This is a genomic window from Pseudomonas sp. EA_15y_Pfl1_P101, assembly GCF_963970835.1.
Lineage (GTDB): Bacteria > Pseudomonadota > Gammaproteobacteria > Pseudomonadales > Pseudomonadaceae > Aquipseudomonas > Aquipseudomonas tritici.
Map to the genome: position 1 here is coordinate 1 of NZ_CAXAPA010000025.1, position 46859 is coordinate 46859.

Annotated in this window: 41 protein-coding genes and 4 pseudogenes; 17 read left to right on the plus strand and 28 right to left on the minus strand. The window is 60.5% G+C overall.

The window, feature by feature from the left end:
- Nucleotides 1–2833 (plus strand): RHS repeat-associated core domain-containing protein (locus AACY36_RS26795; RefSeq protein WP_339420452.1); only part of this gene is annotated, 2833 nt, incomplete at its 5' end.
- A gap of 82 nt (nt 2834–2915) precedes the next feature.
- Nucleotides 2916–3299, plus strand: coding sequence for a hypothetical protein (locus tag AACY36_RS26800; protein ID WP_339420451.1), 384 nt, complete (start codon nt 2916–2918; stop codon nt 3297–3299).
- Between the two features lie 6 nt (nt 3300–3305).
- On the opposite strand, the gene AACY36_RS26805 is transcribed toward AACY36_RS26800, so the two are convergent.
- Nucleotides 3306–3743, minus strand: coding sequence for a DUF3995 domain-containing protein (locus tag AACY36_RS26805; RefSeq protein ID WP_339420450.1), 438 nt, complete (start codon nt 3741–3743; stop codon nt 3306–3308).
- 150 nt (nt 3744–3893) lie between these two features.
- Here AACY36_RS26805 and AACY36_RS26810 point away from each other — a divergent pair.
- A pseudogene (locus tag AACY36_RS26810) lies at nt 3894–4178 on the plus strand (DUF2946 domain-containing protein); the annotation flags it as partial.
- 1 nt (nt 4179) lies between these two features.
- Nucleotides 4180–4807: pseudogene (locus tag AACY36_RS26815) on the plus strand (TonB-dependent receptor domain-containing protein); the annotation flags it as partial.
- Nucleotides 4808–4990: 183 nt separating this feature from the next.
- Here the strand turns inward: AACY36_RS26815 and AACY36_RS26820 are convergent.
- Together AACY36_RS26820 and AACY36_RS26825 are read right to left on the minus strand one after the other, a co-directional pair.
- Nucleotides 4991–6007: an ABC transporter substrate-binding protein gene (locus AACY36_RS26820; RefSeq protein ID WP_339420449.1), complete on the minus strand. Its 1017-nt coding sequence runs from the start codon at nt 6005–6007 to the stop codon at nt 4991–4993.
- A 134-nt stretch (nt 6008–6141) separates the two neighbouring features.
- Nucleotides 6142–6591: a hypothetical protein gene (locus AACY36_RS26825; protein ID WP_050554011.1), complete on the minus strand. Its 450-nt coding sequence runs from the start codon at nt 6589–6591 to the stop codon at nt 6142–6144.
- A gap of 417 nt (nt 6592–7008) precedes the next feature.
- Between AACY36_RS26825 and AACY36_RS26830 the strand changes: the two genes are divergently transcribed.
- The 3 genes from AACY36_RS26830 to AACY36_RS26840 all read left to right on the plus strand — a co-directional run bounded on the left by AACY36_RS26830 (nt 7009) and on the right by AACY36_RS26840 (nt 7932).
- Entirely contained in the window at nt 7009–7248 is a 240-nt protein-coding gene (locus AACY36_RS26830; RefSeq protein WP_339420448.1) for a hypothetical protein, read from the plus strand.
- 148 nt (nt 7249–7396) lie between these two features.
- Complete coding sequence (locus tag AACY36_RS26835) at nt 7397–7627, plus strand: hypothetical protein (protein ID WP_159961506.1); 231 nt, start codon at nt 7397–7399, stop codon at nt 7625–7627.
- A gap of 68 nt (nt 7628–7695) precedes the next feature.
- Complete coding sequence (locus tag AACY36_RS26840) at nt 7696–7932, plus strand: DUF2789 domain-containing protein (protein WP_339420447.1); 237 nt, start codon at nt 7696–7698, stop codon at nt 7930–7932.
- A 117-nt stretch (nt 7933–8049) separates the two neighbouring features.
- On the opposite strand, the gene AACY36_RS26845 is transcribed toward AACY36_RS26840, so the two are convergent.
- The 14 genes from AACY36_RS26845 to AACY36_RS26910 all read right to left on the minus strand — a co-directional run bounded on the left by AACY36_RS26845 (nt 8050) and on the right by AACY36_RS26910 (nt 23697).
- Nucleotides 8050–9726, minus strand: a complete 1677-nt coding sequence (locus tag AACY36_RS26845) for a methyl-accepting chemotaxis protein (RefSeq protein WP_445261123.1) — start codon at nt 9724–9726, stop codon at nt 8050–8052.
- A 96-nt stretch (nt 9727–9822) separates the two neighbouring features.
- Nucleotides 9823–10227: a TraR/DksA family transcriptional regulator gene (locus AACY36_RS26850; RefSeq protein WP_003191666.1), complete on the minus strand. Its 405-nt coding sequence runs from the start codon at nt 10225–10227 to the stop codon at nt 9823–9825.
- A 332-nt stretch (nt 10228–10559) separates the two neighbouring features.
- A complete protein-coding gene (locus AACY36_RS26855; protein ID WP_339420444.1) occupies nt 10560–11582 on the minus strand; it encodes an ABC transporter permease in 1023 nt (340 codons plus the stop codon).
- A 26-nt stretch (nt 11583–11608) separates the two neighbouring features.
- A complete protein-coding gene (locus AACY36_RS26860) occupies nt 11609–13162 on the minus strand; it encodes a sugar ABC transporter ATP-binding protein (protein WP_339420443.1) in 1554 nt (517 codons plus the stop codon).
- A gap of 65 nt (nt 13163–13227) precedes the next feature.
- The gene (locus tag AACY36_RS26865; protein WP_339420442.1) at nt 13228–14163 is read right to left on the minus strand and encodes a sugar ABC transporter substrate-binding protein; all 936 of its coding nucleotides are present in this window, start codon (nt 14161–14163) and stop codon (nt 13228–13230) included.
- A gap of 49 nt (nt 14164–14212) precedes the next feature.
- Nucleotides 14213–14398 carry a hypothetical protein gene (locus tag AACY36_RS26870; protein WP_339420441.1) on the minus strand — a complete coding sequence of 62 codons (186 nt, stop codon included), beginning with the start codon at nt 14396–14398 and terminating at the stop codon, nt 14213–14215.
- Between the two features lie 127 nt (nt 14399–14525).
- A complete protein-coding gene (locus AACY36_RS26875) occupies nt 14526–15554 on the minus strand; it encodes a Gfo/Idh/MocA family protein (protein ID WP_339420440.1) in 1029 nt (342 codons plus the stop codon).
- A 91-nt stretch (nt 15555–15645) separates the two neighbouring features.
- A complete protein-coding gene (locus AACY36_RS26880; RefSeq protein WP_339436551.1) occupies nt 15646–16656 on the minus strand; it encodes a Gfo/Idh/MocA family protein in 1011 nt (336 codons plus the stop codon).
- 18 nt (nt 16657–16674) lie between these two features.
- A complete protein-coding gene (gene iolD / locus AACY36_RS26885) occupies nt 16675–18606 on the minus strand; it encodes a 3D-(3,5/4)-trihydroxycyclohexane-1,2-dione acylhydrolase (decyclizing) (RefSeq protein WP_339420438.1) in 1932 nt (643 codons plus the stop codon).
- Nucleotides 18607–18763: 157 nt separating this feature from the next.
- The gene (locus AACY36_RS26890; protein WP_339420437.1) at nt 18764–19591 is read right to left on the minus strand and encodes a TIM barrel protein; all 828 of its coding nucleotides are present in this window, start codon (nt 19589–19591) and stop codon (nt 18764–18766) included.
- A gap of 26 nt (nt 19592–19617) precedes the next feature.
- The gene (iolB, locus tag AACY36_RS26895; protein WP_339420436.1) at nt 19618–20406 is read right to left on the minus strand and encodes a 5-deoxy-glucuronate isomerase; all 789 of its coding nucleotides are present in this window, start codon (nt 20404–20406) and stop codon (nt 19618–19620) included.
- Nucleotides 20403–21311, minus strand: a complete 909-nt coding sequence (iolE, locus tag AACY36_RS26900; protein WP_339420435.1) for a myo-inosose-2 dehydratase — start codon at nt 21309–21311, stop codon at nt 20403–20405. Before iolE ends, iolB begins: the two co-directional genes overlap by 4 nt.
- Before the next feature lie 163 nt (nt 21312–21474).
- Nucleotides 21475–23412, minus strand: a complete 1938-nt coding sequence (locus AACY36_RS26905; protein ID WP_339428475.1) for a bifunctional 5-dehydro-2-deoxygluconokinase/5-dehydro-2-deoxyphosphogluconate aldolase — start codon at nt 23410–23412, stop codon at nt 21475–21477.
- Nucleotides 23413–23514: 102 nt separating this feature from the next.
- Complete coding sequence (locus tag AACY36_RS26910) at nt 23515–23697, minus strand: hypothetical protein (protein WP_339420433.1); 183 nt, start codon at nt 23695–23697, stop codon at nt 23515–23517.
- On the opposite strand from AACY36_RS26910, the gene AACY36_RS26915 reads away from it, so the two are divergent.
- Nucleotides 23696–24604: a MurR/RpiR family transcriptional regulator gene (locus tag AACY36_RS26915; RefSeq protein ID WP_339420432.1), complete on the plus strand. Its 909-nt coding sequence runs from the start codon at nt 23696–23698 to the stop codon at nt 24602–24604. The two genes, AACY36_RS26910 and AACY36_RS26915, sit on opposite strands and share 2 nt — an antisense overlap.
- Before the next feature lie 216 nt (nt 24605–24820).
- Here the strand turns inward: AACY36_RS26915 and AACY36_RS26920 are convergent, their stop codons facing one another.
- Nucleotides 24821–25726, minus strand: coding sequence for a hypothetical protein (locus AACY36_RS26920; RefSeq protein ID WP_339420431.1), 906 nt, complete (start codon nt 25724–25726; stop codon nt 24821–24823).
- 300 nt (nt 25727–26026) lie between these two features.
- Between AACY36_RS26920 and AACY36_RS26925 the strand changes: the two genes are divergently transcribed.
- A complete protein-coding gene (locus tag AACY36_RS26925) occupies nt 26027–26710 on the plus strand; it encodes a response regulator transcription factor (RefSeq protein ID WP_065876088.1) in 684 nt (227 codons plus the stop codon).
- Complete coding sequence (locus tag AACY36_RS26930) at nt 26688–28082, plus strand: sensor histidine kinase (protein WP_339420430.1); 1395 nt, start codon at nt 26688–26690, stop codon at nt 28080–28082. Before AACY36_RS26925 ends, AACY36_RS26930 begins: the two co-directional genes overlap by 23 nt.
- Before the next feature lie 70 nt (nt 28083–28152).
- Here AACY36_RS26930 and AACY36_RS26935 read toward each other — a convergent pair whose 3' ends face one another.
- Both AACY36_RS26935 and AACY36_RS26940 read right to left on the minus strand, forming a co-directional pair.
- Nucleotides 28153–28569, minus strand: a complete 417-nt coding sequence (locus AACY36_RS26935) for an SRPBCC family protein (protein WP_339420429.1) — start codon at nt 28567–28569, stop codon at nt 28153–28155.
- A gap of 27 nt (nt 28570–28596) precedes the next feature.
- A pseudogene (locus AACY36_RS26940) lies at nt 28597–28971 on the minus strand (SDR family oxidoreductase); the annotation flags it as partial.
- Here AACY36_RS26940 and AACY36_RS26945 point away from each other — a divergent pair.
- Nucleotides 28960–29208 (plus strand): annotated as a pseudogene (locus AACY36_RS26945) (LysR substrate-binding domain-containing protein); the annotation flags it as partial. The pseudogenes AACY36_RS26940 and AACY36_RS26945 sit on opposite strands and share 12 nt — an antisense overlap.
- 45 nt (nt 29209–29253) lie before the next feature.
- Here AACY36_RS26945 and AACY36_RS26950 read toward each other — a convergent pair.
- The 3 genes from AACY36_RS26950 to AACY36_RS26960 are packed head-to-tail and all read right to left on the minus strand — an operon-like array spanning nt 29254 to nt 32381.
- Nucleotides 29254–30360, minus strand: a complete 1107-nt coding sequence (locus tag AACY36_RS26950; RefSeq protein ID WP_339420428.1) for an acetoin dehydrogenase dihydrolipoyllysine-residue acetyltransferase subunit — start codon at nt 30358–30360, stop codon at nt 29254–29256.
- Nucleotides 30357–31376, minus strand: coding sequence for an alpha-ketoacid dehydrogenase subunit beta (locus tag AACY36_RS26955; protein WP_049708736.1), 1020 nt, complete (start codon nt 31374–31376; stop codon nt 30357–30359). The genes AACY36_RS26950 and AACY36_RS26955 overlap by 4 nt, the downstream gene beginning before the upstream one ends.
- Nucleotides 31377–31403: 27 nt before the next feature.
- The gene (locus tag AACY36_RS26960; protein ID WP_339420427.1) at nt 31404–32381 is read right to left on the minus strand and encodes a thiamine pyrophosphate-dependent dehydrogenase E1 component subunit alpha; all 978 of its coding nucleotides are present in this window, start codon (nt 32379–32381) and stop codon (nt 31404–31406) included.
- A gap of 310 nt (nt 32382–32691) precedes the next feature.
- Between AACY36_RS26960 and AACY36_RS26965 the strand changes: the two genes are divergently transcribed.
- A complete protein-coding gene (locus AACY36_RS26965; RefSeq protein WP_339428477.1) occupies nt 32692–34557 on the plus strand; it encodes a sigma-54-dependent Fis family transcriptional regulator in 1866 nt (621 codons plus the stop codon).
- Nucleotides 34558–34664: 107 nt separating this feature from the next.
- On the opposite strand, the gene AACY36_RS26970 is transcribed toward AACY36_RS26965, so the two are convergent.
- Nucleotides 34665–35444, minus strand: a complete 780-nt coding sequence (locus tag AACY36_RS26970; RefSeq protein ID WP_339497738.1) for an acetoin reductase — start codon at nt 35442–35444, stop codon at nt 34665–34667.
- A gap of 195 nt (nt 35445–35639) precedes the next feature.
- Between AACY36_RS26970 and AACY36_RS26975 the strand changes: the two genes are divergently transcribed.
- Nucleotides 35640–37784, plus strand: coding sequence for a TonB-dependent siderophore receptor (locus AACY36_RS26975; protein WP_339420424.1), 2145 nt, complete (start codon nt 35640–35642; stop codon nt 37782–37784).
- A gap of 4 nt (nt 37785–37788) precedes the next feature.
- Here the strand turns inward: AACY36_RS26975 and AACY36_RS26980 are convergent, their stop codons facing one another.
- Nucleotides 37789–38226 carry a carboxymuconolactone decarboxylase family protein gene (locus AACY36_RS26980; protein ID WP_339420423.1) on the minus strand — a complete coding sequence of 146 codons (438 nt, stop codon included), beginning with the start codon at nt 38224–38226 and terminating at the stop codon, nt 37789–37791.
- Between the two features lie 416 nt (nt 38227–38642).
- Nucleotides 38643–39551, minus strand: coding sequence for a LysR family transcriptional regulator (locus AACY36_RS26985; RefSeq protein WP_339420422.1), 909 nt, complete (start codon nt 39549–39551; stop codon nt 38643–38645).
- A 204-nt stretch (nt 39552–39755) separates the two neighbouring features.
- Here AACY36_RS26985 and AACY36_RS26990 point away from each other — a divergent pair, with 204 nt between their 5' ends.
- Together AACY36_RS26990 and AACY36_RS26995 are read left to right on the plus strand one after the other, a co-directional pair.
- Entirely contained in the window at nt 39756–40154 is a 399-nt protein-coding gene (locus AACY36_RS26990; protein ID WP_339420421.1) for an AraC family transcriptional regulator, read from the plus strand.
- Between the two features lie 57 nt (nt 40155–40211).
- Complete coding sequence (locus tag AACY36_RS26995) at nt 40212–42974, plus strand: ATP-binding protein (protein ID WP_339428479.1); 2763 nt, start codon at nt 40212–40214, stop codon at nt 42972–42974.
- Here AACY36_RS26995 and AACY36_RS27000 read toward each other — a convergent pair.
- Both AACY36_RS27000 and AACY36_RS27005 read right to left on the minus strand, forming a co-directional pair.
- Nucleotides 42921–44444, minus strand: a complete 1524-nt coding sequence (locus tag AACY36_RS27000; protein WP_339428480.1) for a winged helix-turn-helix domain-containing protein — start codon at nt 44442–44444, stop codon at nt 42921–42923. The two genes, AACY36_RS26995 and AACY36_RS27000, sit on opposite strands and share 54 nt — an antisense overlap.
- A gap of 95 nt (nt 44445–44539) precedes the next feature.
- Entirely contained in the window at nt 44540–45490 is a 951-nt protein-coding gene (locus AACY36_RS27005; RefSeq protein WP_339420418.1) for a GlxA family transcriptional regulator, read from the minus strand.
- A 179-nt stretch (nt 45491–45669) separates the two neighbouring features.
- On the opposite strand from AACY36_RS27005, the gene AACY36_RS27010 reads away from it, so the two are divergent.
- Both AACY36_RS27010 and AACY36_RS27015 read left to right on the plus strand, forming a co-directional pair.
- Nucleotides 45670–46392 (plus strand): pirin family protein, encoded by a 723-nt coding sequence (locus tag AACY36_RS27010; protein ID WP_339420417.1) that lies wholly within the window; start codon nt 45670–45672, stop codon nt 46390–46392.
- A 146-nt stretch (nt 46393–46538) separates the two neighbouring features.
- Nucleotides 46539–46859: hypothetical protein (locus AACY36_RS27015; RefSeq protein WP_339497740.1), on the plus strand; the 321-nt coding region annotated here is incomplete at its 3' end.

Consider the following 46859-nt stretch of genomic DNA (forward strand, 5'->3'; position numbering starts at 1 on the left):
GGATGACGGTCCGTTTGTCTGGGTGACGGAGCAGAAGGTTGTTTCCTATGCCTATGACGATGCCGGTCGGTTGGTTTCAGCGACCAATGCTGTAGGCGAAAGTGAGGTTTATCGGTACGACGATCAGCACGTCATTCTTGAGCGCGGACTGGCCGGTGGGGCGAGCTTCTTTTGGGAATGGGAACGGTCTGGTAAGGCGGCGCGGTGTGTCCGGCATTGGGCGAGCTTTTCGCAGATAGACACGCGGTATGTGTGGGATGACAACGGCCAGGTCACGGTTCATAACGCCGATGGCAGCCAGGAAGTCTACGTGCATGACCAGCGGGCGCGGCTGGTACAGCGCGTGGACCCGGATGGTGCCGAGCACTTCAAGTCCTACGATGACAAAGGCCGGCTGACGGTTGAGCAGGATCCTCTCGGCGCGATAACAGCCTACCAATACGACGAAGCTGGGCGGTTGGTGGCGCTGTTTCCGGGGGATGATGAGCCGACTGCCTACGAGCATGACAATGGCTTCGTACGGGTTGTAAGGCGGGGTCTGGCGGTTTGGAAATACGAGCGCAATGATCAGGGCGACGTTACGCGTAGGACCGATCCAGACGGACACTCCACGGACTACAGCTATAACAAACACGGGCAGTTGATTGGGGTTTGGTACCCGGATCACAGTTGTCAGCGGCTGGTGTGGAATGAGCGTGGCCAGTTGCTTGAAGAGCAATTACCGAATGGCGGAATCAAGCGCTATCGCTATGACGACCTTGGGCGAAAAATCACCCAGAAAGACGAGCACGGCACGCTTACACAGTTCGAGTGGAACAACGTTGGGCGATTAGTCCAAATCGTCTTGCCGAGCGGTGACACGCGTAAATATACCTACAACGCTTACGGAAAAATCACCTCCGAACGCGATGAACTGGGGCACGTCACCCGTTACGAATATGCGGACGGCCTGCACCTGATCAGCCGTCGCATCAACGTCGATGGCACCCAGGTCAACTACCGTTACGACAACGTGCGGTTGTTGCTGACCGAAATCGAAAACGAAGTCGGCGAAACCTACCGACTCCAGTACCACAGCAACGGCCTGATCCAGCAGGAAACCGGGTTTGACGGCCAGCGCACCGCCTACGCCTACGACCTCAACGGCAACCTGCAAGAAAAGACCGAACATGGCGACGATGGCAGTCAGCTAGTCACTCGCTACGAACGCGACCACGCCGGTCGACTCGTAAGAAAAACCCTGCCCGACGGCAACATCGTCGATTACGCCTACGACCGCCAAGGCAACCTCCTCAGCGTCGACGACGGCCACTGGGCGCTGGCCTACGAATACGACCCACAAAACCGCCTGACCGCCGAACACCAAGGCTGGGGCACTTTGCGTTACGGCTACGACGCCTGCGGCCAACTTCAAAAACTGCGCCTGCCCGACAACAACCGCCTCACCTTCAATCACGACAAAGGCGGACACCTTTCCACAGTTGAACTGAATGGTGCGGTACTGACCTCACACCTATTCAGCGCCGGCCGCGAGCAGCAACGTGCCCAAGGAAAACTGCTCAGCAGTTACCAACACGACGACCAAGGGCGCCTGTTCAACCAAGGCATCGCCGATGCCGAAGGCACTGTTTACCGCCGCCACTACGACTACGACAAATCCGGCCACCTCACCCGCCTCATCGATACCCGCAAAGGCGAACACCACTACCACTACGACCCACTAAACCGCCTCACCCGCGCCGACCACTCCCAAGGCGAGCAGGAACGTTTCGGCCACGACCCGGCCGGCAACCTGCTCATGCAAGACCGCCCCGGCCCAGACATCGTCACCGGCAACCGCCTGATGATCCAAGGTGACCGCCATTACGACTACGACGCCTTCGGCAATCTGATCCGTGAACGCCGAGGCAAAGGCCAGCAACTCGTCACCGAATACCGCTACGACTGCCAGCACCGCCTGATCAGTATTAAAAAAACTAACGGCCAAACCGCCAGCTACCGCTACGACCCCTTCGGCCGCCGCATCAGCAAAACCATCGACGGCCTAACCACCGAGTTCTTCTGGCAAGGCGACAAACTCATCGCCGAACACCACGCGGACCGCCACCGCAGCTACCTCTACGAACCGGACAGCTTTCGCCCGTTGGCGCTGCTGGAAGGCTTCGGCCCAAAAGACACCAAGCCCTACCACTACCAACTCGACCACCTCGGCACCCCACAGGAACTCACCGCCCCGGATGGCGAAATCGTCTGGTCCGCGCATTACCGCGCCTACGGTGAAATCAGCCGCCTGGACATAGGAAAAGTCGACAACCCGCTGCGTTTCCAAGGCCAATACTTCGATCAAGAAAGCGGGCTGCACTACAACCGCCATCGCTACTACAATCCGGATCTAGGTCGTTACCTGACACCCGATCCGGTGAAATTGGCGGGTGGGAGTAACGCCTACCTATACGTGCCTAACCCGACCGGATGGGCAGATCCACTAGGCTTGAATTCTTGTCCAGGTGGCGAAAAGTGCAAACCGAAGATTGAAGCTGAAGAACCAGAAACTAAGGCAAAAGCCAATTATGGGGAGTCACTCCCGACCACCACCTCAAATATCCCGCCTGAAATGGGATATCACAAAGAAACCTATGCCAACAAACCAGTTAAACCGGAAGAAACCACCCGAAAGTGGGATGAATTTCTAGGGCCACATCCCCACACGAACACCAACCCACGAACTGGAAAACCTGATCGCGACAGGATAGTTTCTAGTGACGCAAAAAGAAGTATTCGCTATGGCTCGCACGAAATGAACAGCAAACCAAGCAAACATCACTACCATTAGGAGACATGGACTCTTGAGCTTAAAACCAACACCATGAATGTGGACAACACTGTTATTAGAGTCCCACTACCGAAGAAGTGAAATGAAGATACGAATTATCGAAGTACTTTCTACTAAGGACACTTTACTCGTCAGGTTTCAATCATCTGTCGGTAGTGGCACCGCTCTATGGGCTGGGATCCCCCCCGACATCGGCGAGGAACACGACGTAGAGTTCGATCTGGATGAAATTTTTTCTTGGGGGCGAAACATTACTCCGTCCTCCGATACGACCCCGCAGGTCACCGATATAAACGGTATCACTCAAATAACCGCTGAGTTGATTCAAGTCGCGGACGAAGAATGTGCTGCATTACAATTTGGCGACTCTATAGTTCTTGTTGAACTCGACCGACCAATCACTCAAAAATCTGGTTACGTTGACGTGCGGGCGACCAGAATCACCCTATACCCAACAAATATTTAACCCCCCTCACCCCCACGCCACCACCAACAACCCCACCCCCAACACCAAACACAACGGCGAATAAAAATACGTATCCAACCTCGCAAACCTCGACCCGCCGACTTTCTTGAAAAACCCCACCAATTCCGAATCCCCAATCGCCCTGGCAAACATTACCAAGGCAATCGCACTGATCCCCCACTGCAACGCCCCATGGGATACCGCCGAAAAGTACAACCCCGCACGCAGGCACACCATCAGCGCAATCGCCACCAATCCCATGGCGACCAGAAACGTGGCGAGCGCCGAGGGCTTGAACGCAGGCTTGGGTCCGCTGGCGAATTCTCCGGGCAGTTGGGGGATGGCGGCTAAGAAGCCAAGTTTGCCGCCGGCAGCCCAGTACAGATGCACCATGCTGATGAATGTAAAAACGCCGACAATCCATCGTGCGACTACGAAGCTCATGACTGGCTCTCTCTGACAAGGTCCGAATCAGGATAGCCCCCCTGAGATTTTCTGCAGGCATTTCGTCGGCGGCTGACGGTAAAGTGCCGCCCCATGAAACTTGCCCGTGCCGACCGCTCGCTCATTGCTTGAACGTTCTATTGCTGCGTCCTGTTCAATGTGTTCGCCTGCAGTATCGGTCATGGGCAGATGGTCGCGATGCAGCTCAATGGCATCGGCGGCCAGTTCTGTACAGTGGACCCGCGCACCCAGGCGCCCAAGCCGTCCAACTCCACTGAGGAGAACCTGCCCACGCTGTCCAAGGCGTTCGGCTGTCCGCTGCGCTCCACTGGCGGTATGGGCCCGGCGGTGAGTTCCAGCCTGAATGTGGCGGTGTTGCCACAGCCCCATGCGCCACCGCCAGCTATCGTCCTGGCTGCTGACACCCTGCCCGCTGTTCAACGGGATCAACGTCGTCGACGGCCGCTACGAGCAGCGCACGATCTGAGCGCGCTCGATCATCGACTACCGCATCAACGACAGCACCACCCTGAAAAATACCCTGTACGACTAGGACAGCCAACGCGATTACCGCAACCTGGAGACTTCTACGACATTCCGCGAACCCGGGAGAGCTTCGGCAAAGACAAGACTAACGAAGTCACCACTAAAGCACTGTTCGTGGAGAATCGCCTGGGCCTCACCGACAAATTGTCGCTGTTGACCGGCCTGCGTTACGACGCCATCGACCTGGATGTCACCAACCACCGCGTGGTCACGGCCACCAACCCTCGGCACTCCAAACGCAACTGGGAACCGGTGACCGGCCGCGTAGGCCTGACCTATCAATTCATCCCATCGGCCAATGTGTACGTGCAATACAGCACCGCCGCCGAGCAGCCAAGCACCCCCACACAAGTGTTTGATGTGTCGACAGGTAAGCAGTGGGAAGTGGGCAGCAAGTTCGACTATCTGGAGTGCCGTGGCTCGGCCACCATGGCCACCTACAAGATCAGCGCAAGGACTTTGCCGTGACCGAGCCGCAGCATCCCGGTCGACACGTATACCTCGGTGACGGGCAGAGTGCGCAACTTAACGAATGAGATGTATGCCGAGTTTGCCCATGTGTCGCCGGCGTATTATCTGGGGGCGCCGAGAACCTTCGAGCTGGCAGTACAAACCAGGTTATAAACCTGCAATGCAATCGAATGTGGGAACGTGCTTGCTCGCTCCCACATTTTGATCTCCATTCGCCAGCGAGATCGAGGTTACTTCAGGCTCGCCTCAACCTTCTGCGCCACATCCTCCGTCACCCATGCCTTCCACACTTGCGGATGTTCCTTGAGAAATGCCTGGGCCACCTCTCGTGGCGCTGTGTGATTTTCACTCATGGTCGCCAAGGCTTTATTCAGCGGTTCGATCGGAAACTCAACTTTCTCAAAGAACTGCGCAATCTGCGGATGGGCCTTCTGGAACGGCGCAGACACCCCGATACTCAACTTGGACGCCAACGAGCGCGTGGGCTTCGGATCAGGATTATCCGCATCCGTCAGGGTCTTCCAGGCCTCGGCATCGAAGGGCGGTTCCTCCAGTTGGATCAACTTGTAGCGCCCCATCAACGGCGTCGGCGACCAGTAGTAGAACAACACTGGCTTGCCCCGGCGGATTGACGAGGCAATCTCGGCATCCAGTGCCGCGCCTGAGCCGCTGCGGAAGTTCACGTAGCTGTCATCCAGACCGTAGGCCTTGAGCTTCTGTTTGTTGACCACTTCCGAGGTCCAGCCGATAGGGCTGTTGAGAAAGCGGCCCTTGCCTGGGGATTCCGGGTCCTTGAACACATCCTTGTAGCGCGCCAGGTCCTTTACGCTCTTGAGGTCCGGCGCCAGTGGCTTGATGCCTTTGGCGGGATCACCCTTGACCACGTATTCCGGCACCCACCAGCCTTCGGTTGCGCCTTTGACCGTGTCACCGAGACCAACCACCTTGCCTTCGGCCTCCGCCTTGACCCACACCGGGCTGCGGCCGGCCCACTCTTCGCCGATCACCTGGATGTCGTTCTTGGCCAGGGCGGTTTCCAGGGTGATGGTAGTGCCGGGCAAGGTGTCGGTGGGTAAGTCGTAACCCTTCTCGACAATTACCCGCAGCACTTCGGTGATCAGGCTGCCGCTTTCCCAGTTCAGATCGGCAAAATGTATCGGCGCCTCAGCGGCGCGCACCGGCAATGTGGCCATTGACAGCCCTAGGGTCGTCAGGGACGCAGCCAACAGTATTCTCAATCCTTTCATGCCTCAGCACCTCGCGATATCGCAGCCAATAGCGGAAGGCTTTGCTGCGTATGCGCGAAGCCTCTGAACAAGTAAGTCAACTCAACTGTAGTAGAGGTTCCGGGAGATAACGGGTGTTCGCGTTTTTTTGCTGATTATTCACTGGCCTTGAACGTGACCAGCTCACCCTTGCGCCATTTGGCAGCCTTGCCGGTCACGGCCTTGAGTGTTTTGGTCAGGCCTTCCTGAAGTTGCTCATTGGCGGCAAACACTAGCATCACGCTGTGGCCTTCCTTGAACACGATGCCCTGGCCTTCGGCCGAGGACACAAAGGCGTAGTCGCCCAAGCCATAGACGGTCAGCTTGATGTCGCGGAACTTCAATTCGAACTTGCCACCCTCACGACTGGGCAATACCGCCGCACGGAAGTGATCGCCGACTTTGAGTTCCAGGCGAGGTTTGTCGTCCACCACCATCGCCGCCTCGGTGTCGATTTCGGCGATGTAGATACCTTCCGGCGTCTGCTCGGTGATGTAAACGAAACGGGATTGAAACTGTTTGACCAACTTTGCGCGCAAATCACCCAGCACGAACAACGCGTGCATATCCAGATTACTGACTGCCAAGGAAACGCCCCCACATCGAAAAGAGCGCTGTCCGCCAGAGCGGACAGCACAAAAAAACGGCCTTCACGGCACGACCACATCACTCATTCTTTGAAAAAAACTGAAGAAAATCCCGCTGTCGAGTCACAAGACTAGTACAGACGTACGTGATGGACCTTGTGCAAGGTCATCAGGCACCACAGGAGATCACAGGTTCAACGGCCCGAGAATACGGGCCGACCAACTTCAGAGAATAACCCAATTAAAAATGCAGTTTTCCGACACGCAAACTCAAATAAACACACTGCCATGGAACCGGGCGCTGGTCGCCTACGACAATACTAAAACAGCAACACCGATGAAAACCAGCTACAACGCTGCAATCAAGTCGTCCGGATCGATCGAAAGGAGCAGGCCATGCAACGATCAACCTACAACGCGATGTCTTCGCCCCCCCGTTCATCCTCTCAGGACGAAGCTCAATACTACCGCTTGAACGGCTTTGAAGGGTACTCGGATTCAATTCTTTACCAAGTCGTACCTGCCGGCAGAAACTTCTTCCACATCCGCGAAGTGCTCAGCGGTCGAATCAAAGGCTTTCGCAGCGACCATGTCAAGGCCTGTGAACTGGCCAAGAAACTTGAAGCCATGTTGTAAGCGCACCCAACGATCGATCGTTTCGTCAGCCCGCTAACTTAACTGCGCCGCCGACCCGCAACAACTGCCATACTGGCCCGTCCACTGAAGTTTGTGCCCACTCGGGCCAGGTTTCTCCAGTGCAGTTATCTCCAAGGGAAGGCTCTACGTGACGGAATTTGATATCGGCGAATTTTTCATCCATGGCGACGTAAGGGAAGTAGACGGTGAGTTTCAAGCAGTGATCATCATGCGGGCCAAGCCACCGCTGACCACTGTCACCACCCACCAGGTCGAAAAAGACCGCTGGTTCAAAACCGTCGACGCCGCCGCCATCGCAGCAAAGGACGCCGCCAAAGCGTTAAAAACCGCCGTAGATTCTGGCGCCCTGAATTCCTGACAATCCGATAGAACTCTACTGCGTCACAACCCTCCCATGCATAACGACCACCCTGCATGGAGAACGATATGGACGCGCCAATCCCTACCCTTGAAACCCTGTTTGACCAATTGGGCCTGGACTCAACCCCAGACGCTATCGACGCCTTTATCGCTGCGCACCCTTTGCCTGACGACGTGAAGTTGGTCGATGCGCCTTTCTGGTCCGCACAACAAGCACGTTTTCTCAAGGAAGAGCTGCGCGAAGACGCCGAATGGGCGATTGCGGTGGACGAACTGAACCAACGCCTGCATCAACCGCACTGACGGTAGATATCTACTCACGTTCAAAGGCTGAAAATTCCCCTGCAGTGATCGGGCTTGTCCCGCTCACTGCAACGATGTGTCGATGCCTATGCCCATCCCGGAAAAGCCCACGTCACGTTAACGCTTCACAGCCTCGGGTTTATAGCCCAGGCGCAGACCACCCCAATGCCGGCCCTTGACGACGATCGGCACCGATAGGTCGTGCATCAGCTCACCGGTATCGCGGGTGTAAGTCTGCAACAAAACCGCCTGTTGATGGCTGCCACAGCGGATCCCGGTGCGGTCTTCAAACTTGCGCTTGGTGCGGTTCTGCACTGCATCCACCTGCACATCGCCGGTCAATGCCTGGGAAAACGCCTTGTTGTGCGTCGGCACGTAGCCCTGGGGCGTGCAGGCAATGGCGAACACCAACCCTTCATGCCTCGGCAGCAGATCTTCCTGGATCGCCGGCAACACCTGGTCGGTATAACCGTCAAACCGGGTGTGGTACTTGCTTGGGGTGGTATTGGCAATCGGCGTGTAGCTTCGGTCGAATAGGTCATCCAGACTGATGCGGTTCTGTAGCACGTCGGCCTCGAATTGCGCGGCAATTCGGCTGGCGCCTTCACGGGCCAAGTCGTAGATCCGCTGGTGATAGTCATCCAGGCCGACTTGCGCCAAGCGTTCACTGATGGTTTCGGCTTGGCCTTCCATCTGCACGGCGGCGTCGGCCAGTTGGCGGGTTTGCTGATCGCTGACCGCCAGGTCGCTGCGCATTTGTTCCACGGCATGGAACAGGCTGTCGAGCTGGGTGCGGTTGGTGTCGGCGCCCTCGGCGATTTCATTCACCTGGCCTTCGACATCCGCCGCCAGGCTGGCGATGCTATGCAGTTGCTCACCGGCGCGCTCCACTTGCTCCACACCCGTGTGCAAGTCTGCCGAGAGCTGGCGAATCTGCTCCACCACCTGAGCCGTGCGTTGCTGGATATCGGCCACCATCACCCCAACCTCATCAGTGGCTGTGGCCGTACGGCCTGCCAGCCCGCGCACCTCATCCGCCACGACTGCAAACCCCCGACCATGCTCACCGGCTCGCGCCGCCTCAATCGCTGCATTGAGCGCCAACAGGTTAGTCTGGCTGGCGATGGACTGGATCACCAAGGTCACCCGCTGGATTTCCTCACTGCGCTGGCTCAAGGCTTCGATCAGTTCACGACTGGCATTGGCGCGCTGACTGAGCTGGTGCATGCGGGTGATCGATTGGGCCAGCACTTCGTGGCCTTCGGTGCTGCGTTGATGGGCCTGGCTGGCGGCCCCCAGGGCCTCGCGGCTGAGCTGGGAGGTGACCTTTTCGGTGCCAATCATCACCTCGGCACTGCTGACAATCTGCTTGGCTGCACTCAACTGAGACTGCAAGCGAGCCGCCAGTTGCTTGACCGAATAGGCCACGCCGGCAGCGGAGAGTGCGTTATGGCTGGTGGTATAGGACAGGTCGCGAGTCAACTCACCCATCGCATCGACAGCTTCGCAAGACGTAACAACGGGTGTGCGACGTGTCAGGCGAGGCAGCCAGATGACCAGCACGGCCAGTGGCAGGCAGACGTACAGCGGAAGGCTGGCAAATGCCAGTCCCAACAGTATCAGCACCAGGGCGATGCTCTGCGTAAGCTGCGTCAACCAGGCGGCCAACCCGCGCACTACCGATTGCGGCGCCACTGCTGCGCCCGTCAGAGATCCTTCCCCAGCCATCTTCGTCACCCCACTGCTTATCGTTATTGTCGCTGCATTAAACGCCACTATCGGGCCATTATCCATGGGCCTTTAGTGGGGTAGCTTGCAACAGATCAATACACGGGGGTGTAACGAGTCTTTCCCTGGGGGACCGCTTAGCGCCCCCCCAGCTTCACCGCATCAGGCTTGGCGCTGGTGCTTGTCGATCTGCTCGTGGCGCTCTTGCGCTTCGATGCAGTACTTGGTGGTAGGGCTGATCAGCAAGCGCTTGAGGCCGATAGGCTCGCCGCTGTCATCGCACCAGCCAAAGGAATCTTCCTTGATGCGTTCCAGTGCACGCTCAAGTTGCGGCAGCATGCGCTGGTCGCGGTCGATGGCGTTCACCAGCCAGGTGCGCTCTTCTTCAACGGAAGCGGCGTCGGCAGGGTCGGCCGGAGTGTCCAGGCTTTCAATGGCGATACGGTTCTGTTCGATGCGCTCGTGGTGTTCCACTTTCATGTCTTGCAGCAACTTCTCGAAAAAAGCGTGCTGTTCGGCATTCATGTAGTCATCCGCCGGCATGGCCAGCAACTTTTCCTTTGTCATTGATTTCTCTATAAAAAATACGTGCATTAAGGCGAATAAGGGAGCGTTCCGGCCGACCTCTGCAGGTCTCGGAAGGGCGCCGTCCATTTCAAGCGCCACCCGGCACTCAATTTACGAGGGGCGGCAGTCTAAGGCCGACTTGAGGGCACAGCAACTGAAAAGACAGGCAATTTTTCCGAGATAACCCCCAAAAGCACCAGGACGGGCTCGGCGAATGGTTATCGGAGTGCGTTTATAGCAGGAAAGTTCGTGGAACAGCTATAAGCTGCAAGCCGCAAGCGACAAGCTGTAAAGCTAATCAAACTTGCAGCTTGAAGCTTGAAGCTTGCAGCTCAACGCTTACGCTGCTTCTTATTGCGGTATTGGTCGATCACCACCGCCACCACAATGATCAGGCCCTTGATGATGTCCTGGATGTACGCATCCACCCCGACAAACGTAAACCCGCTGGCCATCACCCCCAGAATCAGTGCGCCGATCACGGTCCCCGTGATGCGCCCTACTCCGCCCGCCAGGCTGGTGCCGCCGATCACCGCGGCGGCAATCGCATCCAGCTCGTAGGACATGCCCATACCGGCCTGGCCGGTCGCAGCCCGTGCCGAGGCCACCACACCGGCCAGGCCCGCCAGGAGCCCGGCGATGCTGTAGACGATGATCAAGTGGCGCTTGACGTTGATCCCCGACGTACGCGCCGCCTGCATGTTGCCGCCGATGGCGTAGGTGTACTTGCCGTACTTGGTGTAGCGCAGGGCGATATGGAAGATCACAGCCACCACCAGGAAGATGATCACTGGCATCGCGCCATGGCCGATGGCCGTGTACGAGTCCGAGAGCATGCTCACCGGTTGGCCTTCGGTGTAGTAACGCGCCACGCCACGGGCAGAGACCATCATGCCGAGGGTGGCAATAAAGGGCGGGATACCGGTAACGGCAATGATACTGCCGTTGATCGCCCCTGCCAGCAGCCCGACGCCAAGCCCCATCGCCACCGGAATCCACACCGGCAAATCGGTCAGACTGGGAAATACCGCCCGGGAAAAATCAGAGGTTTGCGCCAAACTGGCAGCGATCATCGCCGACAACGCCAATACCGAGCCCGAGGACAGGTCGATACCGGTGGTGATGATCACCTGGGTCACACCGATGGCGAGCAAGCCGATGATCGACACTTGCAGGATCATCAGCACCAGGCGCTGGGAGTTCATCAGGAAGCTCTGGTCACGCACGATCCAGCCGAACACTTCAAACACCAGGCCGATGCCGATCAGCACCAGGAAGATGCTCAGCTCGGTGGGCACGCGTCGACGACTTTTGGTTGGCGCCGTCGTGGGTTTGTTATCCGTTATTGCATTCATAGCCCATCACCTTTTTATTCTGTACGTCAGTGGACTACCGTCATCCCGGATGCCAACTGCATGACTTTTTCCTGGGTGGCTTCGCTGCGCTCCAAGGTGCCCATCAAATCCCCTTCGTGCATCACCATGACCCGGTCGCTCATGCCCAGTACTTCGGGCAGCTCGGAAGAAATCATGATCACCGCCATGCCTTCGCTGGCGAGGAAGGAGATCAACCGATAGATCTCCGCCTTGGCGCCCACATCAATGCCCCGCGTCGGTTCATCAAGGATCAGCAGGCGCGGGTTGGTCATCAGCCAGCGCGCCAGCAAGGCCTTCTGCTGGTTGCCGCCGGACAAGGTGTCGATGCATTGCTCAAGGGACGGGGTTTTCACCCGCAGCTTCTTGCACATGTCTTCGCACAGCACACGCAGGGCCTTCTGCTGGATAAAACCGTTGCCCGAGTAGTGCGGCAGCACGGCCATTTCCATGTTTTCCAACACGGAAAGGCAGGGGAACAGGCCACTAAGCTTGCGGTCTTCGGTCAACAGAGCAAAGCCCTTCTCAATGGCCATGTGCGGATCGGTAATGCGCACCGCCTTGCCGTCCAGACTGATCTGGCCGCTGCTGCTAGGGGTGATGCCAAAAATGGTTTCGGCCACGTTGGTGCGGCCCGAGCCCATCAACCCGGCGATGCCGAGGATCTCGCCGGCGTGCAGGTCAAACGAAACGTCCTTGAATACGCCGTCCAGCGTCAGGTTGCGCACCGACAGCAACAGGTCACCGATGGGCGTCTCGCGCACCGGAAACAGCTGGCTCAGCTCACGGCCGACCATCATCGAAATCAGGCTGTCGCTGTTCATGCTGTCGGCGCGTTGCAGGCCGACGTACTGGCCGTCGCGGAACACCGCCACTTCATCGGCGATCGCGAATACTTCATTCATTTTATGGGTGATGTAGACGATGCCTTTGCCCTGGGACTTGAGGTCGGCAATGATCGAAAACAAGTGGGCCACTTCCTTGTCGGTAATGGCCGATGTCGGTTCATCCATGATCAGGATGTCGGAGTCGTAGGACACGGCCTTGGCAATCTCGACCATCTGTCGCTCGGCGATGCTCAGGTTGCCCACCTGTTCCTCGGGGTCGAGGTTGATGCGCAAGCGCGCCAGCAACTCGGCGGTGCAACGGTGCATTTCGCGGTGGTTGACCATGTGCAGGCTGTTGAGCTGCTCGCGGCCGATCCAGATATTCTCGGCGATGCTCATGTGCGGCATCAGGTTGAGTTCCTGGTGGATCATCGCGATCCCGGCCTTCTGAGCCGCCAGGGGTGTTTCAAACACAATCGGTTTGCCGCGCAGGCGAATTTCTCCGGCGTCGGGCTGGTAGATGCCAGCGATGATTTTCATCAACGTCGACTTGCCTGCTCCGTTCTCGCCCATCAGCGCCAGCACGGTACCGGGGCGCACGCGCAGCTGTACATCGGCCAGGGCCACGACACCGGGAAAGCCTTTGCTGATATTCACGATTTCCAGCAGGTAGGGTTCTTCCAACAGCTGGGGTTGGATACCGGGAGGCTGCGAGACAACGGCTTGAGCGAGCATAGAAAGGTACTCCATCGGCAAGGCGGGCACGACCGCCCTGCCGGCTTATTGTTGTTATGTCAGGGCTACTTGAACTGGGCGACGTTGTCCGGCGTGATCAACTGGAACGGGATGATCACGTTCTGCTCGACCGGCTCCTTCTTGACCATCTTGCGCGCCGCTTCCACCGAGCCCACCGCCTGCCCCTTGGCGTCCTGGAACGCCGACGCCGCCATATCACCCTTGGTGATCGCGTTCAAACCGTCCGGCGTACCGTCGACACCCGCGATCAACACGCTGCCCGGCTTGATACCCGCCGACTTCAGGGCCATGGACGCGCCAATCGCCATCTCATCGTTGTTGGCCAGCACCGCGTTGAATTCGCGGCCTTGGGTCAGCCAGTCGTTGACCAGGGTCATGCCCTTGTCGCGCAGCCAGATGCCGGTCTGTTCCTGCTCGATCTTGATGTCCGGGTACTTGGCCAGGACTTCCTTCACGCCCTTGGTGCGATTGGTGGTGGCGTTGTTCGCCAGGTCACCCAGCAAGATCACGATCTTGCCTTTGCCGCCGAGCTTTTCAGCGATGTATTGCATTTGCAGGCGGCCGGCCTCGGTGTCATCGGAGACCACCACGGCGACACCCTTGGGCAAATCTTTCTGGTCAGGACGGCGGTTGACGAACACCAGCGGAATGCCCGCCTTGGTGGCGGCATTGATGATGTTCTTGGTCGAAGCGGTATCCACCGGGTTGACGATGATGGCATCGACTTTCTGGCTGATAAAGTTCTCGATCTGGCTCAGCTGCTTGACCACGTCGGCACGCGCGTCTTCGAACTGTAATTGCACGCCGTCACCCTCGGGGTAGGACTTGGCTTGCTTGTCCATGTCCTCGCGCAGGTAGGTCAGGAAGGTGTCATCGAAGGCGGACATGCTCACGCCCACCTTGATATCGGCGGCACTGGCAAAGCCACTCGCCAGCATCATGGACAAGGCCAGCGCGGTAAAACGGATCGGGGTCTTCATGAACGGTCTGTCTCCACATTATTGTTGGTTTTGTTGGACGTTACGTTGATCAGAGCGGGGCTTGCGAATGGGGCAGTCGAACCAGCGGTGCGCCTGGAATGCAGCAGACCAGCGCGCCCTTGTTTTCGACGCAGAGCACATTAAGGAAGGAGAAGTAGAACGGCCGGGCGCGGGGCAGACCGCGTGGCGCTAGGACAGGGCGTAAAACTCGCAGTACAGCGTTGAAGATTTTCATCTGACGGTACCTGGTTGTTTTTGATCTTGTTTTTGTTGAGTCGTGCAGATCGAGTCCGAACGTACTATATGCAACCTGGAAAAGACTTTATTGGAAAAAAATTTCCATATCAACCTGTTTTAGAATTTTATTCTATTTTTGTTGAGACCACCTGCTGCCGCTCGGCGCTCAGGCGGGCAGCGTCCAATATACGGGTGGTTTCCAGCGCATCATAGGCATCCACCGGCAGCGGCCCCTGCCCTTGCACGGCCAATTGCAACTGTCGATAGAACTGCATCCAACAGCCCTTTTCAGACGGCACCCGCTCGCGGTCCGGGCCTTGTTCGAACCAGCCCCAGCGGCGGTGTTCTTCAGCGCCCCAATGCTCACCTTCGGTCTTCGGCGACTTGCCGGCCATCAGCGCTTCTTCCTGGCCGTCCAAGCCTTCGACGGTGTAGCAGCCAGAGGTGCCACTGACGCGAAAGCGCGGCGCCTGGCTGTTTTGCAGGGCATTGCCCCACAGATGCGAAATCACACCATTGGCGTGGGTCAGGGACACAAAAAAACCGTGGTCCACCGTGGGGTGTTCGGCGGTGTATTGCAGTTGCGCGAACACCCGATCTACCGGGCCGAACAGTTGCAGGGCCTGGTCGACCAAGTGGCTGCCCAGGTCGCGCAGCCAACCACCGCCGCTGGCGTTACCTATGGCTTGCGGGCTGTAGCGTTCCACGCGGGATTCGAAACGAGTGATCTTGCCCAAGGCGCCGGCGTCGATGAGTTTGCGCAGGGTCAGGTAGTCCGAGTCCCAGCGCCGGTTCTGGTAGACGCTGAGCAGTGAGCCTTGGCGTTCAGCCGCGGTGATCACCGCCTGGGCCTGTTCGGCGTTGGCGGCGAAGGGCTTGTCGCTGACCACGGTTACACCGTGTTCGATGGCTTCGAGCACCAGGGCTGGGCGGCCTTTAAGGGTGGTGGAGATGACCAAGGCGTCGACGCCGGCTTCGACGATTTGACCGATGTTGTCAAAAGCCCTGACACCAGGGTGGTCGGTTGCCAGTTGCTGGCGGCGTTCGGGTGAGCGAGTCACCACACCGACGAACGTCGCGCCTGGCAGGGTTGCAATCAGCGGCGCATGAAAGAAGCGCCCTCCATGGCCGTAGCCGACTAGACCGATTCGCATGCATACACTCCTTACTTGAAGTGGAAACCCAATTCAAATGTGGGAGCAAGCTCGCTCCCACACTGACTGCATTCCATCTGTGGGATCGCGGTCAGCCGTAGAAGTGCGGACGCTGCGGCAAGCTCACCTTCACAATCTGCTCGCTATTTTGCGCTTCTATGCACGCATCCGCCGCCACCGCCGCCGCAAAGCCATCCCACGCCGACGGCCCGCCGACCTGCCCGGCGCGTACGCTGTCGATAAACGCCTGCAACTCCACGTCATAGGCACCCATAAACCGATCCTTCCAGTCCATCAGAATCGCATTGGACAACTTCGCGCCACTGCGCATTTGCACCTGGGACGGCTCCGGCAGCTTGGCAATACCGGTCTCCCCCACCACTTCGCACTGGATGTCATACCCGTACTGGCAGTTCACGAACACTTCGACATCGATACGCGTGCCCCTGGCGGTTTCCAGCAGCACGATCTGCGGGTCGCGCAGGTGGGCCAGGGCCTTGCTGGATTTGCGTGGAAACACCACTTGCACCGAGACGTAGTCGTCGTTGAGCAGCCAACGCAACACATCCAGTTCGTGGATCAAGGTGTCGGTGATCGCCATGTCGGTCTTGTAGTTCTCGCCCACCGTCGGGTTGCGGTGCGCGCAGTGCAGCATCAGGGGTTCGCCGATCTGACCGCTGTCGATCACGGCTTTCAATGCGCGATAACCCTCGTCGTAGGGGCGCATGAAGCCGACTTGCACCAGGCGCTTGCCGAAGGCCACCTCGGCGTCGACGATCTTGCGGCAGCCTTCAGCCGTCACGGCCAAGGGCTTTTCGCAGAACACCGGTTTGCCGGCGGCGATGGCCGCGAGCACGAACGCTTCGTGGCTCGGCCCCCAGGAAGTGACCAGAATGGCCTCGACCTGTGGTGAATTGATCAGCGCATGGCCGTCGGCGTACACCTCAGCATCCAGCTTCAACTCTGCGACAACCTTGGCGGCTTGCTCAAGATTGATGTCGGTTACCGCCACTACCTGGCTGTTGAGCAAGGTCTGGCTGCAACGACGAATATGGTCACGGCCGATAGCGCCAGTGCCGATGACTCCAAGCTTCAAAGACATACACAACTCCTCTTGTTATCAGTACTGCCGGGCCTTCGCCAGGTGTTCATTGAGTTTTTTTGCGGCGGCATTTGTGCGCTCGCTGGTGGAGACCTGCGCCACACCCACCCGCCACCACGACAGGTAACCGTGGATCATGGTCTTGGGCAGCACCTTGATATCGATCAGCGTAGAAACCGTTTGAGTGCGTGCATCGGCCAGCGCCGCTTCGAGTTGCTCCACGGTGCTGACCTTGTAGGTCTTGCAGCCATAGGCCGCCGCGCTCATGGCGAAATCCACCGGCACCAGGCCGCCGTCGAGCTTGCCGCTCTCGGGGTTGCGGTAGCGGAACTCGGTGCCGAAGCTGTCCATGCCATTGCCGATCTGCAGGTTGTTGATGCAGCCGAAAGCCATGTTGTCGAGCAGCACCACGTTGATCTTGCGGCGCTCCTGGATCGAGGTGGCCAGTTCCGAATGCAGCATCATGTAGGAGCCATCGCCGACCAGGGCGTAGACCTCTTTTGTTGGCTCGGCGAGCTTTACACCGAGAGCAGCGTTGATCTCATAGCCCATGCACGAATAACCGTACTCAACGTGATAGGTGTTGACGCCCTTGCTGCGCCAGGCGCGCTGCAGGTCGCCGGGCAGGCTGCCGGCGGCGGCGACGATAATGGCGTCGTCGGCCAGGGTTTCGTTGAGCACGCCGAGTACGCGGCTCTGGGTCAGGCACGAGCCGGTCAGCTCGATAAATTCACGCAGCACCGCGCGGTCCAGGTGGTCGTCGACCTCAGGCACGAAGCCGTCACCGTCATATTCCACCTGATGCACACGGTCCACTTCGGCGTCCAACTGCGCCTTGGCGTCGCGGATCTGCTCGCTCCAGCCCGAACGATAATCGCCCAGGGCAACGGCCAGTGCTTCAAGGGCGACTTGCGCGTCAGCCAACACCTGCACGCCGTCCAGTTTCAAGGCGTCGCAGGGGCTGATATTGAGGTTGAGAAACTTCACCTCGGCGTGCTTGAACAGTGATTTTGACGAGGTGGTGAAGTCGGTATAACGCGTGCCGACACCGATGATCAGGTCTGCTTCGGGCGCCAGCAGGTTCGCCGCCAGACAGCCGGTTTCACCGATCCCGCCGACGTTCAGCGGATGGCTGGAGACCACAGCGCTCTTGCCCGCCTGGGTTTCGGCGAAGGGGATATCAAAGCGTTCGGCAAAGGCCTGCAGTGCAGCATTGGCACCGGAATACTTCACGCCGCCACCGCAGATGATCAGCGGCTTGCGCTTGCCGCGAAAAGCCGCCAGCGCATCAGCGATCATCGCGGCGGTGGCCGGGCGACGTTCGATACGGTGCACGCGTTTTTGCAGGAAATAATCTGGATAGTCCCAGGCCTCGGCCTGCACGTCCTGGGGCAACGCCAGGGTCACGGCACCGGTTTCAGCCGGATCGGTAAGCACGCGCATGGCGTGGATTGCAGCAGTCATCAACTGCTCGGGGCGGTTGATGCGGTCCCAGTATTTGCTCACGGAGCGGAAGGCATCGTTGGTGCTGATACTCAGGTCATGGAACTGCTCGATCTGTTGCAACACCGGGTCGGGCTGGCGACTGGCATACACATCACCAGGCAACAGCAACAACGGGATACGGTTGGCGGTCGCCGTCGCGGCGGCGGTGAGCATGTTGGCAGCGCCGGGGCCCACAGAAGCTGTGCACGCGTAGATCTTGCGGCGCAGGTGCTGCTTGGCAAAACCGATGGCGGCGTGGGCCATGCCCTGTTCGTTGCGGCCCTGGTGCACCACCAGGTCACCGCTGTCTTGCTCCAGGGCCTGGCCCAGGCCCAACACGTTGCCGTGGCCGAAAATCGTGAATACCCCGGCGACGAACTTGCTCTGCACGCCATCGACTTCGATGTACTGGTTATCCAGGAACTTCACCAGGGCCTGGGCCATGGTCAATCTTGTTGTGGTCATGTTCGCACCTTGAATGAATGCAAATCTGTCGATCAACAGTGATCCCATGTGGGAGCGGGCTTGCTCGCGAATGCGGTGTGTCAGGCAATGAATCTGTATCTGATAAACCGCTATCGCAGCGATGCGGCGACCCGACAAGCCAGCTCCCACATTGGGTTCAGCGTTGAACCAGAGATTGGTTCAAATGGGCGATGCTCGCGCCCAACGCCTGCTGGATATCCACCAACGCATGCACGCTCTCGGCAAATGGCTCGAACGACAAATAGCCGCTGTATCCAGTAGTGAGCAGCGTATCGATCTGCGCCGCGTTGCCCAGGATGTCACCCTCGCCCACCAACACGCGGTGGCCGTCACGAATCGAATCGAGCGGCGCCTGGGCATCTTCCACACCCGAGATATGCACCAGCCCGGTCAATTCCGGAAAGAACTCATGTTCGCTGGCCAAGTGATGATGGAAGGTATCGTGCACCAGGCGAAACACGTCCAGGCCGCCAATGGACTGGATCGCATCCACCGCCACGCGCTTGCGGCGCAGGGCACATTCCTCAAAGCCCAGGGGTTCGATAAAACCGAGAATCGCGTATTCGCGCAGAATCGGCGCCAGCTCGCTCAAGGCCGTGCGCAACCCGGCGGCACGCTGCGCTTCGTTGCGCGTATCGCCTCGCTCGTTGAACGGGCACATCACTAGGCCCTGGGCGCCGCATTCGCGGGCATAGGTGGCGAGCTGGATCGCTTGGGCGCGACGCTCCTCGTTCCACACGTCAAAGGGGTACAGCGCGTTGATCGACAGCACCTGGATGCCCTGCGCTGCGCACAACTCGCGCACGCGGCTGGCCGGGGTGCCGAATTCGATTTGCTTGCCCGCAAGGTCATTGCGGATCTCGATGGCATCGCACTTGAGCGCTGCGGCCAACTGGATGAAGTCCGGCAGGGACAGGTTGGGGGCGACCATGCGGTTAAGGGCGAAACGTAAAGGCGACTTCATTGTTGTTGTTCTCCGTCCAAAACCGCTTAGAGATCCAGCAGCCAACTGTGCTGCGGATCGTTATGGAAATGCCAGGCGCGCTTGGGGCCGGCCATCACGTTCAGGTAATAAGATTCATAGCCATACGGCACGCTGACCGGGTGATAGCCCTTGGGCACCACCACCAGGTCGCTGTTTTCCACGGCCATGGCCTGGTCAATGCTGCGATCGTCGGTGTAGACGCGCTGGAACACAAAGCCCTGGGGCGGGTTGACCTGGTGGTAGTAGGTCTCTTCAAGAAAGCTCTGGTGCGGCAGGTCGTCGGTGTCGTGCTTGTGCGGCGGGTAGCTCGACGAATGCCCGGACGGCGTGCGTACCTCCACCACCAGCAGCGAATGGGCCGGCTCGCTGTCGGGCAGGATGTCGCACACGTAGCGGGTGTTGGCGCCTTTGCCGCGCACGCTGCGTTTGCAGTTCTCCGGGCGGATCAGGCGAGGTTCGTAGCCGTCCGCACCCGGCGCGGCGCAGACGGCAATCTGTACATCGCTCAAGGCGGTGACCTGGGCATCGGTGCCCGGTGGCAGGTAAGCGGCGAACGGCGATTTGTCTTCAAACACGGATTGGCGATCACCCAGGTTCTGCCAGTTGAAGCCTTCGCCTTCAATGTTCACGCGACCGCTGAGCAGCACCAGGCACAATTCCTTATCACCGGCGCTGACCGGCAGGGTTTCGCCCAGGCTCAGCCGGTAAGCGGAAAAGCCCACGTACTCCAGGCGCCCTGCTTCCAGCGCGACCATGGTTTGTCCGTGTTTGCTGCTCTTGACCAACAAGCTCATTTTGCAGTCCTCTCATTCAGCAGGGCATCATTCAGCAGAGTACGTAGGGTGTCGTAACCTTTCTTCGCATAGATATAGCTGGGCGCCACAGCCGGGTCCTGCTCGGCTTCCACGACCAGCCAGCCTTCATAGTTCGCGGCCAGCAACTCATCGAGCAATTCGGCGAAGTCGATATCACCGTCGCCGGGCACGGTGAAGGTGCCGTTGACGATGCAGTCGGGAAAACTCCACATCTGGTTACGCGCCAGTTGCACCACAGGCTTGCGCACGTCCTTGAAATGCACGTGGCAGATGCGGTCGATGTGTTTACGCAGTACCTCCAGTGGTTCGCCGCCGCCCATGTAGCAGTGGCCCGAATCGAACAGCAGGCCGACTTCCGGGCCTGTTCGTTTCATCAACTGGTCGATGTCTTCCGCGGATTCGACGTAGGCGCCCATATGGTGGTGGTACGCCAGGCGCACGCCTTGGGACAGGGTGAAACGCGCCAGTTCGGTGAGCTTGTCGGCGTAATCCTGCCAGGCCTGTTCGCTGTGAAAGCGCGGGCGCTCGATCAGGCGGATGCGCGAGCCCTGGATCGAATCGGCGACTTCGCCGTAGACCAATACATTGGCGCCGTTTTGCTTGAGCAACTCGACATGGCCGGCAATGGCCTCGATTTCTTCGGCCACTGAACGCCGGGCCAGCCGGCTGGAGTACCAGCCGGAGACCAGTGCCAGGTCATAAGGGCGCAGCACATCGCCGACGCCTTTGGCGTCTTTGGGGAATTTGCCGTTGAGTTCGAAGCCTTCGTAACCGATTTCCTGGCCTTCGCTCAAGGCGGTGCTCAGGGGCGTTTCGCCGCCCAGGGCCGGGAGGTCGTCGTTGCTCCAGGAAATCGGGTTGATGCCAATTCGGATTGCGGGCATGGCTGCACCTTTTATTGTTCTTCAAAGTTGCATGGGATCTGCTTTATGTGGGAGCTGGCTTGCCTGCGATGGCATCAACTCGGTGTACCTGATAGACCGAGTTGCCAGCATCGCAGGCAAGCCAGCTCCCACATTTGATTGCATTTCAAGTTGGAAAACGGGTTTAGGTTCGGGCACTTCGCCAGGCATTGATCAGCTGCTCGAACGTGGCCTGGACTTGCTGGATCAGGGTTTCATCATCAATCTCCCCCGCCATCCACGCCCGGCTCGGCTCCTGGAAGATTGTGCGGCCCACGGCAAAGCCTCGGCACGTCGTACTCTGGCTGGCTTGCTGGAAGCCATCGGCGAGACACTCAGCCGAGGCATTCAGGCCCAGCAGCACCACGCCACGGCAGTACGGGTCGCGGTCCTGGATCAGTTCGTCGAGTTTCTTCCAGTCCTCGGCCGACTGCGCCTCAATCTTCCACCACGCCGGGTAGATACCCAGGTTGTACAAGCGCTTGAGGCTGCGATAGAGCACATCCGGGTAAGTGGACGGGTGATCCTTCGGCGGGATGACTTCCAGCAGCAGTTCATGGCCACTGACCAGTGAAGCTTCGTACACCGCCTTGAGTTGCGCTTCCTGTTCCAGGCGCAGCAACGGCTCGTCGTCGGGGTGAAATTGCACCAGGCATTTGATGATTTGCTCCTGGGGCCAGGCGATCAGGTTGCTGCCAATCGAGCGGCCGTGCTCGAACGCCAGTGGACGCGAGTTCTGCACCTCCACCGGACGCGCGATCCACCAGCCACGGCCGCTGGCCGCATTAAGAGCGTCCTGGCCGAAGCGTTGGTCGGCCAGCAGGCCCACATCGGCCTCTATGCCTTGCTCGGCGAGCTTGTTCTCGACGCGTTCGATGGCCTGGATAAACAGCTGCTTGATATCGCTGATGCGCGTTGGGTCCTGGCCACCTTTTTGCGCCAGGTCCACCAACTGCCAACGGTGGTCGAAAGCAAACACGAACAGTTGCTTCCAGGCCTTGCGCGGCACCGAGACGCGGTGCAGGCGTTGCAGGGTCACGTCTTGATCCGGCCGGGTGATCGGCACCGGGCTGTTGAACAGGTACTCAAGCTCGGCAGGCGTCGGCATGGCCGGCGCGCAGGCGTGACGCGATACCACAAGACCGCCGCAGGCATTGGCCAACTGGCTGCAACGCTCATCGCTGGCGTCATTGATCCAGCCACTGAGGAAACCCGACATAAAGGCATCGCCAGCACCGAGCACGTTGAGCACTTCAACGCGCACACCGGGGTAGATGGCGCCGTCTTCCAGTCGCACGGGGATGGCGCCGTGAATCACCGTGCAACCCTGCGGGCCGAGCTTGACCACCAGGGTCGCCGGGGTCAGCTCGCGGACTTTACGCAGTGCGGTGAGCAAATCTTCACTGCCACCCGCGATGAGGAATTCTTCTTCGGTACCGACAATCAAGTCGAAGCGCGGCAGGATTTTCTGCACATGCTGGCTGACGTTCTGGTCGGCGACAAACCGCGTCTCGCCATCCGCCTTGCCCGCCAGGCCCCACAGCACTGGGCGGTAGTCGATATCCAGCACGCGCTTGACGTTGTGCTTGGCCGCATAGTCCAGGGCCTGGATACTGGCCTTGTACACGCCATCGGTGGAGAAATGCGTGCCGGTGATCAGCAGCGCCTTGCTGTTGGCAATAAAAGATTCACTGATGTCTTCGGCGCGCAGGGCCATGTCGGCGCAGTTTTCGCGGTAGAACACCAGGGGGAAGGTTTCGCGGTCCTTGAGGCCGAGCAGCACCAAAGCGGTCAGGCGCTCAGGGTCGACCTTGATGGCGCTGACATCGCAACCTTCGCGGGCCAGGGATTCCAGTAGGAAACGGCCCATGTGGTCATCACCCACCCGGCTCAGCATCGCCGACTTGAGGCCCAACCGTGCGGTGCCAAAGGCGATATTGGCAGAAGAACCGCCGAGGTATTTGGCAAAGCTGGACACATCCTCAAGCCGCGCACCGACTTGCTGTGCATAGAGGTCGACGCCCAGGCGCCCGAGGCAAATCAGATCCAATTGACGCCCACTGGCAAAACGAGTCTGGCCCATGCTGGCTCCTGTTATTTTTATCAGCCTGCGCTGTGCCGTCGTGGTGGCGGCAAACGCTCTTGGTGGGAGCAGACTAGAACGTCCGTCGACGCCAATCAATATTTATTCTAGATATTTTTTCTTTGGAATATTTTTTCCATTAGGCTTGCGCAGGGGCAGCCCAGCGAGACTGCATCGTTTCAGCAGGCCACGGCGGCCGTGATGCGCAGGTATTTTTTTGTGCCTACCCTGTAGACTTGCGCCACTCATCAGCGCATCAGAAGAACCGTCAGAAGGATTGCCCATGTCCCGCACCGATCACGAGCCCGCCCTGGAAGAAACGCCCGCCAGCCCTCCGATCAATGCCGAACGCCTGTTGCAGCTGATCACCGACGAATACGAAAGCCTGCCACGCCAACTCAAACGCATCGCCAGCTACATGAGCCAGCAAAGCGACCGGATCATGGTCGACCGTATCAGCGATATCGCTCGCGAGTGCGAAGTGCACCCGTCGGCCATCGTGCGGTTTTCCCAGCGTTTCGGTTTCAGCGGGTTCAGTGAGATGCAGGCGCTGTTTCGCGAGGCCTACACCCACAAGACCACACCGGTGCAGAACTACCAGCAGCGCATCCGCAGCATGATCGCCAACAAGTCGCAGAAGGCCAGCGGCGGCGACCTGGCGCGTGAGTGCGTCAACGCGACCCTGTCGGGCATCGAGCGCCTGGGGCTGGAACTCGATGACGTGGCGTTCGACAAGGCCGTGGACCTGGTGGTCAACGCCGACAACATCTACGTGGTCGGCGTGCGCCGCTCGTTTGCGGTGGCCGATTACCTGGTCTACAACCTGCAGCACACCAACAAACGCATCCACCTGATCTCGGGCCTGGGCGGCAGCTACCGCGAGCAGATGCGCAGCGTGCGCGCCAATGACCTGGTGATTGCAATCAGCTTTACGCCCTACGGCAAAGAGACCCAGCATTGCCTGCGGATTGCCCAGCTTCATCAGGCCAAAACGTTGATTATCACCGACAGTAACTTGTCGCCCCTGGCCAAACGGGCGAACGCGGTGTTGCTGGTAAATGAGGGCTCGTCGTTTGCGTTTCGTTCGTTAAGCGCCACGTTGTGCCTGTGCCAGGCGTTGTTTATTGCGGTGGCGTATCGTTTGGAGTTGAAGGTGGACGAGATACACGAGCAGGTTGGGTTTGACGACTGACCGCGCTTACGCCACCTGCGCGACGGGATCTGCGCGCGCTCGGCCACGCTGCGCGTGATGGCTGGCATTACAGCAAAAAGCCGCGCCTGTTGGTCAGGCGCGGCTTGGATGAGGCGCGAGCAAAATTACATGAAGATCGCAATCAGGATAATGATCGGGATCGGAATGCCGAGGAACCACAGAAGTAATGAGCGCATGATGTTCTCCTTGAATTAATTAACGGACGAAGTGTTCGGTTTCGACATACACCACGGCATCGCGACGACGACCACCATAAGTTGCAGCGAAACTGGCGAAGAAGGCACCGATCAGCAGGGCAATGAAGGTCCACAGCGACGTATAGGCAGCGACTTTCGCAGCGGTATCGGCGGCTTGCTTGGCTTTGAGCTTGGCGTCTTCAACGGCTTTACGGGCGTCGCCGTAGACCTTGTCGATACGCGCCTCGGCATCAGCCTGGCTGAGGTTGGTGCGCTGGCTGATCAACTGGGCCAGGTAAGCACGGTCTTCAGCGGCCAGTTGGCCGTCGTTGCTCAGGGTGCGGGTGAAGATGCGGGCGACCACGCCATGTGCAGCGTCGTCACCGACGGCCACCGGGCGATCATCGCGAAACAGGCTGTCGACGTAGTAGTCGAAATCACCGCCGCTGACACCCTTGGCTGCACTGCCGGCGGCCTGGGTCATGCCACTGGCCGCGCCGGCTGCAACGCTGGCACCGGCTTTCACGCCACCGCTCACCACACTGCCGACCGAGCCGACCACCAGTACTGCGGTAATCAGCGTGGCGACGGCCCAGGCCAGGAAGCCATGGGCGGTGTCGCGAAAGTACACCTCATCGCCGTGCATATTCGCCCACTTCACGCGCAACCGGCCGGCGATGTAGCCGCCTAGCCCGGACGCGACGATCTGGGTAAAGGCCAGCCAGATAATCGTGGAAACGCCAAGGCCCTTGGCGCTGATGCCGCTGTCAGCCCACGGCGACACCGCCGAAAAGCCCAGGCCGAAGCCCAGCAGTACCAGGATCAGCGACAGTGCAGCCGCCGCCGCCGCCCCAGCAAAAATCGCGCCCCAGGAAACCCCGGAGCGCGTGCTCGACTCTTGTAGCGTGGATGAGGATGTAATCATTACTTTTTGCTCCCGGCAGGAAAAATGGTGTTGCAAGTCTCAAAAGGGGCAGTGCAGGCAGCGTGCCAGTCGACATGGAATTTAATATCTTTGTAAATCAGTAGCTTAAGTAATTTGAACTTACGAAAATCATGCAAGTTGCAAGCATTGATCGTTTGAGGCGGGCGTTATGCATTCCATCGTTCGCGGCCATAAAATCTGTGTCAGTTTTGCCAAGATGACTTTTTATTTAGTAAGCGTTCAGCCATTTCTTGGCAAAATGCCCACACTTCTAGTGTGAATCGCTCACCAGGTAATCCTATGACCCGTATTTTGACCATCGAGGATGATGCCGTAACAGCCCGCGAGATCGTCGCCGAGCTGAGTAGCCATGGACTGGATGTAGATTGGGTGGACAACGGCCGCGAAGGCCTGGTCCGTGCCGTGAGTGGGGATTACGACCTGATCACTCTCGACCGCATGCTGCCGGAACTCGATGGCCTGGCCATCGTCACCACCCTGCGCACTATCGGGGTGTCGACACCGATCCTGATGATCAGCGCCCTCTCCGATGTCGATGAGCGTGTGCGCGGCCTGCGCGCCGGGGGTGACGACTACCTGACCAAGCCGTTCGCGTCCGACGAAATGGCGGCGCGCGTCGAAGTGCTGCTGCGGCGCAAAAGCACGGTCAAGGAATTCGAAACCGCCCTGCGCGTGGCCGACCTGGAACTGAACCTGATCAGCCGCGAAGCCAGCCGCGCCGACCAACCGCTGAGCTTGCTGCCCACTGAATACAAACTGCTCGAATTCCTGATGCGCAACACCGGGCAGATCCTGTCGCGGATGATGATCTTTGAAGAAGTCTGGGGCTATCACTTCGACCCGGGCACCAACCTGATCGACGTGCACATCGGCCGCCTGCGCAAGAAGATCGACCCACCGGGCCTCACGCCGCTGATCCGCACGGTACGAGGTTCCGGTTATGTCATTGCTGAACCCATCTAAGGGCTGGCGCTCTTCCAGCAGCCGCTTGCTGGCGCTGTACAGTTCGTTGTTCGTGGCCTGGAGCTGCATCCTGATGGGGGTGCTGTATTACGAGGTGTCGGGTTACCTGAGCGACCTGTCGCGCCACTCCCTGATGCAGCGCCAACACTTATTCCAGCGCTTCGACGGCGAAGAACTGGTTGAAGCCCTGACCACCAGCATGACCTTCGACATGAAGGGCGTGGACGCCTATGGCCTGTTCGATGAGCAATTCCGCCCGCTCAGTGGACCGATCCGCGCAGTGCCGCCGGACCTGCCCTTGGACGGCAAGATCCACGCCCTGGTCAATTGCGTCGAATCCGACGACCCCAAGCTGCCCAAGGACAGCTGCGACGCGGTGGCCACCCACACCGAAGACGGCCGTTGGCTGGTGCTGGTGCGCGCCAACGGCTCGCTGTTTGGCGTGACCCGGATCATCTGGCATGCCCTGCTCTGGGCCCTGTCGTTGACCATTATCCCAGGCGCGGCTGGCTGGCACTTGCTGCGCCGGCGCCCGTTGCGGCGGATTCGCGGGATCCAGGCCAGTGCCGAAGCCATCGTCGCCGGTGACCTCACTCACCGCCTGCCGCTGTCAAACCGGCGCGATGAGCTGGACATGCTCGCGGCCATCGTCAACGCCATGCTCGACCGCATCGAGAAGCTGATGAACGAGGTCAAGGGCGTGTGCGATAACATCGCCCACGACCTGCGCACGCCGCTGACGCGCCTGCGCGCGCAGCTGTACCGCATCAAGCAGGAGGCCGAGGCGGAGTCGGGCTACGCAGTGAAACTCGACGACGCGATTGCCGAAACCGACACGCTGATGGCGCGCTTTCGCGGGCTGTTGCGCATCTCGGAGCTGGAAGACCACCAGCGCCGCTCCGGCTTTCTGGTGATGGACCCACTGCCACTGCTGCGTGAACTGCACGACTTCTACCTGCCCCTGGCCGAGGAAGGCGAATTGCAGTTGGTGCTCGACACCCCAGAGTCCCTGCCCTGGATCACCGGCGACCGCGCGCTGCTGTTCGAAGCCCTGTCCAACTTGCTGAGCAATTCGATCAAGTTCTCCCCGCCGGGCGGCGCAGTGATCTTGCGCGCGGTAAATGACGCGGGCAGCACACGCATCGAAGTCCACGACTCCGGGCCCGGCATACCACTGGCAGAACGTGCGTCGGTATTCCAACGCTTCTATCGCGTGGATGAAAGTGACCAACAAGGCGGGTTCGGGTTGGGTTTGTCGATTGTGGCGGCGATCATCAACTTGCATGGGTTCAAGTTGGACGTGGGTACAAGCGAACAAGGCGGTGCCAGATTGGTGCTGGAATGCCGCCAGCAGCTCATGCCCAAAGCCTGAGGTTCACACCGACCAAAAATGTGGGAGCGGGCTCGCTCGCTCCCACATTAGATGTGCAGTGCTTGGCAGATCAGGCCGGGAAGTTGGCCCGCAATGCCTCAAGCCCGCCGCTGTAAACACCCGCGAACAGTTCTTCCACCGCCGCATCCGTGGTGCCTGCCGCCGGCGTAAACACCCCGGACCAGGTCACTTTCGCCGACGACTCGCTCAACGCCTCAACCTGCAACGTCGCCAGGTACGCACTCACCGGAAACGGCGATTGCTCAATGGTGTAGCTGTACGTACGCCCGACGTTATCAAACGCCTGCAAACGCTCCACGATCTGGCCACCGTCAGCGGTTTGCAGGTGACGCACGCGGCCGCCCTCGCTCGGCTCGCTCTTGACGATAAGCGCCAGCCAGTCCGGCAGGCTGTTGAAGCCGCCAATCAATTGCCAGACCTGATCGGCCGATACCGGGATTTCAATCACAGAAGAGGCTGTTGCCACAATAAATACTCCAGAAAATGAAAAAAATCAGATCGCCATGCTGTCGACCACCCCCCCATCGACCCGCAACGCGGCACCCGTGGTGGCAGACGACAGGGGTGAAGCAATGTACGCCACCAGGTTGGCGACTTCATCCACATTCGCCGCACGCTGGATGATCGAGGTCGGCCGCGCGTTACGCACAAATACGTCCGCCTCGTCCCGCGCACTGCGCCCGGACTTTTGCGTCGCGTCCTTGAGCATCTGCTCCAGGCCGTCGGTGAAGGTCGGGCCCGGCAGCACAGCGTTGACCGTCACACCGGTGCCCGCGAGGCGCTTGGCCAAGCCATGGGACACCGCCAGGTTGGCGCTTTTGGTCACGCCGTAATTGATCATATCCGCGGGCGTCGCCACGCCGGTTTTACCCCGCAGATCCCCATGGAAGCCAGCGAGCCGTTTACCGCATTGGGTTTGGTTGCCTCAGGGCTGGGCGTGGCGATGGTGCAAAAAGGCCTGAGCCGCAATGCACCGCCCGGCGTGGTGCTGCGGGAATTGCCATGGTTGACCTACACCACCCCGTTATGGGCGGCGTGGCATCGGATCAACCTGCGGCCATTGGTGGAAATCTTCCGCAAAGTGCTCACCGAACCCAAGGGCTGATGGAGTTCGAAATGTGGGAGCAAGCCCGCTCCCACATTTGGCTCTTTATCCGGCTTGGGATTTTAAGAAGGTTGCCATTAGTTGGTTAACCCGCTCTGCCGCCTCCAACTGCACCATATGCCCCTGCCCCGGCACTATCTCAACCTGGGCTTGCAATCCCTCGGCATGCCTGGCCGGGATGATTGCATCCTCACTGCCCCAGATCACCAAACTCGGCTGGCGGCCCACCACGTTGCGCACATCAATCATCTGCCGCCCGCCCTCAAACAGCTTTTGATTGAGCTGCCGCAATGCCTGGTCCACGCCTTCCAACCGCTTGAACTTGAGCATGTCCTCCAGCATCTGCCGCGTCACCAACGCCGGGTCGCTGAACAGTTGAGTCAACTGTGGCTTGAGCGCATTTCGATTATTGGCCTCGGCAAACCCTTGTAGGTAATCGCCGTTGATATCCGGACCCAGGCCGGCGCTGGCGATCAGGGTCAGCGAAGCGACACGCTCGGGTGCCTGGCTGGCAAGCGTCAGTGAAACCAGCCCACCCATGGAATGCCCGGCCAGGTGCACGCGGTCGAGATCGAGGTGGTCAAGCAGGTCCAACACCGCCTGGCTCAACTCCTGCGCATCGCCGCTTTGCAGGTGTTTGCCCGACTCGCCGTGCCCCGGCAGGTCCAGGGCGATCACGCGGCGCTCGGCGGCCAATGCCGGTTGGTTGAACAGCCAGTTGTTCAAGTCACCGCCAAACCCATGCACCAGTACCAAGGGTGTGCCGCCTTCGCCCAGGTCGAGATAGCGCAGCAAGCGCCCGCCAATTTCGACCTTTTGCGCACTCGGCCCGGCTGCTTCGGCCTCGGCGCTGCTTGAGACAAACCCGGCGTTGAAGCTTTCGATCACCGCATCGATCTGGGCCTCGGTGGCCTCGCCTTCCACCACAATCCCCAGCAATGCGCCTACCGGCAAGGTCTCATCGCTCAGCGCCAGCACCCTGCGCAACACACCACTGAAGGGTGCTTCGACACTGCTGGAGATCTTGTCGGTCTCCACGTCCAGCACTTCCTCGCCCTTCTCCACTCGGTCACCGGGCTGCTTGAGCCAGACGTCGATGCGGCCCTCGGTCATCGACAGCCCCCACTTGGGCATGGTCAGGGTATGGATCATGCGGCATTCCTCTTGTCAGCGATCTTCAGCACAGCGGCCTCGATCTTCGCGGCGTTGGGGATGTACAAGTCTTCCAGCGCGTCGGAAAACGGCACCGGCGTGTGCGGCGCGGTGACCATCTCAATCGGCGCGCGCAGGGAGGCAAACGCCCGCTGGGCGACCAAGGCACTGATATCGGTAGCAATGGAACAGCGTGGGTTGGACTCGTCGATCACCACCAGCCGCCCGGTTTTTTCCACGCTTTCGAGAATGCTGTCTTCATCGAGCGGGCTGGTAGTGCGCAGGTCCAGCACTTCGCAGTCGATGCCCTGGCGGGCCAGGTTGGCGGCGGCTTCCAGGGCGATATGCACCATGCGCCCGTAGGTCACCAGCGTCACGTCTTTGCCTTCGCGCACGAAGTTGGCTTCGCCGAAGGGCACCGTATACAGCTCCTCCGGCACCTCACCTTGCAGGCTGTAAAGCATCTTGTGCTCGAGGAAGATCACCGGGTCATTGTCGCGGATCGCCTGGATCAACATGCCCTTGGCGTCATAGGGCGTGGCCGGGCACACCACCTTGAGGCCGGGGATGTGGGTCCACATCGAAGTGAGCATCTGTGAATGCTGGGCCGCCGCACGCAGGCCCGCACCGTACATCGCGCGGACCACCAGCGGCGTAGTGGTCTTGCCGCCGAACATGTAGCGGAACTTGGCGGCCTGGTTGAGCAATTGGTCAAGGCAGCAGCCGATAAAGTCGACGAACATCAATTCGCACACCGGGCGCATACCTCGAGTGGCGGCGCCGACCGCCATGCCGACGTAACCGACTTCGGACAGTGGCGCGTCGAGTACACGGTCAGGAAACTCCGGGTACAGGCCTTTGGTCACGCCGAGCACACCGCCCCAGGCATCCTGTTCGCCAGGGGAACCGGTGCCGCCGGACACGTCCTGGCCGATGATGAACACGCTCTGGTCACGGCGCATTTCCTGGGCCAGGGCTTCGTTGATCGCCTGCTGATAGCTGATTTTGCGAGCCATAAAGTTCTCTCCACGTAGTTGTTGTTATTAGCGGTAGGCGACGTAGACATCGCTGAGCAGGTCGACGGCCTGCGGCTTGGGATCGGATTTGGCCAGGCGGACGGCGTCTTCGATCAACTGTGCAACCTCACCGTCAATGCGTTCGAATTGCGCGGCATCCAGCCAGCCTTCGGCGCTGCAGCGTTGGCGGAACAGCGCCAGGCAATCCGCACTTTCCCGCAGTTTTTTCACTTCATCCGGGCCGCGATAGGTTTGCGCATCACCTTCGAAGTGGCCGTAGAAGCGGCTTAATTTCACTTCAACCAGCGTCGGCCCGTCGCCTTTGCGCGCTCGCTCCACCGCGACGCCCAGCGCCTCATGCACGGCGAAGAAATCATTGCCATCGACGATCACGCCCGGCATGCCAAACCCCACAGCGCGTTCGGCAATGTCCTTGCACGCCACCGACCAGCCGGAACCGGTGGCCTCGGCATAGCCATTGTTTTCGGCGACGAACAGGCACGGCAGTTTCATGATCGAGGCCAGGTTCATCGCTTCGAACACCGCGCCCTCGTTGGAACCACCGTCGCCAAAAAACGCCACGGCCACGCCCTGGCTGCCCTTGAGTTTGGAGGCCAGCGCCGCACCTGCGGCCAACGGCGCACCGGCACCGACAATGCCATTGGCGCCGAGCATGCCCTTCTCCTGGTCGGCGATGTGCATGGAGCCGCCTTTGCCGCCGCACACGCCGGTTTTCTTGCCATAGATCTCGGCCATCATGCCGAACACATCCACGCCCTTAGCGATGCAATGGCCGTGGCCACGGTGGTTGGAGGCGATGCAGTCTTCATCGTTGAGGTGGGCCATGACCCCGGCCGCGCTGGCTTCCTGGCCGGCGTAGAGGTGCACGAACCCGGGGATCTCGCCGGTGGCGAATTCCACGTGCAGGCGTTCTTCAAAATCACGGATGGTGCGCATCACGGTGTAGGCATGCAGCAGTTGATCGGTGGACAGGTGAGTGGACATCTTGTTGTTCTCCAGGTTGTCTCGACACACAAAAGGCTGGCTGCGGCCAGCTACAAGGGCATTCAGCACAGGCTGTGCCAAGCCCCCGTAAAATCTCGCAAAGCATTGATCCAGAGCAGTGCGTTGGCGTTGTGCGGGTGCGACTTGCCAGCGCAGAATGAGACGGCGCATTGCACAGTGAACGGCGTGTCTCAGGCCGTTTGAGACGCTGCGTCTCATCCCTGGCAGTTGGTCAGTCCCTGCTTGTCCCACCCGACGCATGCGCGCTTAATGGCGGGCATAACAACAAAGACCGAGAACCGGAGGCCTTATGCTCGCCGCGAACTCCAGGGAGCACGTCGACTGCGTCAGTCGCGTGGTCCGCAATGCCGATCGCCTGCCCCAGGCGCCGGTGCCGTCGCTGATTTTCGATTCGTGGCGGCGGTCCATGGAGCAACACCACCTGGACCCCGGTTCCCTGCAGGGCCCGCGCATCCTCAGCGAACCCTTGCTCAAGGAATGCCGCGAGCGCGCCGAACTGTTCATGCGCATCGCCAGCGAAGAAGTCGGGCAACTGCACCACCGCGTGCGCCAGGCCGACTACTGCGTGATGCTCACCGACGCCCAGGGCCAGACCATCGACCACCGCGTGGACACCTCGATACGCACCGACTGCCGTAAGGCCGGCCTGTACCTGGGCACGTGCTGGTCGGAAGCTGAAGAAGGCACGTGCGGCGTGGCCACGGTGCTCACCAGCAAGTCCGCGGTGACGGTGCACAAGCGCGACCACTTCCGTGCGGCATTTATCGGCCTCACCTGCTCCGCCGCACCGATCTTCGACCCTCAGGGCAACCTGCTCGGGGTGATGGACGCCTCCGCGCTCAAATCCCCGGATGACCGCCGCAGCCAGCACCTGGTGCGGCAGATGGTGGCGCAGAGTGCCGAGGCCATCGAAAACGCGTTTTTCATGCACAGCGCCCGCGAGCATTGGGTGCTGCAAGCCCACAGCACGCCCGGCTATGTGGACAGCCAACCCGACCTGCTGCTGGCCTGGGACCGAGACGGTCGCTTGCATGCCCTCAACAGCAAAGCGCGCCAGGCCCTGCGCCTGCGCTTTGGCCAGGTGCCGGAGCACATCGGTGAAGTGTTCGACCTGGATGCACTGCGCGCAGTGACCGACCAATCGGCCCAGCAACTGCACTGGATTGGCGAGCCTGGCGCCCTGCATGTACGCGTCAATGCACCGCGACGCAAACCGGCGCGTGCGGCGCTGATCCCGCTGGTCGACGCGCGCGTGGAAGAGCACTTGCGCCTAGCCGTGCGGGTCAAAGACCGCAACCTGCCCGTGCTGGTGCAGGGTGAAACCGGTGCCGGCAAGGAAGTCTTCGCCCGCCAACTGCATGCGCGCAGTGCCCGTTGCGATGGGCCGTTTGTGGCGGTGAACTGTGCGGCGATTCCAGAGAACCTGATTGAAAGCGAGTTGTTCGGCTACGTCGCCGGCGCGTTCACCGGCGCCTCCAGCAAAGGCATGCCGGGTCTGTTGGTACAGGCCGATGGCGGCACGCTGTTCCTGGATGAAATCGGCGACATGCCCCTGTCCTTGCAGACGCGCCTGCTGCGCGTGATGGCTGAGGGGGAAGTGGCCCCGCTGGGCGCGGCGAAAACCCGCGCGGTAGATATCCAAGTGATCTGCGCCAGCCACCGCGATCTATCGGTGTTGGTCACTGAGGGCAGTTTTCGTGAAGACCTGTACTTTCGCCTCGGCTGCGCGCGTTTCTGCCTGCCGCCCCTGCGCGAACGTACCGACAAACTGGCCTTGATCAATCGTTTGCTGGAGCAGGAAGCGCGCAACAGTGGCGTCGCGGTGGGCATCGGTCAGGCAGCGCTGGAATTGCTGCTGGGTTACGCCTGGCCGGGCAACGTGCGGCAATTGCGGCATGTGCTGGCGTATGCCTGTGCGGTGTGTGAAGGCGGGACGTTGCAGGTGGCGGATCTGCCGGTGGAGGTTCGAGGGGATCAGGTTGAGGCGCGGGTGGAAGATAAAGTGAGCCCGGAGCGGCAGGTGGTGCTAGATGCGTTGATTCGGCATCGTTGGAAGCCGTTGCCCGCGGCGCAGGCGCTGGGCATTTCAAGGGCTACCTTGTATCGCCGGGTCAATCAACTGGGTATCAATATGCCCGGAAAAGCACTGACGTAACGCGAACAAAATGTGGGAGCGGGCTTGCTCGCGAATGCGGTACATCAGTCACAGAAGAGTCGACTGAACCACCGCTTTCGCGAGCAAGCCCGCTCCCACATTGGATCTCAGCGGTAGACCAGGCCGCCGTCAATCAGCGGAGCTTGCCCGGTCATATAGTCCGAGTCCGGCCCTGCCAGATAAGACACCAACCCCGCCACATCCTCCGGCGTTTCTGCGCGGCCCATAGCAATCCCATCCACATACTTTTTGTACGTCGCCCCCACTTCAGCCCCGGTAATCTCGGCCATGCGCTTGTCGATCTCGACCCACATATCGGTGCCCACCACACCCGGGCAGTAGGCATTCACCGTGATCCCGGCGCTGGCCAGTTCCTTGGCCGCCGCCTGGGTCAAGGCGCGCACGGCAAATTTGCTCGCCGAGTACACGCCGAGCAGCGCAAAGCCTTCATGGCCTGCGATGGAGCAGGCATTAATGATCTTGCCCTTCTGCCCCAGCGCCTTGAATTTCTTGCCGGCAGCCTGGATACCCCAGAGCACACCCTGCACGTTGATGCCCAGGGTGCGTTCGACCTGTTCCTGGCTGACATCCAACAGTGAGTCGATCTGCGCGACCCCGGCGTTGTTGACGATGATGTCGAAGCCGCCCAGGGTCTGGTGCGCGTGTTCCACCGCCGCCGCGACTTGCTCACGCTTGGACACGTCGGCGACAAACACCGAGGCCTTGCGTCCCAACGCCACGATGTCGGCAGCCAGCGCTTCGAGCTTGGCGCCATTGATGTCCACCAGGGCGATGTCGGCACCGTCCTGTGCCAGGCGCAGGGCGATGGCCCGGCCAATGCCCTGCCCGGCGCCGGTTACCAACGCAACTTTTCCAGCGATACTCATGGCTATCTCCTGCAAATGATGAGGGAAGCCTTGTCTATCGCAGGTGCACCTTGGCCTGTCGAGGCGCAGACGGTTCGGCGGGGAGGTTGAGACGGGTTGTCTCAAGCCGCGAACCATTCTCGAAAACTTGTAAAAGTGCGCGGTTATGCCTAGTTTATGCGCCCCCCCCGCCCCGCGCTTTAAGGCCTTGCCCCCATGGTTTTGCGTTTTCGTCCCGTCGTCACCTCACGTTTCGCCCTCGGTTTGCTACTCAGCGGCGGCATCGGTAACAACCTGGCGGCTGAAATTGAACTGCCGGCGGTGAAGGTTCAGGGCCAGGATGAATCCGGCTACCGCAGTGAAACCGCCTCGGTGAGTGGCGTCGATAACGCGCCGCTGCTGGACACCCCGGCGTCGATCAGCGTGATCAACGCCGCCCTGATCAAGGACCAGCAAGCGCGCCTGCTCAGTGAAGTGCTGCGCAACGACGCCTCGGTGGGCGACAGCTATGCGCCCATTGGTTATTACGAAAACTTCGTGGTGCGCGGCTTCTCGCTGAACGCAGCCAGCAGCTACAAGATCAACGGTCGTACCATCACCGGCGAGCAGAACGTCGCCCTGGAAAACAAGCAGCAGGTGGAAGTGCTCAAAGGCCTGGCGGGTCTGCAAAGCGGGATATCCGAGCCGAGCGGCGTGATCAACTACGTGACCAAGCGCCCGGAAGATGTGCGCTCGGTGACCGTCTCCACCGACGATCGCGGCAGCGGCTACATCGCCACCGACGTCGGCGGTTGGTTTGGCAGCGAGCAGCAGTTCGGCCTGCGCGCCAACGTGGCCCATGAAGACCTCAATGCCTATGTCGAACACGCCAATGGCCAGCGCGATTTCGTTTCCTTGGCCTTCGACTGGAACATCAGTCCCGATGCGGTGCTGCAACTGGATGCCGAATACCAGGACAAGCAACAGCGCTCGGTGCCGGGTTACCAGTTGTTGGGCGGCACTGAGGTTCCACACGACGCCTCGCCGAAAAAACTGCTGGGGCACCAAAGCGGGTCCAGGCAGGTGGGCATTGAATCACTGAACCTCAACGGCAAGTTTGAATACCGTTTCAGCGACCAGTGGAAAGGCAGTGTCAGTGCCGCCCGCAGCAAAGTGGTGATCGATGACTACAGTTCGTTTGCCTGGGGTGGCGCCACCCGCGGCGTGGGCAACACCTTTACGCCCGAAGGCAACTACGACATCTACGACTACCGCAGCCCGGACGACACCCGTCGCGACGATGAAGTACAGGCGGCAATGACCGGGCTGTTCGACACCGCCGGCCTGGGCCATGAACTGACCGTTGGCACCAGCGCGTTTCGCCGCGTGATCGACAAGCGCACGCCAGTCAACGCGTGGATCGGCAGCAGCAATATTAACGCCGACGCGCCGACCTTTACACCGACTGACGTCCCATTGAACGACAGCCATCGCAACCTCGACAGCCGCCAATACGGCCTGTTTGTCAGCGACCGCATTCGCTTCAACGAGCACTGGCAAACCCTTCTCGGCGGCCGTGAAGTGCGCCTGGATGAGCGCGCCTTTGACGATAACGGCAATGAAGCCCGCCACACTCAACGGTATGTGTTCCTGCCACAGGCATCGGTGATCTTCAAGCCGGTGGACAACCTCTCGCTTTATACCCGCTACAGCAAGGGCCTGTCCCTGGGCGGCACCGCCCCCTGGTACGCCAGCAACGCCAATGAAACCCTGGCCCCGACCACCTCACGGCAAATCGAAGCCGGGGTGAAGTACGACTGGCGCCGCATCAGCTTCGCCGCCGCCGTGTTCCAGACCCGCCAGGCCTACCAGTACGCCCAGCCGGACGGGGCAGGCAACTTCACCTATGTGCAGCAAGGCGAGCAGAAGAACACCGGGCTGGAGTTGTCGGCCAAAGGCTGGGCCACCGACCGCCTACAGATTGCAACCAGCGTGGCGGCGATTCGTGCGCGGGTCACCGGCAGTGGCACGCCGGAGTACGAAGGTCACCAGGCGATCAACGTGCCCAAGCTGCGTGCCAGCGTGTATGCCGACTATGCCCTGCCGTGGGTGAACGGCCTCGCGGTGCTGGGTGGCGTGCAATACAGCGCCAAGAAGTCCGCCAACCGCACCGGCAAGGTGGAAGTGGGCGATTACGCGGTGGTGAATGTGGGTAGCCGCTACACCACCAAGGTGGACGGCTATGAGACGGTGTTCCGCCTGAGCGTCGACAACCTGTTCGACAAGCGCTACTGGCGAGACGCGGGCGAGTACATGGGCGATGACTACCTGTTCCAAGGCGCGCCATTGACGGCGCGCCTGAGTGCCTCTGTCAATTTCTGACGGGTTACTTCGGCATCTTGCGCAAACCTACTGCCAGGCGGCTCCAGCTGTTGATGGTGGCGATGGCCACGCTCAGGTCGACTTGCTCCTGGGCGCTGAATTGGGCGGCCAACGCGTTGAAGTCTTCATCCGGGGCGTGGGTCTGGCTCAGCAGGGTCAAGCTCTCGGTCCAGGCCAGCGCGGCGCGCTCACGCGGGGTGAAGAACGGTGTTTCACGCCAGGCCGACACGGTGTACAGGAGGCGCTCGGTCTCGCCCCCTTTGCGCGCATCAGCGGTGTGCATGTCGAGGCAGAAGGCACAGCCGTTGATCTGCGAAACACGCAGGCGGATCAGCTCCAGCAATGGCAGCTCGATGGACCGAGTGCCGACGGCGCCTTCCAGGGCGAGCATGGCTTTCATCGCGTCTGGCGAGGCGGTGTAGAAATCGGTACGGGTTTGCATGGTATTGCTCCGCAACGGTGGGGTTGGTGGCTAGGTTAGTCACCGGGGGGTTGGGGAGGAATATCCAATTTTGGGGAAGAATGGGTGACCAATTTTCTTTGGGTGGGGGGTGAGTACATATCCGTTATTTGGGTGATGGCTGATATGGGTTCCGCTCTTACAGCGGCTCACTCTTGAAAAGCGCAAAAGTAAGCAAAACGCTCTTGCCCCACCACTCGGTGTCTCGCCTAGGATCGACATGCCCTCACTCCGGCCCACGCTCCAAAGCCGGAGTGAGGGCACACCGAGCCTAAGCGAGGTGCCGAGTGTTGGGGCGAGGACCTTTTGGTTACTTTTGGGTCCTTCCAAAAGTGACCCGCCGTAAGGGCGGAACCATAGGAGGCCGTTACGCAAATAACGGATATGTACCCAGAAGGTCAAACCACCCGAGCCATATGCTCCCCAATCCTCCCCCTCAACCACCGCTCCGCCGGGTCATTGTCATGCACCCCGCTCCACACCATCGACAACTCCGCCGCCTCGATCGCAAACGGCGGATCCTCCGCCCGTAACGCCGTGCCCTCGGTCAACGCACACGCCGCATAATCCGGCACCGTCGCGATAATCTGCGTGCCCGCCAGCAACGCGCGCAACCCGCTGAACTGTGGAACCGCCAGCACCACCCGCCGCGCCCTGCCAATGCGCGCCAGGTCCAGGTCGATATTGCCGCTCAAGTCCCCGGAAAAAGACACCATCGCATGGGGCCGGTCACAGTAGTCATCCAGGGTCAGCGGCTCGGCGCCGTCGTCCCCACGCAGGACCTTGCACGGGATGTCTCGCAGTTTCTTGCGCTTGGCATTCGCCGGCAGTTCGGTGGTGTAGCTCACGCCAACGGATATCTCACCACTGGCCAGCAACGATGACATCAGCAAGTAATTAGCCCGGCGCACCACCACGATGATGCCTGGGGCCTCTTCGCGCAGTTGGCTGAGCAGTGGCGGGAACAGGCCGAACTCGGCGTCGTCGGAAAGGCCGATGCGGAACACCGCACAGCTGGTGGAAGGATCAAAATCCTTGGCACGGCTGACCGCGCCGGAAATGGTGTCCATGGCCGGTTGCAACTCCTTGAGTATCGCCAGCGCACGTGGCGTGGGCTCCATGCCCCGTCCGTTGCGCAGCAGCAACGGGTCGTCGAACAAATCGCGCAGGCGCCCCAGCGCCGCGCTGACCGCGGGTTGGCCCATGAAGAGTTTTTCGGCGACCCGGGTCAGGTTCTTCTCGAACATCAGCGCTTCGAAAATCACCAGCAGGTTCATGTCGACGCGGCGCAGGTCGTTGCGGTTCATGGTGGTATCCAAACGATTGGAAAGCCTACAGATAAACACACAAAGCGCTATTGGGATTGCATGGCTGTGCTGTCTTTTCCAGGCCGATACCTGACGAAATTAACAACGATTAACTCGTCAGCCGGGCGGCCCGGCAACAAGATTAACGGCGTCTACACTGCATCCATTCAACGGGAACGCTCCCATCTACTGCGGATATTTGTCATGGCCCGGCTCGAGCAATATGCCCCTCGTTTATCCGCCACCGGTGGCTTATGCCCCCGGCGCGAGCGTATCGCCAAGCAGTTGATCCTGGCCAATCTCGGCGAAAGCCTGGCCATTGCCGACCTGGCCCAGGCCTGTGCGTTGTCGCGCAGCCATTTCTCCCGCGCCTTCAAGTGCACCACCGGGCTGTCGCCGCAGGAGTGGATCCGCCAACAGCGCATCCAGAGAGCCAAGGAATTGATCACCAGTTCCTCCTTGAGCCTCACGCAAATCAGCCTGGAGTGCGGGTTTTGCGACCAGGCGCACTTCTGCCATATGTTCACCCGCAGCGAGGGCGTCAACCCGATGACCTGGCGAAATCACCACTCGCGCCCCAAGCCTCAAGTGATCGCGGCCTAGTGGTCTGTACGGACCTGGAATATGCTGGCCGCTCCCCCCTCCCGAGCATGGCCACCGATGAGTGACCTCAGCGATCAAGCCGTGCATTTCGGCCCCTACCGCATCCACCCGCGCCAACGCCTGGTGCTGGAGGCGGGTCGCCCGTTGCGCCTGGGACGGCGGGCAGTGGATATCCTGCTGATCCTGCTGGAGCAGGCCGGCAATGTGGTGAGCAAGCAGGAACTGATCGCCCGGGTCTGGCCGAAAAGCGTGGTGGAGGACGGCAACCTGCGCGTGCACATGGCGGCGTTGCGCAAGGCCTTGGGCGACGGCCAGGCCGGGCAGCGCTATATCGTCACTGTGGCCCAGCGCGGCTACAGTTTTGTTGCGCCACTGAGCATCGAACCGATGACGATACCCACCGACGGCGCTCCCCAAAGCCCGTGCCACAACCTGCCCTTGCGCCGCACCCGGATGATCGGCCGCCATGCCCTGATCGACAGCCTGGTGCAACAACTGCCCGAACAACGCTTCATCACCCTGACCGGCACCGGCGGTATCGGCAAGACCACTGTCGCCTTGCGCGTGGCGGAATTGCTGATCGGACATTACCGCGATGGTATTCGCTTGCTCGACCTGGCGCCGCTGAGCGCGCCGTCGATGATCCTGCCCAATCTCGCCGTCCTGCTCGACCTGACCCACGTCGAGCACGAACCATTGGCCACGTTCGCCCGCAGTTTGCAGGAGCGCCAGTTGCTGCTGGTGATCGACAACTGCGAACACCTGCTCGATGACATCGCCCTGATCAGCGAAACCTTGCTGCGCCACGCGCCCAGGCTGAACATCCTGGCCACCAGCCGCGAGGCATTGCGCGCCGAGGGCGAGTACGTGCAGCGTCTGGAACCCCTGGCCTGCCCGCCTGCCACCGGTAACCGCGCCCAGGCGCTGGGCTACCCGGCCCTGCAATTGTTGATCGAGCGGGCCATGTCCCATCAGGACAGTTTTGAACTGAGTGAAACCGAACTGCCGCTGGCGATTGATATCTGTCAGCGTCTGGACGGCATCCCCCTGGCGATCGAACTGGTGGCGGCGCAAATCGAACGCTTCGGCCTGCCCGGGCTACTGGTGCAGATGGAAGACAACTTCCGCCTGCTCACCCGTGGCCGACGCAGTGCGCTGCCGCGGCATCAGACCCTGCGCGCCACGCTGGACTGGAGCTTTGACCTGCTGACCGCCTGCGAGCAAGTCTGCCTGCGGCGCCTGGCGGTGTTCCGGGGTGGGTTCAGCCTGGCGAGCGCCGCGGCGGTGATTGCCGGGGAACAGGTGGCGCCGGCTGAGGTGCTGGGCTCGATCACGCAATTGGTGGCCAAATCCTTGCTCAATGTGGAGGCCGGTGATGACGAGATGGGCTATCGCCTGCTGGACATCACGCGCACCTACGCCCTGGAAAAACTCAGCGTTGCCCATGAGCTCGACGCCACGCGCGAGCGCCATGCAGCGCGCTGCCTGGCACTGATGGAACAGGCGCGCGGCGATTGGGAGCTGATCGCGACCCAGCCCTGGATCGACCGCTATGCGCCGCTGCGCGAAGACGTCCGCGCCGCGCTCGACTGGGGGCTCGCACCGGGCGGTGAACACCTGCTGGCTATCCGCTTGACGGTCAGCGCAATGCCGCTCTGGCAAGAGTTATCGTTGCTCCGGGAACACGGTTTGTATGTGGGCAAGGCGCTGGCATTGATTGAGCAGGTCCGTACACCCTGCACTCAGTTGAAGATGCAACTGCAATTGGCGCTGGGCAGCCTGTCTTACCACGCCATGGGGGCTGCTCCCCAGACTATCGCGGCCTTTGTCGGGGCTCAACGCCTGGCTGAGGAGCGCCAGGATGTCGCTGGCCAAATGCGCGCCATCTCCGGGCAAATGGCGGTGAACTTGTGCGCAGGCCGCTATCGCCAGGCGCTGGCGCAGAGCATGCAATTTGATCGCCTCGACCCACGCACCGACCCGCTGCTGGGCTTGAGCGCCCAACGCCTGCGGGTATTGGCGCAGCACTACAACGGCAATCAGGCACTCGCCCGGCATAACGCCGAACAATTGATCCAGCGCATGGCGCACAGCGGCCACCTCAACCGGTTCGCCCACGGGATTGGCGTGCAATACGACCAAAACGTTGCCTCCCTGACTGTATTAGCGCGAATCCTCTGGCTGCAAGGTTTCCCCGAGCAAGCCTGGCGTACCGCCAGCCAAGCGTTGGAACTGGCGCTGCAAATCAATCATGGCACCTCCATCTGCTACACCCTGGCCCTGGCAGGCGTGATGATCGCCCGCTACAACGGTGAAGAGGACAACGCCCAGACGCTGCAGGCACTGTTGCAGGAACACGCGCACAAGCATTCGGTGCTACTGTTCCAGACTTGGGCGGGGCACTACGCCGGCATCCTCGGGCATAAAGACTGGCAAGGCTTGGGGCTGATCGAGGACATCCTGATCACGCTGGGTGCACACTCGGTCGATGAGCCTGCCTTCGAACGTGCACGCACAGGCAGCGCGGGCTGGTGCGCGCCGGAAATTCTGCGAGTACGCGCCGACAGCATGGCGGATACCCACGCGGCCGAAGCACTGCTGCACGATGCTCTGGCGATGGCGCACCAGCAAGGCGCGCTCGCCTGGGAGCTGCGTTGCGCGACATCATTGGCGCAGCTGTGGCTGCCCCAAGGTCGCGAGCAAGCTGCGCGCGACCTGTTGAGTTCAACCTACGCGCGATTCACCGAAGGCTTCGCCACCCAGGACCTAGTTCGCGTACGCAGCCTGCTCGACAAGCTTGAGGACAAACGGCCGGCCTGAAAACGGTCCCAGGTAATGTCCATAACCCTGCTGCAAACGCGTCACCTGCTCCGGATCGCGCAGTTGTGCCAAGGCATAGCTGCCCACGCAATTGAGCAGACGGTAACGCGGCTTGCCGGGGCCGGGTTCGAGGGTCAGCAACGACATGCCGACAAGACGCCCCAGCAGGTAGGACAGATCGGCGTGTTCCAGCTCGGTGCCGGCGACCAGTTCACTCAAGGTGGGCAAGGTCACCGCCATCTTGAACAACCCCAATTGCAGGAACAGCCAGCGCTCCGGCAGGCTGAGGCGCTCGCAGGTCCAGTCGAGGGCGGCGGTCAGGGATTGGTGACGTTCCACTGCCGTACGGCGGCCGCGGGTCAGCACTTGCAAGCCCCTGCACAGTTGCTGCTGCAGACCGCGCACACCCAGGGCGTCCACTTGAGCGGCTGCCAGTTCCAGGGCCAGGGGAATGCCATCCAGGCGTCGGCAGATATCCCGCAGCGGCACCAGGTCCTGGGGCCGCAACACAAAGCCCTGTTGACTGGCACGCCCGCGGGCGACGAACAACTGCACGGCCGGGTAGGCCATCGCCTGTTCAACACTGCTCAGTGCCGACGGTGCAGGCACCGCCAACCGGGGCACGCGTTGCACCCATTCGCCGTGAACTTGCAGGGCCTCACGGCTACTCACCAGCACACTGACTTGAGGCGCTGTTTCGCGTAGCACCCGCACCAGGTGACGGCACGCGCCGAGCAAAAGGTCGGCGCCGTCGAGCACCAGCAACAACTGGCGGGAGGTCAATTGACGGCTCAACTCGGTAGCGCTGGCGCCCGTTTCAAGGTTCAGCGCGGTGGCCAGGTGGCGCAGCATACTCATCGGCGCTTCCACAGTGGCCAGATCGACCCACCACACACCGTCCCGATAGCGCGGCAATACACGTTCGGCCAGCGCCAGGGCCACGGTGCTCTTGCCTACGCCGGCGCACCCGGTGAGGGTCATCAGGCGCTGCCCCGACAGGCGCCGCACCAGCACACCCAACAGTTCATCGCAGCCAATCACAGGGCTGAGCCGTGCCGCCAGATTGTGCCGGGGCAGCACGGCGTGTACCGCGCCCTGTACAGGTGCTGCGAAACAGTAGCCGCGCTGCGGGTCGTTGAGAATGAAGCGTTGCCCATCGAGGGCGCGACGCAGTGCGGCGATGTGCACGCGCAAGTTGTTTTCTTCCACCACGCTCTTCGGCCAGACCCGCTCGATCAGGGTGGCCTTGCTGATGTACTGCCCAGGCGCCTCGAGCAGCGCCGTGAGGATATCCAGCGCGCGTCCGCCCAGAGGCACCGGCCAGCCAGCCTTGCTGACCAACCGCTGTTGCCGGTGAAAGACATAGGCGCCGAAGCGGACCGTGCCATCAGCGTCAATCGCCAGAGGATTATTCATGTGGGTAATCGCGCTGAAACACCCGGCCTTGGGCGTTTGCGCATCCTTTTCCATGGGCTTGACGCTATCTTGCCAGTTGGCGATGACAGGACAATGCTGGAACGGGGAGCGACACGGACAATCGAGTGCGCGAGACGGACATTCTGCCGTTAACTGAACTGCTGTCGGTATTGGGTCGGGTTGAGGCCCAGTTTCTCACTGAACAAAAAGCGCATATGCCGCACGCTGCCAAAGCCTGCGTGGAAAGCCACGGTCTTGAGCGGCAGATCGGTGGATTCCAGCAACTGCCGGGCGCGGTCGATGCGTGCACCTTGCAGGAACGCCATGGGCGTCATCTGCACATCCTTGGCAAACACCCGCGCAAAATGGCGTGCGCTCATGCCGGCCAGCTCGGCCATGGACTCGATGGTGAAGGGTTGCTCCAAATGCTCCAGGACATGGTTCTGCACGCGGGTAATCGCAGTTTCCTGGGGCGCAACCGCTGCTGTCATCGGGCTGAACTGTGCTTGGCCGCCCTGGCGCTTCATCACCACCAGCAGCACCTTGGCCACGTCCACCGCGACTTGCTTGCCATGGTCCTGGGCGACCACCGACAGCGCCAAGTCGATACCGGCCGTGACGCCACCCGAGGTCATCAAGCGCCCGTCCTGCAAGTAGATTCGATCCGTCTCGACAATCGCCTTGGGGAACGCCCTGATCAGCCGTTCGGTGTAGTGCCAATGGGTCGTCACACGGTGCTCGTCAAGCAGGCCTGCATGCCCCAGCACGAACGCCCCGGTGCATATCGAGCCGAAGCGCCGCGCCCTCGGGGCAGCTGCCTTGAGCCACCGCAACAGCACGGGGTGGCATTCGTTATAGGCACCGGGCCCGCCGGGCACCAGCAGCAGATCGTAGGCATCCTGGGCCTGATCCAGCAGCAGATCGGTCTGCACCATCACGCCGTTGGAAGCACGCAGCGGGCCGGGCTCGGTGCCGATGGTGAGGATCTGGTAGTGCGCCGCTACCGGCAGGTAGCGGTTGGCAATGGAGAACACTTCGAGCGGTCCGGCCATGTCGAGCAGGAGAAAGTCCGGAAACAGCGCCATGACCACGGTTTTCATTTGGGAAAAGATCCATCAAAAAGGAAACGGCGGACATTATGCCATGCCTGCAACTGTCAACTTATAAGAGACAGTTATTCAGAATTCACCTTCTTAATCAATCAGACATTAACCATTAACCTCTTTCTCAACGACGGAGCCCTGCATGTCGCAGCCCGCTCCCACTTGAGGACAAGACCATGCTGACCCTTCGCAAAGCTTCCGAACGCGGCGCCGCCAATCACGGTTGGTTGAAGTCGTTCCACACCTTCTCGTTCGCCAGCTACTGGAACCCGAATGAACAAGGGTTTTCCGACCTGATGGTGATCAACGATGACCGCGTCGCCGCTGGCAAAGGCTTCGGCCAGCACCCACACCGCGACATGGAGATTTTCTCCTACGTGCTCGAGGGCGCCCTGGAGCACAAGGACACTCTGGGCACCGGCTCGGTGATCCGCCCTGGCGATGTGCAACTGATGAGCGCCGGCAGCGGCGTGGCCCACAGCGAGTTCAACCACAGCCAAAGCCGTGGCGTGCACTTCCTGCAAATCTGGATCGTGCCCGCAGTGGCCGGTGCCGAGCCGCGCTACCAGCAGGAGCACTTTAGCGAGGCGCAGAAACGTGGGCGTCTGCAACTGATCATCTCGCCAGAGGGCAACGACGGCTCCCTCAGCGTGCGCCAGGACGCACGGGTGTATGCCGGGCTGTTCAACGGTGACGAAGCCGCAACTCTGGACCTGCCGCCGGATCGCCACGTGTACATCCATGTGGCCCGGGGCAGCGTTGAAGTGAACGGCCAGCGCTTGCAGGAAGGCGATGGCGCTCGGGTACGGGATGAGCGGCAGCTGCGCCTGAGCCAGGGTGAAGACGCCGAGGTGCTGGTGTTCGACCTGCGCCCCCAGGAATTGCCGCAGATGCCATGACCGGCCCCGCGATGGCCCGGCAACACGAGCCATCGCTGGCGTCGATAGTCACCATCAGCCCAATGAAGTTCTCTTAAAAAATGCAACGCGTACCATCAAACCCATACCAGGCAACACCCAAACTAAAACACTCGGAGCACACCATCATGAAACGCCAAATCTTGCTTAGCCTCGCTTTCTCGGTACTTGCTGCAAACGCATTTGCTCACCCCGTGGTGGCTGAAGGCGGTTCGGATCGCCTGATCGAAAGTCGTGTTGCAGAGGGTGGTTCGGACCGCCTGCTGGAACGCCGTGTCGCCGAAGGCGGTGCTGATCGCTTGCAAGAACGCGGTCTGGCTGAAGGCGGTGCTGATCGTCTGCAAGAGCGCGGTCTGGCTGAAGGCGGTGCTGATCGTCTGCAAGAACGCGGTCTGGCTGAAGGCGGTGCTGATCGTCTGCAAGAGCGCGGTCTGGCTGAAGGCGGTGCT

Bases quoted from the DNA above. Each gene is read 5' to 3' on its own strand.
- iolD (WP_339420438.1), bottom strand. From the start codon at position 18,606: ATGACCACAACAAGATTGACCATGGCCCAGGCCCTGGTGAAGTTCCTG.
- AACY36_RS27000 (WP_339428480.1), bottom strand. From the start codon at position 44,444: ATGGAAAAGGATGCGCAAACGCCCAAGGCCGGGTGTTTCAGCGCGATT.
- AACY36_RS26980 (WP_339420423.1), bottom strand. From the start codon at position 38,226: ATGCAAACCCGTACCGATTTCTACACCGCCTCGCCAGACGCGATGAAA.
- AACY36_RS26805 (WP_339420450.1), bottom strand. From the start codon at position 3,743: ATGAGCTTCGTAGTCGCACGATGGATTGTCGGCGTTTTTACATTCATC.
- AACY36_RS26985 (WP_339420422.1), bottom strand. From the start codon at position 39,551: ATGAACCGCAACGACCTGCGCCGCGTCGACATGAACCTGCTGGTGATT.
- AACY36_RS26995 (WP_339428479.1), top strand. From the start codon at position 40,212: ATGAGTGACCTCAGCGATCAAGCCGTGCATTTCGGCCCCTACCGCATC.
- AACY36_RS26930 (WP_339420430.1), top strand. From the start codon at position 26,688: ATGTCATTGCTGAACCCATCTAAGGGCTGGCGCTCTTCCAGCAGCCGC.
- AACY36_RS26845 (WP_445261123.1), bottom strand. From the start codon at position 9,726: ATGGATAATGGCCCGATAGTGGCGTTTAATGCAGCGACAATAACGATA.
- AACY36_RS26890 (WP_339420437.1), bottom strand. From the start codon at position 19,591: ATGAAGTCGCCTTTACGTTTCGCCCTTAACCGCATGGTCGCCCCCAAC.
- AACY36_RS26910 (WP_339420433.1), bottom strand. From the start codon at position 23,697: ATGGGCAATCCTTCTGACGGTTCTTCTGATGCGCTGATGAGTGGCGCA.
- AACY36_RS26875 (WP_339420440.1), bottom strand. From the start codon at position 15,554: ATGCGAATCGGTCTAGTCGGCTACGGCCATGGAGGGCGCTTCTTTCAT.
- AACY36_RS26960 (WP_339420427.1), bottom strand. From the start codon at position 32,381: ATGTCCACTCACCTGTCCACCGATCAACTGCTGCATGCCTACACCGTG.
- AACY36_RS27010 (WP_339420417.1), top strand. From the start codon at position 45,670: ATGCTGACCCTTCGCAAAGCTTCCGAACGCGGCGCCGCCAATCACGGT.
- AACY36_RS26925 (WP_065876088.1), top strand. From the start codon at position 26,027: ATGACCCGTATTTTGACCATCGAGGATGATGCCGTAACAGCCCGCGAG.
- AACY36_RS26850 (WP_003191666.1), bottom strand. From the start codon at position 10,227: ATGACAAAGGAAAAGTTGCTGGCCATGCCGGCGGATGACTACATGAAT.
- AACY36_RS26865 (WP_339420442.1), bottom strand. From the start codon at position 14,163: ATGAAGACCCCGATCCGTTTTACCGCGCTGGCCTTGTCCATGATGCTG.
- AACY36_RS26955 (WP_049708736.1), bottom strand. From the start codon at position 31,376: ATGGCTCGCAAAATCAGCTATCAGCAGGCGATCAACGAAGCCCTGGCC.
- AACY36_RS26855 (WP_339420444.1), bottom strand. From the start codon at position 11,582: ATGAATGCAATAACGGATAACAAACCCACGACGGCGCCAACCAAAAGT.
- AACY36_RS26970 (WP_339497738.1), bottom strand. From the start codon at position 35,444: ATGAGTATCGCTGGAAAAGTTGCGTTGGTAACCGGCGCCGGGCAGGGC.
- AACY36_RS26840 (WP_339420447.1), top strand. From the start codon at position 7,696: ATGGACGCGCCAATCCCTACCCTTGAAACCCTGTTTGACCAATTGGGC.
- AACY36_RS27005 (WP_339420418.1), bottom strand. From the start codon at position 45,490: ATGAAAACCGTGGTCATGGCGCTGTTTCCGGACTTTCTCCTGCTCGAC.
- AACY36_RS26880 (WP_339436551.1), bottom strand. From the start codon at position 16,656: ATGTCTTTGAAGCTTGGAGTCATCGGCACTGGCGCTATCGGCCGTGAC.
- AACY36_RS26820 (WP_339420449.1), bottom strand. From the start codon at position 6,007: ATGAAAGGATTGAGAATACTGTTGGCTGCGTCCCTGACGACCCTAGGG.
- AACY36_RS26915 (WP_339420432.1), top strand. From the start codon at position 23,696: ATGTCCCGCACCGATCACGAGCCCGCCCTGGAAGAAACGCCCGCCAGC.
- iolE (WP_339420435.1), bottom strand. From the start codon at position 21,311: ATGCCCGCAATCCGAATTGGCATCAACCCGATTTCCTGGAGCAACGAC.
- AACY36_RS26975 (WP_339420424.1), top strand. From the start codon at position 35,640: ATGGTTTTGCGTTTTCGTCCCGTCGTCACCTCACGTTTCGCCCTCGGT.
- AACY36_RS26860 (WP_339420443.1), bottom strand. From the start codon at position 13,162: ATGCTCGCTCAAGCCGTTGTCTCGCAGCCTCCCGGTATCCAACCCCAG.
- AACY36_RS26800 (WP_339420451.1), top strand. From the start codon at position 2,916: ATGAAGATACGAATTATCGAAGTACTTTCTACTAAGGACACTTTACTC.
- AACY36_RS26905 (WP_339428475.1), bottom strand. From the start codon at position 23,412: ATGGGCCAGACTCGTTTTGCCAGTGGGCGTCAATTGGATCTGATTTGC.
- AACY36_RS26870 (WP_339420441.1), bottom strand. From the start codon at position 14,398: ATGAAAATCTTCAACGCTGTACTGCGAGTTTTACGCCCTGTCCTAGCG.
- AACY36_RS26920 (WP_339420431.1), bottom strand. From the start codon at position 25,726: ATGATTACATCCTCATCCACGCTACAAGAGTCGAGCACGCGCTCCGGG.
- iolB (WP_339420436.1), bottom strand. From the start codon at position 20,406: ATGAGCTTGTTGGTCAAGAGCAGCAAACACGGACAAACCATGGTCGCG.
- AACY36_RS26830 (WP_339420448.1), top strand. From the start codon at position 7,009: ATGCAACGATCAACCTACAACGCGATGTCTTCGCCCCCCCGTTCATCC.
- AACY36_RS26950 (WP_339420428.1), bottom strand. From the start codon at position 30,360: ATGATCCATACCCTGACCATGCCCAAGTGGGGGCTGTCGATGACCGAG.
- AACY36_RS26965 (WP_339428477.1), top strand. From the start codon at position 32,692: ATGCTCGCCGCGAACTCCAGGGAGCACGTCGACTGCGTCAGTCGCGTG.
- AACY36_RS26825 (WP_050554011.1), bottom strand. From the start codon at position 6,591: ATGCACGCGTTGTTCGTGCTGGGTGATTTGCGCGCAAAGTTGGTCAAA.
- AACY36_RS26990 (WP_339420421.1), top strand. From the start codon at position 39,756: ATGGCCCGGCTCGAGCAATATGCCCCTCGTTTATCCGCCACCGGTGGC.